The sequence below is a fragment of the Paenibacillus paludis genome (assembly GCF_042610515.1).
In the GTDB taxonomy this organism is placed as follows: Bacteria; Bacillota; Bacilli; order Paenibacillales; family Paenibacillaceae; genus Paenibacillus_AQ.
This window is the reverse complement of the sequence record NZ_JBGJZP010000036.1, coordinates 1-44,131: the sequence shown is the minus strand read 5'-3', so window position 1 is coordinate 44,131 and position 44,131 is coordinate 1. Positions and strand designations below refer to the sequence as shown.

Genomic DNA, 44,131 nt, shown 5'->3' with positions numbered 1-44,131 from the left:
AGAGGTGCCGCCGGAATCTCCGGGCGGCACCGAGGCGCTTCGGCGGCGCTGGATCGCCGCCGTGCTGGCCTTGGGCACGTCAGCCGCCGAAGGGTGGCTGACGCTGCTGGAGGCGGTGCCGGAGGCCGCCTCCTATCAGCAGCGTCTTGGCCTGGCCCAATCCGGGCCCGGAGCAGCTGTGCAGCTGCATGTGGACATGCCAGGGTTAGGCATTCCCTTGGCCGAGCAGGTTGATCAATCAGAGCCTAAGACGGATAACGCCGCCGTGCAGCCATCTGGAGCGCCGGCGCTCTCCACGGGTCTCCTGCGGTCCTGGAGCGCATCAATGCCGCTGCAGACGTTGGCAGAGCTTGCGGTGACAGGCAATGAGCTGGCCGAAGCTTTGCAGAAACGTCCCGGCCCGTGGCTGGGAGAGCTGCTGCATGCGCTGCTGCAGGCTGTAGCGGCTGGAGATATCGCCAACGATAAACAATCATTGCTTCAGGAAGCAAAAAGGATGGATAACGATGAAAAGCGATGAAACGCCGGGGCTTTCCGGGCTGAACAGAGATACTTTTGTTTCGGGCTGGAACCGCAGTGTACAGCGACTGGAAACGGTGGTGTCTACGCAGGAGGAAGCCAAGAGGCTCGCCGAAAACGGCGCTCCGGAAGGAACGGCTATTATCGCCGAGGAACAGACCGGCGGCCGCGGGCGGATGGGCAGAAAGTGGCATTCGCCGCGCGGCAAGGGCATTTGGATGAGTGTGGTGCTGCGCCCCAATCTTCCGCTGTCACTGACGCCGCAGCTGACGCTGCTGGCTGGCGTAGCCGTCTGCCGCGCCATTCGCGAGATCAGCGGCGTGCAGGCCGGCATCAAATGGCCGAATGATCTGCTGGCAGGCGGACGCAAAATTTGCGGAATCCTGCTGGAATCTTCGCTCCGGGAAGGCGGGCTTCATTATTGCATCGCCGGAATCGGCATTGCGGTGAACTTGACGGAGGACGACTATCCGGATGATCTGCAAGGAGTCGGGACTTCGCTGCTGATCGAAGGAGGAGGTATTCCCGTTGACCGCCAGCAACTCACGGAAGCGGTGCTGGCCGAGCTGGAGTTTTTGTACACCCTTTACATAGAACGGGGCTTTAAGCCTGTTCGTGAGCTTTGGGAATCCATGTCGGTCACCTTGGGGCGCCAGGTGTACTTTAATACACCCGAGGGACGCAGCGAAGGTACTGCGGTCGGTTTGGATGACGGCGGCGGGCTGCTGCTGAGGGATGCTGCCGGGAATATTACCTGCATATTGTCAGGTGAAATAGAAATGATCCAGTGACAAGGGTTCCATGCCTTGTCACATTTTTTTGGTGTAATTAACTGCGGATTTTGTTATAATATGCTCAGAGACGGTATCGCAGGGTCGAGCTGTACTCATTCAAGCAAGCTGTACAACAGCAATTTGCTTTTCGGATTCACCTTCATAACTGTATTTCCACGGTTACGTTGGATTCTGCTCTGAGCCGTAAGGACCGAGACAGAAGGGACGATCGCGAGTGACTCTTTTTTGCCCTTCGGACCTTTTTAGCGGACCATGCTAAAAGGTTTTTTTGTTTGCGCGTTTACGCGTATTTTAACTACGAAAAGGGGAATGGGAGCAAATGGCAGACAAACATGCACTGAATATTGTGAAAATGAAAAAAATGAAAATGGACGGTGTGCCGCTGAGCATGCTGACCGCTTATGATTATCCTTCGGCCCTGCTGGCCGAAGAAGCGGGGATCGATCTGATTCTGGTCGGTGATTCGCTCGGGAATGTTGTACTGGGTTATGATACAACCCTTCCGGTAACGATTGACGATATGGTCTATCACACACGCTCCGTGGCGCGCGGTGCGCAGAATACGTTCATTGTGGCGGATATGCCGTTTATGACGTATCACGGCAGCATTGACGAGACGCTGCGCGGTGTGCGCAGACTGATGCAGGAAGGCCGGGCGCAAGCCGTTAAAATGGAAGGCGGGCTGGAAATTTGTGAGGCCGTATCCGCTGTGGTTGCTGCCGGTGTGCCGGTGCTCGGCCACATCGGCCTTACCCCGCAGTCCGTAAACATGATCGGTGGATACCGGATTCAAGGCAAGGATCCTAAGGATGCGCAGCGGCTGATTGATGAAGCCAAGGGACTTGAAGCGGCCGGGGCTTTCGGCATAGTGCTGGAGCTGGTCACGGAAGAAGTAGCGGAGGCGATTTCCAAAGCGGTCAGCATTCCAACCATCGGGATCGGTGCAGGCCGGTACTGTGACGGACAAGTATTGGTCTTCCACGATCTGCTGCAATATGCTTCACCTTACCGGGAGAAGCGCTTCGTTAAGACCTACGCTGATGTAGGCAGCCTGATCCGTGAGGGAATCGGCAGCTACGTACAGGAAGTGAAGAACCGTTCCTTCCCGGCGGAGAATCATGTATTTAATGCGGATGAAACTGTATTGGAATCTTTATACGGCGCTGCCGGAAAAGGAGCGAAATAAGATGAGAGTCGTTAGAACGATTGAACAGCTGCGTGAAGCGCTTGAATATATGCGTCAGGGCGGGCATACTCCCATCGGCTTTGTGCCGACCATGGGATACCTGCATGAGGGACATGCAAGCCTGCTGCGCCGGGCAGGGGAAATGAGCAGTACGGTAGTGATGAGCATTTTTGTTAATCCGCTGCAATTTGGGCCAAATGAGGACTTTTCCTCTTATCCGCGTGACGAGCAGCGTGATTTGGAGCTTGCGGAGCGTGAAGGAGCCGACATCGTATTTATTCCCGGTGTGGAAGAGATGTACCCGCAGCCGATCCGCACCCAGGTATCGGTCTCTTCGCTGACCACACAGCTGTGCGGAGCATCCCGCCCGGGGCATTTTGATGGAGTCACCACAGTCGTAAGCAAGCTGTTCAATATGGTACAGCCCGATTACGCCTTTTTCGGACTCAAGGATGCCCAGCAAGTGGCGGTTCTGCGCCGGATGGTAGCTGACCTGAATATGAATGTTGAAATCGTGGCCTGCCCGATCATCCGTGAAGGTGACGGACTCGCGCTTAGCTCACGCAATGTATATTTAAGTGCAGAGGAACGCAGCCAGGCTCTGGTATTGTCCCGTTCGCTGCGTGAAGTTCGCCAAGCCATGGAAGAAGGTAAGGTCCGGACGGTTGAAGATGCCCGGAAACTGCTGGTGTCAGTCATTTCAGCTTCTCCGCTTGCCGTCATTGATTATGCGGAAATATTGACCTTCCCGGGCCTGGAAACGCTGAATGATGCTTCATTGCTGAGTGATGCTGAAGGCGAAATCATTATTGCACTTGCCGTGAAGTTTGGCAGAACCCGTCTGATTGACAATAATGTATTTAATCCCAAGGAGGTTGCGACCCTTGTTTAGACATATGATGAAATCCAAAATACACCGGGCAACGGTTACCGAAGCCAATTTGAATTATGTGGGCAGTATCACCATCGATGAGAACCTGATGGAAGCAGCGGATTTGCTTGAGAACGAAAAGGTGCAGATTGTCGACAACAATAACGGCTCCCGGCTGGAAACCTACGTCATTCCGGGACCGCGCGGCAGCGGCGTCATTTGTCTGAACGGAGCGGCGGCCCGGCTTGTTCAGCCGGGGGATACTGTCATCATCATCTCCTACGCGATGCTGTCCGCCGAGGAACTGGCAGGGCATAAACCAACTGTAGTTTTTGTCGATGGCGAGAACAAGCCGGTGAAGCTGGCCGATCATGAGATTCATGCTACGATTGCTTAATCACCGGACCTAAGCCATGTAATCAATGGCAGGGATGAAGAGCCCCCCACTTGCGAAAAATGAAGGCAGGCAAGCTTAGGCTGATTTCATTTTCAGTAAGGGGGGGATGTCCCGTGTTTCAACAATTATTTGCTGAGATGAATAAGATGCTTCAGGAGATCGCCACGGATTACCCCACTTCGGAGGGTGCCCGCCGGGATGATCTTTTATGCAAGTACAACATGCTTCACCGGCTTAGCGATGAGGTTATGGACGAGTGGCTCGCCTTTGCCGAGAAGCTGAGTCATTTCCGGGAACATGCGGAATTTCCGCCACAGCCGGACGAAGAGATGCCGCAGCAGGAAGCGCCTGAGCTTGCCATGGATTCTTTTGTCAGAGGGCAGGGCTACTACAAGCTGTTGATGTACCGGAAGTGTATTGATCAATTTAAGGAAGTTATTGCGCAGCACCCCGACAGTCTGGCGGCCCGCCTGTATTTGGCCATGGCCTATCTGCAGGAGGGTGACGGGGAGACCGCATGGGGGCATCTGGATCATATGCTTGCGCTGATTCGCGAGAACAAGCTGAAGGCGATGATCTACAATGCGCTGGGGTGTATCAGAGCTTCCCAGGAACGCTTCAATGAGGCAAGGGAGCTGTTCAGCCTTTCTCTGCTCCATGACCCGGCACTCCCGGAACCGAATGTCAATCTGGAGGTTTGCCGCAGGCGGGGAGGAAAGCTGCAATTCGGAAATCAGCTTGTTTCGCTTTTGTAATCATAGCCCACTCATTTAAGCGATGCATCCACTTCAACAAGCGGTGTGCATCGCCTTTTTTCGTAACTTCTGTTATGCTGATAAAGAGTCTCAAGTGAAAGGGAATAGAACTTATAATGAAATTTGCCGTGCTTGATTTTGAAACTACGGGAACCCAATCTGTGGGTGAGATCATCCAGGTTGGCCTTGCCATTATAGAAGAAGACCGGTCCATCTCCCGGGTGTATGGTTCTTACGTCAAGCCCGGAACACCGATTCCTCCTTTTATTACGGGCTTGACCGGCATCACCGATGAAGATGTGAAGGATGCGCCAGAGCTGGATGAGATGATGATGGAGCTCGTCCCGCTGCTTGACGATGTAGTGCTTGTTGGACATAATGTTGCTTTTGATTTCCATTTTTTGCAGAATGCTTTAGACCGCTGCGGCTATTTGCCGTTTCAGGGACGGATTCTGGATACGATCGATTTCCTTAAAATATGCTTTCCGTCCCTAACGACCTATCAGCTGGGTGCGGTAAGTAACCATTTTGGCATCACGCATGACCGTCCGCACCAGGCGGACAGTGACGCAGAAGCTACAGCGATTGTGTTGCTTAAATGTCTCGAAGAGCTGTATAGCTTGCCTCTGCTGACCATTCAGCGGCTTAACGAGCTGTTTGCCGATGAAGACAGTGATTTGGCCTGGTATTTTGACGGCCTGCTGCGGGAGCGCGAGATGGAGACCTTCCAGCCGGAAGGAGAGCTGAATTTTTACCGTCAGCTTGCACTGGCTGTAGGCGACTGGACTGAGCTGGCGCCTCCAAGAGAAGAAGGTGTTGGCAATCCTGTGGAGAATGTATCCTTTGAGGATTATATGGCCGAGGTAACCAAACGGCTTAAGGATACGCTTCCGCAATATGAAAGCCGGGAAGCCCAGGAGATCATGATTGGCGAAGTGAATACGGCCCTTCAGGAGGACAAGCATCTGCTGATCGAGGCAGGCACGGGTACCGGCAAATCGCTTGGTTATCTGCTGCCGGCCATTTATCAGAGCGTACGTACCGGGCAGAAGGTTATGGTCAGTACCCATACCATCAACCTTCAGGATCAGCTGCGCGAACGCGATATCCCGCTTCTGACCAGTGTTGTGCCTTTCCCGTTTAAGGCTGCGATATTCAAGGGGAGAGGGCACTATTTGTGTCTGCGCAAGTTTGAACATAAAATAAATAAAAAGGACTTCGTAAGTCCCCGGGAAGAAGCGCTTACGGCAGCGCAAATGATCGTATGGCTGACCCAGACGGAATCGGGTGACGATGAGGAGCTGAATTTGAGCGGTCGCGGCGGGGATTTCTGGGAGACGGTAGCCAGTGATACCGATTCCTGTCTGGGCCGTTCCTGTCCGTGGTTCCGCAAATGCTACTACCACCGGGCCAAACATGAAGCAGGGATTGCCGATGTGGTCATTACCAATCACTCCAAGCTGTTCGCAGACGTCAAGGCCGGGCACCAGCTGCTTCCGGCTTATGAGCATCTTGTCATTGACGAGGCCCATCATTTGGAGGATGTGGCCGGCAAGCATCTGGGCATGCAAATGAAGTATTTCACGGTAGCTCATACGCTTACAAGGCTGTATAAAGACAGCCGCAGCGGCCAGCTGCCGGCACTGCGCCAGACTCTGCAGTCCTCGGGCAGTGAGCAGGCTTCGGAGTGGAGCGGCGTAATCGATAAAATCTATCCCGACCTGCTTACCGTAAAGGAAACTTGGGATACACTGAGCGACAAGCTGTTCGGCCTATTGCCCGAACGCAGCGATGCAGCGGCAGGTGAAGCCGGCCAGCTGGTCACACGCCTGCTTCCCGGGAGCAAGCCCAAAGATTGGGAAGAACTGGCGGCGCTGGAGAATACGCTGAACTTAGCCCTGAGCGACATCATCCGCAGGGGTGACAAAATGCTCAGCGAGATGCGCGATACGGAGAGTCAGTCGTCTTCGGACAGCCTGGTGACCGATATCGGAGGCTTGTTCAAGGATTTGGCATCCATCCGGGAACAAATCCGCTTCTTTATGGGTCTCAGTGACGATAATATCGTGTACTGGATGGAAGGGAGCGGCAACTACCGGGGCAAGTCGCTTCAGCTCTACGCCGTGCCTGTCGATGTAAGCAGTCAGCTCAAGGATCTGTTCTTCGACAAGAAGAAGAGCATAGTGCTGACCTCGGCCACGTTATCGGTCGACAAGTCCTTTCAGTTCATGATTGACAACCTTGGTCTTTCTGAAGCCTCTGAGCAAGGGCGTCTCATGACAGCGCTGCTGCCTTCACCGTTCAAGTACCGTGAACAGGCTCTGCTTGTCATCCCGCGCGATTTCCCCAGTGTTAAGGGCAGCGTAGGCGATGCGCGTTTTGTAGACAAGCTGGTGCATTCGCTGGCTGAAGCGGCGGCGGCGACCAAGGGGCGGATGCTGGTGCTGTTCACCTCCTACAAAATGCTGCGCCAGGTTTACGATCCGCTGAAAGAGGCCTTGGCTTCCCAGGACATTACGGTTCTGGGCCAGGGTGTGGAAGGAGGCAGCCGCAGCAAGCTGATCCGGCGTTTTCAGGACAGCTCTGCATCGGTATTGCTTGGAACAAGCAGTTTCTGGGAAGGAGTCGACATCCCTGGCGAGGCGCTGACCTGTCTTGCGATTGTAAGGCTGCCGTTTCAGCCGCCGAATCATCCGCTTGCCGAGGCAAAGGCGGAGCTTCTGCAGGCCCAGAAGAAGAATCCTTTTATGAAAATGTCTGTTCCACAAGCAGTGATCCGGTTCAAACAGGGTTTTGGACGATTGGTTCGCACAGCGCAGGACCGGGGAATTGTTATAGTATATGATACCAGGGTCATCGAAGCTTATTACGGGAAGTACTTCCTGTATTCACTCCCTGGTCCGAAGATGGAGCACATGCTTACCGATCAGATGGTTCCGCGGATTGCGGAATGGCTTGAAGAGGGCGGCGTTTCCTAATCTGTCATCGTTTATAAATTTTTTCCATCTCTTTGTACCATAGGCTGTGTCCCGTTCGCAGAGCGGGCACTGCACGTGGTTGTCATACGATATCGCGTCAGTGCAATTCTAAATTAGGAGGAGAAAACATGAAATCGGATAAAATATCGGAGGCCGTCGTACGCAGACTCCCAGTGTACCTGCGTTTCCTGAACGATCTCCAAAAGCGTGAAATCTCAACCGTTTCTTCTCAGGAACTCGGGCAGAAGCTGGACCTTAATCCGGCACAGATTCGTAAGGATCTGGCCTATTTTGGTGATTTCGGCAGAAAAGGCATTGGATATGACGTGTCTTATCTCATCGAAAAGATCCGTCATATTCTGAAGCTGGATCAACAAATCAACGTGGCCCTGGTGGGTGCCGGTAACCTCGGTCATGCCTTGTCCAATTACAATGCTTATCTGAAGGATACCATGAAAATCACCGCTGTATTTGATTCTTATGCTCCCAAGATTGGACAAAAGATCAACTCTCTTACGGTTCAGCCGATGGAGGAGCTGGGTCAGACCATCCGTGATCAGGGAATCCGGATCGGGATCATCACTGTACCGGACAGCGAAGCACAGAATGTGGCTGATATTCTGGTAGAATCGGGCATCGAGGCGATCCTGAATTTTGCACCGGTCATTCTGAAGACACCTGCAACCATCCGTATTCATGCTGCCGACTTTACGACTGACCTGCAAAGTCTGGCGTATTATTTACATGATGGAAAGGAAGGAATTACAGATGAGCAGCAATAAGATGATAATTGCAAACGGACGTTTTCTGGTTCCCGGAAGCGAGAAGCCGGTCCTGAGCGGTTATATGACTATAGAAAATGATTTGATCACATACATAGGGGAAGAGAAGCCCGTTATTGAAGAAGGCACAGTGACGCTCGACGGCAGCCGGCTGCTGTTCATGCCGGGTCTGGTCAATACCCATGGCCATGCTGCGATGTCGCTGCTGCGCGGCTATGGGGATGATATGGTTCTTCAAGCCTGGCTGCAGGAGAAAATGTGGCCGATGGAGGAGAAGTTTACCGGAGATGATGTCTACTGGGGCACTTCCTTATCCGTTCTGGAGATGCTGAAAGGCGGCACAACCACCTTTTTGGATATGTATGATCATATGGACCGGGTGGCCGAGGTGGTCGAACACTCCGGCATCCGTGCGGTGCTGATGCGCGGTGTTATTGGTCTATGTCCTGAAGAAGTGCAGAATCAGAAGCTTGCGGAAGCTGTTGCTTTCGCCCGCAACTGGCACGGCAAGGCTGACGGCAGAATTACAACCATGATTTCACCGCATGCCCCGTATACTTGTCCTCCGGACTTTTTCATGCGGTTTGTGCAGGCGGCACATGACCTGGACCTGCCGATGCATACGCATATGTCGGAAACGCTGCGTGAAGTGGAGCAGAATGCCGCTGATTACGGCCTGCGTCCTGTAGCGCACCTGGAGAAGCTGGGGATGTTCACCCGCCCGTCCTTAATCGCCCATGGTGTCCACCTGAACGATGAGGAGATCGAAATCCTCGCCCGCCACAAGGTGGGTGTGTCCCATAACCCGGGAAGTAACCTGAAGCTTGCCAGCGGGGTTGCACGGGTGCCTGAGCTGCTGAGAGCCGGAGTCAAAGTTTCGCTCGGTACGGACGGGGCGGCAAGCAACAATAATCTCGATATGTTCGAGGAAATGCGGCTTGCAGCATTGATCCATAAGGGAGTCAGCGGTGATCCTACCGCAGTTCCGGCACCGGAAGCGCTGCTGATGGCCACGCAATACGGGGCGGAATCAATCTTCCTGAACCAGGTGGGCCGCCTTGCAGCGGGGATGAAGGCTGATTTTATTGCAATTGATATTGACCAGCCTCATCTACTGCCGCATAGCGACTTGCTCTCCCACGCCGTGTATTCGGCCAGCGCCAAGGATGTCGAGCATGTCTGGGTGAACGGCAAGCAGGTTGTGAAGCATGGTCAGTGCCTGACACTGGACGAGGAAGAAATCCGCCGCAAGGCGCAAGAAACTTTTGAAGGGCTGCTGAAGCGTTAATTCGACTGCCGCCGCAGTTGGCTTTATGACGTTTCATATATTAAGGAAAGGAAGCTGCATTTTGAGGAAAAGGAAAAAATGGCTTCTGCTGGGGATCGCTCTGTTTCTGCTCATTTTGTTCGGTCTAAGCCAATTTTATGCCTATATCATGAAGGACCAATGGAATGAACGCAGCGCGGCCAAAGAAGTTGCCAAGACCCGGGCGGGACTTACTGAGATATCCAAGGCGCAGAAATCGGTATGGGACGAAAATTCGGTGTACTGGGTGCTGACGGGGAAAAATAAAGCCGGTACGGATCTGATGGTGTGGGTACGGTTCACCGTGGACGGCAAGCCGGCCGGCGGTGATAACGGAGTCTATGCGGAAGAGCTGGCCAAAGGAACCTCGGAGAAGCAAATCCGCTCCATTATAGACTCCCAGTTGCCCGGCATCGATATTAAACGGCTGCTTCCGGGTGTATACAATGGAGAATACGCCTGGCAGCTTTTTTACAAGCAGGAAGGACGTTATTATTACAAGTTCTTTCGTTTTGCGGATGGTACAGCAATCGGTGATGGATATACTTTGCCGAGCAAGTAGAGGCAGGCTTGCAATAACAAATAAAAAGCGGACAAAGCGGACAGCGCTTGTCCGCTTTTTTTGCATAATATTGCTAATAAGTTAAACTAAAGCACAGCCTAGAGGCAAAAGCAGCGGAGGGGAATTTTGGAACTATAGGGGCGATAGGCGGTTTTTTTACTCTGACATTTTATGAAATTTATATTATCATTGGAATGAAACAGTGATTCTGAGGATTAATTACATATTCCTTGAACAGGTGGAGAGATACGTTTGAAAACGATGATGAGGCTTTACCAGGAGGGCAGAACGGACTACCATTCTACCTTTTTTGATTTGATAAACGGGGATATGGAAACCAAACAGACGAAAGGGCTTGCCTACCTTTTTTCAAGGAATCCCAAGTTGATCCGGTTGCTGCTAAAAGAGTTAAACAGCCGGAACAATGTAGACACACCGGCTTTCAAAGAAGATTATGATTTTGTTCAGGTGGACGCAGAAATGCTTGCGGCAGGAGTACATAAAATAAGGCGCGATATTACCTTGTCCTTGTTCCAGGGAAACCGCAAAAAACTGGTTATTGTGATCGAAGCAAAGAGCGCAGGGCTGTATGCAAAAGCTCAGGAAGTGAGCGGCCAGCTTGCCGCCTATTTGGATCCGAACAATTTTCCCCATGATGCGGATCTGCCTGTCTATGGCGTCACCTTAACCAAATACAAGCTGATTCATGATACAGGCTGTCAATTCTTAAGTCTGCAATGGACGGATATCGTCGAACTGATCAATGAAATGATTATAAGCGAAAAGAAATCGGGCGAGGATACCATCATAGCCAAACAATATATTGATTTTATTCATGGGGTGGCGAAGGGCATGAAGTATTATGAAGTAGAGGTATTATCCGTTGCGGCTGGTAAAACGCATGAGTTGACGAATAAACATTGTATTCACGCCTGTCCGAATAGTGCCAAAGGTTATATTTACAAAACGCCATTATTTATCACTTTTCGTTCCGGCGGGGGCGGAGAAATGCATTGCCTGTACAAAATTGATGATATCGTAGTTCTTGATCCATTCACACCATCGCTGGATGCGGTTCTTGAGGGGATTCAGCATGAGCTGGCTGCCAGAATCAAGAATTACATAACGGAGAGAATTCAGGGGGGCTATGGATTTAATCATCCAGGCGAAATGTACCGTTTCTATGATCTTAGCCGGACTGACCTTATTCTGCTGCAGCATCGACCCAAACCGGAGAAGAACGCCATGGGTGCAAGATATTACACACTGGCTGAACTCCTGAAAGGCGAGAAAATTGTAAAAAATGTAACAAGCAGTAGATAATAATTAGTTGATGATGGGGGAAGGGCATGGATTCTTTAACGTTAACGGTGTATGTGGTTTCTCTATTATTGATGATAGGGAGTACATAACGAAGTATATACAAATAGCAATATCGGTGTCAGGAGAAATTAATACATCAGTAGAATAGAAAAGGGCCTGAATGGATTAATCATTCAGGTCTTTTTTGCCGATAAAGGAGCAAGAATAGAAGGGAATACCCAGAAATTAGTATCAAAAATTTTAAATATATTCACACTTTCGTGCGAAATCGTATATACACCTGTGATATACTTCTACTTGTATTAAGACATGCTTAAGAGCATGTCAGTCTCGGATGGGCGCTAGACACGCTATTTATTGCAAATCATATATTTAGGTTTGGTCAACTTGAGAGGAGGACGTTTCTTGAAACTGCGTCTTGTGCCTGTACTGCTAACGTCTCTGTTGTCTGCTGCACTGCTCTTTGGCAGCTTTTATGCTTATCGTCAATTTGCGGTCCATGAGCCGCTTGATAAGATAGTATCGGCTTATGAAGGTGTTAATCATTCACATATTACTATTAACCGCAATGAGGTAACCTTGAAACTGGATTTGAAACCTGGCACGAAATTGCGCGAGCTGGTGCAATACGTGAACACTGAAGGCAAGTCAGCCATTAATGGCCGGGCGCTTAAGCTGGACGTTGATCAGCACTCCAGTAAATTGCTGGACGAATATTGGGATAAAGCGATGTTCTCAGTAGCAGAAGCAATGGAAAGCAAAAAGTATACACTAATACCTGCTAAACTAGATGGATTGAAAGAGCAATTCCAGGAATACAAGAATGTGACAGCAACAACTGAAATTGATGACAACAACGTCTATGTTAGCCTGAGCAACGGTGAAGAGAGCAAGTTCATCATCTTACCGCGTGCAGCGGCAACGATGGGAGTGTGGAACAATGCCTAAGTGGTGGAAAGAGATTGTAGCCGGATTTGTTCCGGTCCTGCTGATATTTATGGCTTTTGTGGGCATTAACATTATTCCTGTAATCATAGCAGCCGGTATGGTTTGTGCACTCCTGGTGATCGCCCATTTGCGCGGCGGGTTGACAGTGAATGCGGGCGGGGACAAGAAACGTAAGAAGAATGGCCCTTCCAAACTTACCTTTGAAGAAATCGGCGGCCAGGATAACGCGAAGCAGGAGTTGCGGGAAGCGCTTGATTTCCTGATCCGGCATGAAGAAATCAGCAAATTCGGGATTCGTCCGCTTAAAGGGATCTTGCTTACAGGCCCTCCGGGAACCGGTAAGACGCTGATGGCCAAGGCTGCGGCTCATTATACCAATTCCGTGTTCGTTGCCGCTTCAGGCAGTGAATTCGTGGAAATGTACGTCGGTGTCGGTGCCGGACGTGTCCGTGACTTGTTCAAGGATGCCCGTACCCGTGCAGTGAAAGAGAATAAGCAAAGCGCCATTATCTTTATTGATGAAATTGATGTTATCGGCGGCAAACGCGAAGGCGGCCAGCAGCGTGAATACGATCAGACGCTTAACCAGCTGCTGACCGAGATGGACGGGATCTATAACAATGATACACCGCGGATTCTGCTTGTTGCGGCAACAAACCGCAAGGAGATGCTGGATTCAGCGCTGCTGCGTCCCGGCCGCTTTGACCGTCATATCCAGGTGGATATGCCTGACAAGAAGGGCCGCAAATCAATCCTCGATCTGCATGCCAAGAATAAGCCGCTGCATGCTGAGGTGAATTTAGACAAGATCGCCGAGGAAGCCTACGGTTTCTCCGGTGCACAGCTGGAGAGCGTCATGAACGAAGCGGCGATTTATATGATGCGCGAGAATCTGACCGAAGTCGAGCAGCGCCATCTGGCGATGGCGATCGATAAGGTGATGATGGGCGAGAAGACTGACCGTGAAACCAATCATGAAGAGAAACAGCGGGTGGCCATCCATGAGCTTGGACATGCTATTATGGCGGAGCTGCTGCGTCCGGGCAGCGTCAGCCAAGTTACCTTGACTCCGCGTGGACAAGCACTTGGTTATGTACGTCACAACCCGCAAACCGAGCAGTATTTGTATACCAAGGATTATCTGGAGAATCAGATTATGATCGCGCTTGGCGGAGCAGCTTCCGAGGAGATGTATTATGGGGGCCGCAGCACAGGTTCACGCGGCGATTTCGATCAGGCACTGAATATTGTCGAGACCATGATGAAGTCGGGACTCACGTCACTTGGGATCGCCAACCTGGAAATGGTAACTACAGAAGAGCTGATGAAGGAAAATAGCAAGATTCTGGATGAGCTCATGGTTCGTACCCGTGACCTGCTCCAGAAGCAAAGAAATGTATTTGATTACTCTCTTGACATTTTAATGAAGGAAGAAGTCCTCTCCGGAGAGCAATTTCGTTGTCAATTTCGTGACAGTGTCCTTTTACCGGCATAATTCTTTATGCCGGTTATTTTTTTTTACTTTTCAGACATGCTAAGATATTATTATATGTCGGGCTACATATTTTTTACGACAGACAAGGTACAATACAAAAGTATAGATACCTGAAAGGATGGAGACTTTTTTATGAATTTTAAAAAAATAGGTGTCATCGGCGGTGGCACAATGGGACAAGGGATTGCTGAAATGCTGGCAGCCAAGGGTCTTGATGTAATGCTGGTGGAGAAAAACACAGAAAGACTGGAATACTCCTACGAAATGATCGAGACAAGTCTTGAAAAGCAATTGGAGAAATGGGCGATTACCCAAGCAGAAAAGAAACTGATTCTTAGCCGCATCCAAAAAGTGACACATTTCGCCGAGCTTAGCTCGTGTGATATGGTCATCGAAACAATTACGGAAGATCTGGAAGCTAAGCAAAAAGTATTTAATCAGCTCGACCAAGTGTGTCCGAGCCACATTATTCTTGCCAGCAACACGTCAACGCTCAGCTTGACGGAGCTTGCCAGCTCTACAATGTACCCGGAACGCGTAATCGGCATGCATTTCATACATCCGGTAGGTAAGGTGGATCTTGTGGAGATTGTACGTGGACTGAAGACATCTGACAGTACCTTTGAAGATACCAAAGCTTTTGTTGACGAAGTCGTTGAGAAAAAAGGCGTAATGATTTATGAATCCCCAGGATTTGTTACTTCGCGCCTCATTTGCTTGTTCATTAACGAAGCTATGCATGTTCTGCAGGAAGGTGTCGCTTCCCCAGAGGATATTGACGACGCAATGCGCATCGGTTATCAGTTCCAGTATGGACCGCTTGAAATGGCTGACCGTTTCGGTCTGGATTCGATTCTTGCCGCACTGGATAACATGTTCCGTGAGTATGGGGAACTGAAATACCGTCCATCGACTATTCTTAAGAAGATGGTGCGTGCGGGACAACTGGGCATGAAATCGGGCGAAGGCTTCTTCAAGTATGACAAGGATGGTGACCGTGTATGAACGTATTAGTAATTAACTCAGGAAGTTCTTCTTTGAAATATCAGCTGTATAATATGACAGATGAATCTGTATTGGCCAAAGGGCTGGTAGAACGCATCGGGATGGATTCTTCCATTCTGAACCATAAGCCAACAGGCAAACCGGAAGTCACTGAAGTCAGTGAAATTCTGGAACACAATACCGCCATCCGCAAGGTTCTGGCTTGCCTGACAGACAGCGAGCATGGCGTAATCAGTTCGATCGAAGAAATTAATGCCGTAGGCCACCGTGTAGTTCACGGGGGAGAATTCTTCAAGGAATCCTCATTGGTTGATGGCGATGCCAAGTCGAAGATCCGTCAATTGTTCGACCTTGCTCCACTGCACAACCCGGCTGCTGTGATGGGGATTACGGCTACAGAAAAGAATATGCCCGGCGTTCCGCAGGTTGTTGTGTTTGATACAGCCTTCCACCAAACGATGCCTGAGAAGGCTTATATGTACGCTATCCCAAGAGTGCTTTACAACAAATACAAAGTCCGCCGCTACGGGGCACACGGCACCTCGCATGATTTTGTCAGCAAAGCTGCAGCGGAATATCTTGACCGTCCGCTCGAGGATCTGAAGATTATTACTTGTCACATCGGTAATGGTGCCAGTGTTACTGCGGTTAAAGGCGGAGTCTCTATTGATACTTCCATGGGGATGACACCACTGGAAGGTCTGATGATGGGAACACGCAGCGGTGATCTTGACCCGGCAATCGTTCCTTATGTGATGAACAAGGAGGAGCTGTCCGTAGGCGAAGTGAATTCCATGCTCAACAAACATAGTGGATTGCTGGCTATTTCTGGCATAAGCAGTGACATGCGTGATATTATTGATGGTGCAGAAAAAGGCGAGCCTAACTCTACGCTTGCTTTTGAAATGTATGAATACCGTCTGCGCAAATACATCGGTTCTTACGCAGCAGCCATGAACGGTGTGGATGTTATCGTGTTCACTGCCGGCGTGGGTGAGAATGCATCCCTGTTGCGCGAAAAAGTGCTGAATCAGCTTACGTTCCTCGGAATCGAACTGGATACAGAAGCAAATAAGGTTCGTTCCGGTGATCCGCGCCGCATCTCTACAGTTGATTCCAAGGTGCAGGTGCTTATAGTACCGACGAACGAAGAGCTTGTTATTGCACGCGATACCTATCGTATTGTGCAAGGGGTTAACGGCTAAACTAGAGGAGAGATCGTAGGCATGGCAAACAAGAGTGTAATTAAACGCGTTAATGAACATGTCGGAGAGAGTGTTGTTATCGGCTGTTGGGTAAACAACAAGCGCTCCAGCGGCAAAATTCAATTCCTGCAGCTCCGGGATGGTACAGGCTATATCCAGGGTGTTGTAGTAAAATCCGAAGTGCCTGAGCAGGTCTGGGATGATGCCAAAAGCCTTACCCAGGAAAGTTCCTTGTATGTGACCGGCATTATCCGCGAAGAGCCGCGCGCTCAATCGGGATATGAGATGACCGTAACGGGCATCGAGGTTCTGCATCTTACAGAGAACTACCCGATCACACCGAAGGAGCATGGCATCGATTTCCTGATGGATCATCGTCATCTCTGGCTCCGCTCCGCGAAGCAGCGGGCCGTACTGGTGATCCGTGCAGAGATTATCCGCGCTATTCAGCAGTTCTTTAATCAGAACGGGTTCACTAAGGTGGATCCGCCGATCCTGACACCGACATCGGCTGAGGGCACCACCAACCTGTTCCACACGAAATATTTTGATGAGGATGCCTATTTGACGCAGAGTGGCCAGCTTTACATGGAAGCTGCAGCAATGGCGCTGGGCCGCGTGTATTCCTTCGGTCCTACCTTCCGTGCTGAGAAATCAAAGACCCGCCGCCACTTGATCGAGTTCTGGATGATCGAGCCGGAGATGGCTTTCACGGATCACGAAGAAAGTCTGAAAGTTCAGGAAGAATTCATCAGCTTTATCGTACAATCGGTACTGACCAACTGTCGTGCTGAGCTGGAAGCGGTAGGCCGCGATGTCTCCAAGCTGGAGAATATCAAAGCGCCGTTCCCGCGTATTACTTATGATGATGCGATTAAGTTCCTGAACGATAATGGTCATGAAATTGCCTGGGGCGACGATTTTGGTGCGCCGCATGAAACTGCAATTGCTGAAGCCAATGACAAACCTGTCTTTATTACGCATTATCCGGCTTCGTTCAAGGCTTTCTACATGAAGCCGCATCCTGAGCGTCCTGAAGTTGTACTCTGTGCGGATATGATTGCTCCGGAAGGTTACGGGGAGATTATCGGCGGATCGCAGCGGATCGACGATCCGGCATTGCTGGAGGAACGTTTCAAAGAACATAATCTTTCGATGGATAGCTATAAATGGTACATGGATCTGCGCACCTACGGTTCAGTGCCGCACTCCGGCTTCGGTCTTGGACTCGAACGCACAGTGGCGTGGATTTGTGGTCTAGATCATGTGCGAGAAACGATACCGTTCCCTCGTACGCTGTACCGTCTCTACCCGTAAGGGCATAAAGGGGGCTGGTGCATGGACGGCAAAGGATGGAGTACATGGGGCGAAGGAATGGCTGCTGGTCTTCAGAACGGAATGGCCATCATTCCTTATGCACTCTTGAAGCATTACCGGAAGCTGAATCTCAGCGGCAGTGAGGCGATGCTGCTGATTCACCTTCTGTCGTTCCGGCAGGTAGAGGGGATCGACTTTCCTTCGCTGGAGGAACTGCAGGCTGTAACAGGCCGAAGTATCGCTGTCATAGCGGGAGAACTGCAGAAGCTCATGAAGGAAGGGTTTATCAGCATCGACGAAGATAATGATGAGCTGAGAGATATCCATTATGAGCGCTACAACTTCTCTGGAATGTATACAAAGCTTGGTGCTTATCTGGCTGAAGCTGCGAAAGAGGCTTCAGAGGATAAGAACGCTGGCACGGCTCCTTCACGGGAGGCAGCCCGCTTTACTACCGGTTTTCCCGTTCTGGACGGGGGATACGGCAGAACGGCTGTCGCTGTACCCGGCAAGGCCGCTGAGGAGAGCCGCAGTCTGTTCAGTATCTTCGAGAAGGAATTCGGCCGTCCACTCTCTCCGATGGAATGTGAAACAATCTCCGGCTGGGTGGATCAGGACCGGTACCCGGAAGAGCTGATTCTGCTTGCCTTAAAGGAATCGGTATTCGCCGGGAAGGTTCATTTCCGCTATATTGACCGCATTTTGCTGGAATGGGCCCGCAACCGTGTGAAAAACGCCGAGGATGTTAAGAACTATACACAGAAGTTCCGCAGTGGTGGAAGATAGCGGCACAAACGGAAGAACCCTGTTGCTGGGAATAAAGCAGCAGGGTTCTTTTTTGTTGTTTGCAACAATCGAAGCGAGGATGAGGTTCGAAAAGCTGAATAATAAGAAGCCCGCGCCATTCCGTGAGGAAGTGGCTGCGGCTTCTGTGCGATCCTGAGTTGCACAGGCTGGAGTTTAGGACAGTTCCTTCTCCAGCGCAACACCCATCTCGCGTGAGCGTTCTGCACAGCGGTTAACTGCGGCTATGACCGATTCGAAGAAATCGGCCTTTTCGAGCACCTCAATGGCTGCTTGCGTTGAGCCGTTTGGGGAAGTGACCTTCTTGCGCAGTGCTGCCGGTTCCTCACCTGTCTGCTGCACCATGCGCGCAGCGCCGAGGACAGTCTGCACGGTCAGCTCAGTGCTTTGCTGCGGTGGAAGTCCGCCGCGGATGCCGGCAGCGATCATCGCTTCCATCATGTAATAGATATAAGCCGGACCGCTGCCGGAAATTCCGGTTAAGGTCTCCATTCGTTCTTCCTCAATCACAGCCGTAATACCAACGGATTCAAAGATGTTGAGCGCCGTACGGCGTCCTTCTTCATTAACTTCTTTGGAATACACAATTCCCGTCGCTCCAAGGCCAATGGAACTGGAAGTGTTGGGCATCGTACGCACAACAGGCTGAGGGGTGCCTAACAGGCCATGAATCGTGCGGACGGTCAAACCGGCAATTACGGAGATCACCAGCTGATCCGGTGAGAGCACAGGTCCTAATACGCGCAGCGCTTCGGCAGCGTCCTTGGGCTTCATCGCCAGGACAATAACTGGAGCCGTCCGCAAATGTTCCATTTTTTGTTCCGGATCATTGCAGCCAAGCACGCCATAACGGCTGCGCAGCTCAGCCAAACGCTCGTTGCTGCTGCGGTTCAGCATAACGATATTGTTGGAATCAATGACATTGCGGGCAATCATGCCGCGTACAATTGCTTCTGACATTGAGCCTGCGCCATAAAAAACAATTTTATAATTGATTAGTGGAATTGCGGGTTGCTGACACATAGCTAAAAAGTCCCCCTTGTTCTTTGTACTAACTCCGGATTTGGCCGGAGCCATATATTTTATATTTGCATGAAGTGAGCGCGGGCAGGCCCATCGGGCCGCGGGCGTGCAGCTTCTGGGTGCTAATTCCGATTTCGGCGCCGAATCCAAATTCAAAGCCGTCTGTGAAACGGGTCGAAGCATTATGGTATACAGCTGCTGCATCCACTTCCTGCAGGAAACGGGCTGCATGTTCAGTATCTTCGGTTACAATACACTCGGAATGTTTGGTACTGAACTCGGCAATATGCCGCAGCGCTTCATCCAGTCCGCTGACTATCCGGACGTTAAGAATATAATCATTGTATTCTGTCGCATAATCCTCCGCAGTAACCGGCAGTGCCCAAGGTACAAGGGCAACCGTTTCCGCACAACCGCGTAATTCTACAGAAGCTGTGCGGAAGGATTCTGCAAGGGAAGGTAAATATTGTACGGCATAGTCGCGATGAACGAGCAGCGTCTCCATGGAATTGCATACGGACGGGCGCTGGGCTTTGGCGTTCAGGCTGATTTGCTCTGCCATATCAGAACGGGCGCTTACGTCGAGATAAGTATGGCATATACCCGCACCTGTTTCAATTACCGGAACAGTAGCGTTGAGCACAACATTCTGGATCAAGGAACTTCCGCCGCGCGGGATAATGACATCCAGCAGCCCGTTAAGTTTGAGCATCTCATCGACGGAGGAACGGTTTGGGTCCTCAATCAGCTGCAGTGCACCAGGCGGCACCGCGGTTTGTGCCAACGCGGCATGCAGCACTTCAACAATTTTGCGGTTCGAGGACAGGGCGGAAGAGCCGCCCCGCAAAACTACGGCATTGCCTGTCTTAAGGCAGAGACCGGCCGCATCTACGGTAACATTGGGACGGGCTTCGTATATAATCCCGATCACGCCGAGAGGTACGCGGATTTTCTCAATGGAGAGACCGTTCGGACGGTTGATGGTTTCCAGCGTGTCGCCGATAGGATCGGGCAGAACGGAGATTTGCTGCAGACCTTCTGCGATGCTGTTGATCCGTCCGACATCAAGGGCCAGCCGGTCAAGCATCGACTCTGGAGTGCCGGCCAGCCGGCCGCGTTCCAGATCTTCGCCGTTAGCGGCAATTATGGCTTGAGCTTCGCGGCGCAGGGCCTCCGCCATTACAAGCAGCGCTTCATTTTTTTGACCGGTAGTCAGGCTTGCCAGTACACCGGTAGTTTCTTTGGCCAATGTGGCTTTATTCACGACTTCACTCATATCCGTTCCTCCTAAAGTTTTATTAGCCAATCGTTCAGAAACTTCTTTTATTAAGTCTGAATCAACATATTGTTGACTTACTTAGGGTCAATCATCAACCCGGACGTTACCGTAAAGTAATCCATTCATCACGGTGGATGACCTCAAGCCTGTGCACTTCGCCCAGCTTCGGCACAATCTCACGGCTGGGAAGCCCCTGGATGCTGCGGAGCTGGGCGTCATCATAATTCACAATGCCCCGTCCCAGCAGCTTGGCGTCTGGACCGAGTACTTCTACAACGTCGCCGGAGTGGAAGCTTCCTTCGATCCGCTTGACCCCTACGGGAAGCAGACTGTGGCCCCCGTGAAGCAGTGCTTCAACGGCTCCGTCGTCGACATAGAGTGAACCGAGCGGCGTGGACATGAAGCCGAGCCACTGTTTTTTGACGGGCAGAGAAGAGAGCGTGGTGGCAAAATACGTACCTTTGCCGTCGCCTGTTGCTGCCAGCTCCAGATCGCCGGGTTCGGTGGCTCTGCCGATAAATACCGGCACTCCGCCGCGGGTTGCAATCTTGGCGGCATCAATTTTCGAGCGCATGCCGCCTGTCCCTACACTTGAACCTGCACCGCCGGCGATAGCATAAATCTCCGGCGTAATTTCCTCCACTTGCCGGTAACGAACGGCATCAGGATGCTTGCGCGGGTCTCCACTGTATAATCCGTCCATATCCGTGAGGACGAGCAGACGCGTTGCCTTCAGCAGGTTGGCAACTAGAGCGGAGAGAGTGTCGTTGTCGCCGAATTTCAGCTCGTCGACAGACACGGTGTCGTTCTCATTAAATACCGGTACGGCACCCTGGCGGAGCAGCTCTTCCACCGTCATTAAGGCGTTGTTCATCGCCCGCCTGCTGCAGAAATCGGTGCGGGTCAGCAGGATCTGTGCAGTTGGTATTCCATGCTGCGCGAAGGCTTCCTGGTACGCCTGCATCAGCAGGACCTGTCCTACCGCCGCCGCTGCCTGCTTCTCATGCAGAAGCTTCGGACGGGACGGGTAGCCGATGCCGCGGAATCCGGCCGCTACAGCGCCGGAGGTTACTAGCAGGACCTCGCAGCCAGCCTGCCGGAGTGCGGCAATCTCGGCAGCGAAGAAGGCCACGGCGGAGCGGTTTAACCCGCCCTCCGGACCGGTAAGTGAGCTGCTGCCGATTTTGACTACGATTCGTGTCGTCATTGTTCTTCACTTCCTTCACAAAATAATATAGATAGCCCGGAAAACGACAAAAAGCCCCCATCCTAAGACTTAGCAAAGGACGAAAGCATTGATTACTTCCGCGGTACCACCTTCATTGATGAGGGTTCATCCGACTTCATTCTCATAACGGGAGTTTCCGTCCTGCAGGGGCAGGCCGCTCGGGGGTAGGATTCAGAAATGACAACCGCGGTAAATTCTCTCAGCCTGCCGGAATTTACTCTCTGCTCGCGGATAGAGACATTTTCTTACTGGTCCCGTCTGCACGTTTCACTATTTGACATTTAGAATACCACGGCAAAGTGCGGTTTGCAAAGGGAGAACGAACTAATATTTTTCGGGAATAGCTGGAGTTCCAAATATTATGTTTATCCTCCGCGAGAATTTTCAGAATAAGGCCATTCGGGAATTTGTAGAGGAAAAAGCCGGTGATTCCAGAACAAAGGGACCGGTCGATGAGAGTACAGCCCGTATGACGGATGATCAGAACCGTTTGATAACCCAGCATAATTTGCGCAAATAGCGGGTGGCTCGTATTGAGCTGACTTGAAGATAGGATCTTATTCATACTTAAATACAAAAAATGCCCTTTCGTTTCCTTTGCCGGAGCCGAAAGGGCATATTTTAATTACAGGCGACACAATAATCATTTTGTTCTGTACTACTCATCCGTGAGACCGGCAACGGTTGCTTTGAAAGTGCCGATGAAGGCTTCTGCGGCTTTGGACAAATAGCGGCCCCTGCGGTACGCGATCACCAGGGTGCGGCTTGGCACAGGTTCGGCCAGCGGCAGATAGACGGGCACAAATTCGCTGCGCGGGGCACGGGCGATAAAGTGTGGCACGAGTGTAACGCCCATTCCGGTAGCTACGAGGGATTGAACCGTCTCCATATTGTTGCTTTCAAACACAATGCGCGGCTCAAATCCGGCTTCGCGGCATAGCTCCACCGTCATTTTGCGGAACCCCTGGCCTTCTTTAAGCACGATGAACGGCTCATCCTTTAATTCTTCGAGAGAGGTGCGTGTACCCTTTGTGCTTCGGGAAGCCAAAGGATGCTCCGGCGGCACGGCCAGATCAATCCGTTCTTCACCAAGCACCTCGTAAGCAAGAGTGGGGATTTCCAGCGGGAGCGAAAGCAGGCTGAGATCAGTCTGGCCGCTTGCAGTCAGTTTCTCAAGATTCATTGAAGAATCCTCAAGCAGTGTAATTTCCACATCGGCATATTTCCGCTTGAACACTGGGAGTACATGGGGCAGCAAATGTGCTCCGGTGATCGGCATGCTGCCTACCACCACGCTTCCCGTACGAAGCTGGGAAATATCAGACATTTCCTGGCGCAGCAGCTCTACGGCGTCGATAATCGCTCCTGCCTGTTCCACAAACTTGTGCCCGGCATGGGTAAGCTCTACCGAGCTAGTATTGCGCTGAAACAGCATGACCCCAAGCTCTTTCTCCAGCTTGGACAACTGCTGGCTGAGCGAGGGCTGGGCGATATGCAGTTTATCCGCAGCACGGGAGAAGTTCCGTTCCGCCGCGATTTGCAGTGCATACTGTAATTGTCTTAGTTCCATTAGTAAGCTCCTTGAATGAACATGATTGCTTATAAGTATAACCTATAGTAAGTCTGCTTAATATAGGTTGGGTACCTGGCCAGAAGAAGGTGTATTCTACAATACTCTGCGAAAGTACATGATGTGCTATTTACTTGTCCGGTCAAATCATTAGCTTATAGGCCTAACCTATCAGGATCATAGAATTAACTGAGTATGTAGCTAACGTCATGCTGCGTGACGAAAGAGATATACAAACTGAGCTGGAGAAAAGCAAGAATACCGTTGAGAACCTATTTAGCGGTGGACGGATACGAACAGCGGCTTTTGAGGAATTCGCTCGGCAAGCCGTCCACGACATCAACAACTCGAAAACGGAGCTAATCTATCCACCTGAAGGTGGGATAGTAGCACAAGAAAAAACAAATCCTTTAGAGCAGGTTTGATTTACCTCTAAAGGCATAGGGATTTCAACCGATGCATGGAATACAGTCCGTGCTGCACTTACAGCGCGTGGATTGGTTGCAGAGACTGTTTATGGTCAGTTTGGTTCCTTTGTTTCGATGTTAATCGGAAGCGGCAATGACGTTACCCAAATAAACACTCATGGTATAGCTGCAGGGCATACAGAATTCGACGAAGCTCCATTTCGTGTGGATATGCAGTCTCTATCCAGGGCGACAACTTGAGATCTTGCAGAAGGTTGATCATGCAGTCGGTGAAATGTTGGCCGCGATACAACCTAAAGAAGAACCGGAACCAAAAGAAAAGTTGAAAGAATCAACTTAGTGAGAAGCAAACCTGCACAGCGCCGATTTAAGGCGTTTTTATTTTGCCCTCAGAGATCATACGATGATAGGTTTATGACTAAAATGAATTGTAATGAAGGTGAAACCCTATCAACTAATTGCAATGTCACACACAGTTAGAAGGAATGAATTTTACAAATGAAAAAAATTGAATATGAAGAGTATAACAATGTCTATTTAATTAAATAGGGTATAATGAAGGGAAGTAGGACCATACTGTGTAATTAGGGTTTAAAATTAATTAAACGAATTACATCATAAAAAAATGGATATAATCATAATAGAAAAAATATGAAGGATGATATTATGATTTATATCTATAATGATTATGGTGGGACACATACAACAGCTTTGGCAGCAGCTTATCATTTAAAACAAATTACTCAGTCTGAGAGAAAATTAACTACTGAGGAAATATTGAATGTTAAATTTTTCAATAAGTTGACGAAAAATGATTTTGGTAAGATTATTTTTCACGGAATTGATGAAAATGGAGACTCCGTTTATACAATCGGTAGGAAGTCATCAAAACTTGTAGTCCCAGCATTAAGAGACTTAAGCTTATTACTTGAAAGTAAACATCATTTTAAAGAAAAAATAATATTCTCTAATACTTCACCCACGGTGCCTATCCCGATGTCAATCGGAGGGTTCTTCTCAAGAGGATTAAAAATTGATTTTATTGGTGTTCCTTTATTAGTAATGGGTGCTAAGCAATGTTGTGATAATATTTTTCGATTGGTTGAAAATACGAAACAAATAGGGAAGTCCTCCAATGAGGAACAAGTTATTATTTTAGCAAATGAAAGCTATAAGTAATAATTTTCCAANAATATTTTTCGATTGGTTGAAAATACGAAACAAATAGGGAAGTCCTCCAATGAGGAACAAGTTATTATTTTAGCAAATGAAAGCTATAAGTAATAATTTTCCAAAATTCATAAGGACCATACTGCGCAGCAAAGGCACGTCTCAATAGGCGTGTCTTTTATTTTGCCCTCGGACGCTCTCCGGGGGTTTTACGTTGAGGAAGGGAGCAGGGGGAATGCTCAATCATATCAAAAATATCGTTACCACTGTTTATACGGCGGCCATAGGATTCCTGAATTATCCTAAAATGTGTTCGTGAATATTTATTTATTTTGGCGAAACAATAAAATGAAATTAAGATAAGAAAAAAAGGAGCAATGAACCCAATGTCTTATATTCAAAAAGCTTTAAGTACTACTGGTGAATTGCATAGTGCTGTATGCATAATTGAAAAATCGTTAATAACAAAAGAATTCGTATTTGGAGATGTAAACTGGGTATCAAATGATGGTACCCTGTTAGCTGTCTTTGAGGATACAAATGTTACAATTAAAAGGATTGTTAGTGACGATGATAATATTCCCGTAAATACTCAGGTTACTATAAGCTATAAAGTAACTACAAAGGGGTGGAGATCGGGAATCTATAGAGGGGAAGAAAGACCACCTAGAATTAATGTATTGATATACACCGGCCCATTAGATAATGGGACTAAAAAATGTACTGGGGGACAAATAGAAACGTGGATTGCGCCGGAAACAGATATAAGTTGTGATTCGGAGAGAAGTCCATTTTCTGCAAAGAATCTTTTCACATATGATTTTTATGATGATGCAGTATGTATAGAACTCGACGGGTCTTCAACGTTGTATCAATGTTAACAACTACATGGTATTGCAAGAAGTGAATTCCTTCATTGCATGGTACGAAAATAAGCAAGCCGGTTCAGGAACAGCATCTTATGCCATTGATAAGCACAACAATAACAAGGGCCCGTTTACAAGCCGCAAAGATTATGTGATCTTCGATAAGATTCTTACGTTCAGTGTAGATGAATATTCTGCTGAATAGTATTTACACATTGTTTCTAGTAACGACAAAAGAGTTGTAACGGAGGTATCGTGCCCTGCCTGTATTGGTGGGGTATTTTCTTTGCGTTAGGGATAATTTTCCTTATCGTCACATACATAATGTTCCAGATGAGTTATATTTACATTTAGTTTGTATTTAAAATATTGAGGTGTAGGCAAAGCAGAATTAATAAGTTGCTTAAGTATTATAAAGAGAACGTAAGTGTTGATGTATTAGTGGATTCTCATATAAAGAATGTGAGTGCTATCGTTAACTTTGCTTTTTGGAGTTTATTTGTAGGCATAATCATATCAGTTATTACTGGTTTATATTTTAGCGGCCACTATAGGATTGGTTCTCATTTTAAATAACATTAATCAACTGGTTCATAACTGAATAAATAGGAGGAGATTAATTATGGCTGATTTAGGTTTAAAGGATAAAGTAGCGATAATAACGGGGGGAACACGTGGACTCGGTCGTGCAATGGCACAAAGATTGGCAGAAGAGAAGGCGAAAGTCGTTATAACGGGTACAAATGAAGAGTTAGCAAAACAGACTGCAAATGAAATAGCAAAGACTTATAGTATTGAGACTTTAGGATTAAAGCATGATGTATCTAGTGAGGAATCAACAAAAGAGGTAGTTAAAGCCGTGATAAAGACATTTAATAAAATAGATATTTTAGTTAATAATGCGGGTGTAATACGTGATGCTGGATTGTTAATGATGAAAAAGGAGGATTGGGATTTAGTATTGGGAATAAACCTGACAGGAGCATTTAACTGTATCAAACATGTTTCAAAACGTATGTTAAAGAACAAGTCGGGTAGAATCGTAAATATCGCTAGTGTAGTGGGACTTATGGGGAATGCTGGACAGGCAAACTATTCTGCTTCAAAAGCTGGTATGATAGCTCTTACAAAAACTGCTGCGAAAGAATTGGCTGAGAGGGGTATAACTGTAAATGCTATTGCCCCAGGATATATTTCTACTGATATGACTCATACACTTTCTGATGAAGTATCTAAAGAAATGTTGTCGAGGATTCCAGTCAAATCATATGGAACTCCTGATGATGTGGCTGACTGTGTCTTGTTTCTGGTTTCCGATAGGTCTAGATATATTACCGGTCAGGTTATAAATGTTGATGGTGGGATGTTGATGTAAGATTATTTTTTACGGATTGTATTTAAACTGGACAGTGAAAACTTCTACAGCTCTAAGAAGCCCGGCGAACGACCTAAAGCCATGTCTGCCGCAAGGAGGGCAAAGACCAGGCTGAAGAACGAAAGAAGTGAAGGAGCGTTTCATAGCAACGGCCACTCAGGGAGAGATCCCGAATAACAGAAGTCAAACTCAGATGGTCGGAGCATAGCATAAAGCCGATGATGAAAACTACAAACTCGAACGTAGCCTGTCTGGAAAAGCAGGAACGTAAGGGAAGTAACAGTTCATTTTATGTTTTGAGCATAGGTATGGTACATCGCTCGGAAATGAGGTACACATTTGTTCGTAACCCATTCAGTGGTCCTTCCTTTTAGTGTGAGAACTTAAGGATAACAGACCATCGCCGATTGGGTTATTTTTCTATGTTACGATTTTTCGACAAGAACTTTTGAATCTCCAGTTCATAAGATAAAAGCATTTTTTATTGGAGACTTTTATGATATAGAAAATTTGATGAGTTTACTTACGAAGGCCTTATATACGCTTAATGAGTAACAACGGAAACGTTTAAAGGATTTATCAGTCTTCATGGGAGTGAACGTTATGGCGGACCAGTCCGGAAATTAAGTCGGGAAAGTGTGAAGATCGCAGATGCTTACTATATGAGAGACGAATTTGAATTTAGATTGGTCTAGCGTGAACGACACATAGAAAGTTTTAGAGAGCGATACAGACTTTCTGGCGGGGCTGTTCAACAGGTTTAGGTTATATTTCAGCCAAAAAGTTTGCAGACGAGGGATGGAATGTTATCGCGACGATGCGTAAACCGGACGAGCGTATCGCAGAGGGTAATCCTGAAAAATTCTTGGTGACGGCACTTGACGTTACCAGCCCAGTGAGCATCGAGGCGGCGATTTCGGCAGGGATCTCCAGATTTGGTCAAATAGACGCTGTTGTGAACAATGCCGGGATCACTACTCTCTCTATTTTTGAAGCGACACCCATGGAGCTAATTCGTGAGATATTTGAAACCAATGTATTTGGCGTTATGAATGTGATTCAAGCCATTACGCCGCATCTGCGCAAGCAAGGTGGCGGAAGCATTGTGAATGTCTGTTCGTCGGTCGGATATGCAGCATCCCCGTTGCTTTCGATTTATACCGCGACGAAACATACAATCGAAGGACTCTCGGAATCACTTTCTTACGAACTTGAATCGCAAAATATCTCGATTAAACTTGTAGAACCGGGAGCCATGCGGAACACGAACTTCACGTCGAGCCACACAGCAACCCTGAATACGCCCATTCCTGTTGAATACAAGTCATATTTTGATCAAATGATGAATTCGATGATAAACCACTATCCTTTTGAAGATGCAGAGGAAGACCAGGTTGCCGCTCTGGTATACAATGCCGCTTGTGACGAGACTGACCGGCTGCGATATCCTGCTGGTACGGCTGCGGAAGAGATGGCTAAGCTGAGATGGTCGTCATCGGAAGAAGAATTCATGTCCACCATGCGAGATCTGTTGGGGCAAACCTCATGGCGAAAAAATAGCAGGTCGTAAAATCATCCAAGCTTGAAAAGAAGGACTGACTCATTTATGGGACAGCCGCTTTTCCATCCCTCGAAGCAGGAATCCACTAGGAACGGAAACGGTTGATCGTGCGGAAGTCTGGACGTTGCCGTCCGGCTCAGCCACATGAAGGGATCGTTCTTCCGTACCGCTTTGGCCATTTGACGAGCCGAATAGGTTCGCTGGGTATAGGTGTAAATGATGAGTTTGGTGAGCATTTTAGGACTATGAACTATTGAATGTACTAAAGAAACCTCTCCTTGATTTAAAATGGTTGGTTGCACTTCCATTTTACCAAAGAAAGGTTTCTTTTTTATGATATTTAGAAAGATTGTAACTACGATTCCCACTTAAACAGCGGAGAGGACGGAACGATTGTGGAAAAGCGATAGCGTTCGCCTTGGTCTCCAGATTTTTACCACTATATAGATTGAATTTTTGAATTACAGACGAATGTAAAGCCGATTAATAACGTTCATTGGCTCGGAATTGACACGCTTCATAAACGCTGCGACATTGATGCGAATATGGTAAAACTTCTTGTAAAACACATTGTGGACAACGTCTATTTTGAGCCACTTCCACAATCCTTCAATAAGATTGAGTTCGGGCGAGTACTTTGGCAAATAAACAAACTCTATGCGCGGGTGCTCCTGTAAAAAAGTCTGTACCTGTGCCGAATGGTGGATTCCGCCAATCTCCGCAGATCCTTACCTTTGTATTGCAGGATATCAAAGATAGCTTAATAGGCCGGCAGTGCGGCTGTGAGCTGCTGAATCTTGTCAGCCCGGCGCGACTGGAAGCGGCTCATGACCGACTCGAAATCTGATACTCCGGTTTAGGCTCAGGAAAACTTTCCTTACCCATTGTTCTGCCCCATAAACTCTGGCTTGCGTTCGATCACCAGCACCGGAGGCTCCCCGGCGTATCCTTCATCGATGTTGTTAAACCACGAATAACGGTAAATCATTACCGCTCCTGGTACGGATACGGGATACCAGTCGCCTACCTTATTGGCTAATCCCAACCAGCCCCAAACGAGCATAAACATGAATTACGTAAACCCTTATGTAACAAGGGGTATACCAACTCACCTCATCACAGCTTATAGACGCAGCCTATCAGTTCTATAGAAATCATATCTTGGAATTATAAACGGGGCGATGTTATATTTAGATCATTCAAGAGAGACTCCACACTCTCTTCCATTGAACGATTCTACTATATGAGGTGAAGACATGAGCAAGAAGACAATGTTTGAGAAAATTTGGGACAATCACGTAATCCATCAAGAGGAAGGTAAGCCTAGCATTATTTATATTGATCTGCATCTGGTGCACGAAGTTACCTCTCCACAGGCCTTCGAAGGTCTCCGTCTCAGCGGACGCCAAGTCCGCCGTCCCGGCCTTACTTTTGCTACCATGGATCATAACGTTCCTACGAAAGACCGTTACAACATTACAGATCCGATCTCCAAACAGCAGATTGACACACTGTCGCAGAATTGCCGTGATTTCGGAGTCAGATTGTTCGACCTGAACGATATCGATCAGGGTGTCGTGCATGTTATGGGCCCGGAAATCGGCCTGACACATCCCGGCAAAACCATTGTCTGCGGCGACAGCCACACTTCCACGCACGGAGCATTCGGCGCACTGGCCTTTGGTATTGGCACAAGTGAAGTTGAGCATGTTCTGGCTACCCAGTGCTTGCAGCAATCCAAAGCCAAAACGATGGAAGTCCGCTTCATCGGCAAACGTAATCCTGGAGTGACTGCCAAGGATATGATTCTCGGTGTCATTGCCAAATACGGCACTGATTTTGCAACAGGCTATGTTATTGAATACACGGGCGAATCCATCCGTGAGCTGTCGATGGAGGAACGCATGACCGTCTGCAATATGTCGATCGAAGGCGGGGCAAGAGCGGGTCTGATCGCTCCTGATGAAACTACCTTCAACTACCTGCGTGATCGCCAATATGTCCCTCAGGGTGCCGCTTATGATGCTGCCGTTGAAACTTGGAAAGGCCTTGTAAGCGATGAAGGTGCAGAATATGACACTATTGTTGAGTTTGATGTGGAATCTTTGATTCCGCAAGTGACCTGGGGAACTAGCCCGGGCATGGGCACAGACATCAATTCCAGTGTGCCAAACCCTGCTGATTTCTCGACTGAAAATGAACGTAAAGCCGCTGAAAAAGCGCTTGAATATATGGATCTGGCACCAGGCACACCTATTTCGGAAATTCCGATTGATTATGTCTTTATCGGTTCCTGCACGAATGGCCGGATTGAGGATTTGCGTGCTGCTGCCGAGGTAGCCAAAGGACACAAGGTATCCGACAAGGTTACGGCAATTGTTGTACCGGGCTCCGGACGCGTGAAGCTGCAGGCGGAGAAGGAAGGTCTCGATGTAGTGTTTACGGAAGCAGGTTTTGAATGGCGCGAAGCGGGCTGCAGCATGTGCCTGGCGATGAACCCGGATGTACTTCAGCCTGGACAACGCTGCGCATCGACCTCGAACCGCAACTTTGAAGGACGCCAGGGACGCGGCGGACGTACGCATCTCGTATCCCCGGCAATGGCTGCGGCTGCTGCAATCAAGGGGCGTTTCACCGACGTCCGCGACTGGAACTACAAGACGGAAGCCGTCAATTCATAGAAATCGTAGAGAGAGCGGGAGGATACAACAATGGAAGCTTTTAAGAAATTAACAGGAATCGTTGCCCCGGTTGATCGGGTAAATGTAGATACGGATGCTATTATTCCGAAGCAGTTTTTGAAACGGATTGAACGGACTGGATTTGGACAATTTCTTTTTTACGAATGGCGTTTTGACGAAGCGGGTAATGACAATGCCGCTTTTGAGATGAACAAACCGCGCTATAAAGGCGCATCTGTATTGATTTCGCGGGCTAACTTCGGCTGCGGCTCCTCCCGGGAGCATGCGCCGTGGGCGATCATGGACTATGGCTTCAAAGTAGTAATTGCCCCTTCTTATGCAGATATTTTTTATAACAACTGCTTCAAGAACGGGATTCTTCCGATCAAGCTGTCGGAATCGCAGGTCGATGAGCTGTTCAGCCGTACGGCAGCCCATGAAGGCTACAACCTGACGGTTGACCTTGAGAACAACACGCTTAACGATGAATACGGACTATTGATCAGCTTTGAGCTGGATGAGCACCGCCGCCAGTTCCTGCTGCAGGGGCTCGATGATATCGGGCTGACACTTCAGCATGCGGATGAAATCGCCGCCTACGAGGAGCGCCACGCGGCAAAGCTGTTTTCGTAAGCGATGTAAAGAGCATGTTCGGTCACAGGGAAAACGGAGTTTTATTCCTGAAGAATACGTAATCTTTACAAATTTTACACAAAACTTCTATTTCCGGGTGTCGGAAATAGAAGTTTTTTTGCTATAATCGATATATTCATTGCCGCAGAAGGCAACTTTTGGAGATTTCTGTCGTCTTAATCTTATCTATGTATCTATCATTTACCAGAAGGAGAGGAAAAGAAAGGATGAGAAGAGCCGGACAACGGGTGTTATTTTTGCTGCTGCTGCCACTGTTACTGCTATCATTCGCCGGCCATGAAGCTGCCGCCGCCGGAAGCGGGACAGGCAAGATTATTATGGATAATCAGGAGCTGACAATGCCCAAAGGCGCCAAAATTGAATACGTCGATGGAAGCGTTATGATTCCTATTCGGGTAGTTGTGGAGAATCTGGGGTTCAAAGTCGACTGGGAGCCGAAGTCGCGTAAAGTAACCGTTCAACAGGATGGCAGAAGCGTACTGCTGGCCGTAGGAAGCAAAACGGCTGAAGCCGATGGAGCTACACTAGCTCTAAATGCGGCACCCAAGCAGAATAATGGAACTGTACTAGTGCCTATCCGATTTGTAAGTGAGCAATTTGGGCTTATCGTGGGCTGGGACAACAGCGACAAAACTGTCTATTTAAGCGGCGGTTCTACAAGCGGTACGGACATTTCAGCAACACCAGCGCCGTCCGCCAGTTCAACACCGGCGCCTGTTTTGAGTCCAAGTCCAACCCCTGTCCCGAATGAAACTGGATCAGAGGGAGAGATCGTGACAGGAACCGCAGGCCCAACACCAACGCCGATCCCCGGCAGCGGCGGTACGATAGTTACGTCGCCTCAGATCATGGGGGCGGTGTTCAGCGAAAATCGTTTGATCGTTTCCGCCACGGGTGGAGCCAAGCCTACTGTTACCAAGATGAGTGGCCCTGACCGGATTGTGGTTGATTTCCCGAATACCTCGTTCGCGGCGGATTTCGTTGGCAGTCTGCCTGGCACAGCCCCTAACGGCAGTCCGCAAGGTAAGCTGGATGTTACCGGTTACCCATTGATTTCGGAAGTCCGTTATGCGCTGTTCAGTTCCAATCCCTCTACCGTAAGGTTCGTTATTCAAACGATCGGAACACAGCCATATCAGGTAAGTACTGACGACAGCACCGGGCTGGTTACAATTGATTTAAATGTAGTGGATAATGGAGGCAGTACTACCGTAGGACCGGGAATCACAGGCAAGCCGGTTGTCGTTCTCGACGCAGGACACGGCGGTAAACAATCTGGAGCCGTAAGCCTGACAGGGAAGCTGGAGAAAAACTTCAATCTCTCAGTTGTGAATAAGGTTGGGGCACTGCTTCTGCAGGAAGGTCTGGTCGACGTAGTGTTTACCCGCACAGATGACAGTACACTCGGTCTGCAGGACCGGGTCGTAATTGCTGAAGCAAATCAAGCGAACCTGTTTATTTCAGTGCATGGAAACTCGCTGGACCTCAAATATCCCAACAGGGAAAAGATCAATGGCAGTGAGACCTACTATTCCCGTACTGAAAGTCTGCCGCTCGCCCAGGTCCTCCACAAGCATCTGGTCGCGGGAACAGGCTTCAAGGACAACGGGATCAGGAGCAAAAGTCTGCATGTTACAAGAGAAACTACAATGCCGGCAGTGCTGCTGGAGGTAGGTTATCTTACCAATCAGGGGAATGAGGCGGGCATGTATGATGGCCAGCTTCAAGACAGGCTGGCTAGGGAAATCGTAGCCGGAATTAAGGAATATTTGGGATTATAGATATAGAATCTTGTTAATAGGGCGCGGAATTACTAGCTTTTTAATGGGATTTATTCGCAACTTTTAGCGGATACCAGCGTCTAATCAATGTCGAGGGTTGTCAATGGCGAGATCATCATGAACGCCGTTCTCTGGCGGAATACTAGATTCTTAGAGGTGAAGAATGAAGAAATTTGCTTTTACGCTGTTGCTGCTGCTCTTTGTACTGGTATTGCCGGAGCATGGACATGCTGCTGCCGGGAATAAGATCTATCTGGATGGCCAGGAGCTGACAGCAGGGCAGGATGCGCCGGTCGAAAATGTAAAGAACTCAGTTATGGTGCCGCTAAGAATGATCGCCGAAAACCTTGGCTATAAGGTGGATTGGGATCAGAAGAGCAAGACGGTTACAATTGAACAGCAGGGCAAAACGATCAAACTGATCGTGGATCAAACGGCGGCTTCCGTTGATGACAAAACCGTGATTCTCACGGCGGCGCCAGTAGCGCGCGCAGGTACTACACTCGTACCGATCCGGTTTGTCAGCGAGCAGTTTGGCCTTACTGTCACCTGGGATAACGCCCAGAAGACTGTAAACATTATTACCCCGGAAACTGGTGGTAATAACACCGGTTCAGAGGGAAGTTCTGGTGACGGTGGATCAACCGTCGTTGTTCCTCCGGCAGAGTCGACAAGCGGCCTGACAATGGTGAATGGCATCAGCTTCAGCCAGAACCGTCTGACCATTGCAATGGATGGCAGCTCCGCGCCGAATATAACGAAGATGACAGGGCCGGACCGGATTGTTGTCGATCTGCCAAATGCCACGTTCTCGGATGTGTTCGGAAGTGGACAAGAACTTGACCCCAACCTGAATGGCAAACTTGCTGTAACGGATTACCCGGATGTATCAGGTGTACGTTATTCTTTGTACAGTACAAGCCCTTATACCGTCCGCTTTGTAATTGATTTGAACACTTCCAAGAACTATAGTCTTGAAGTATCAGGTGATTCCTCCAAGCTGGTTGTGGTTGATCTGAATGCGCAAAGCACAGAAGATACGACGACACAGCCCGGCAATAACGGCCGGAAGCTGGTGGTACTGGATGCCGGCCATGGCGCCAAGGATTCCGGAGCTGTAGGGGTTACCGGTAAATATGAGAAGAATTTTAATTTGGCCGTTGTTCTTAAAGCAGCAGAACTGCTGAAACAGGAGAATAAAATCGATGTAGTTCTTACTCGCAGCGATGATACGTTCCTGGAATTAAAAGACCGTGCGGGTATGGCCAATAAGCTTAAGGCCGATCTGTTTATTTCCGTCCATGCGAACAGCAGTGGTTCATCGGCTGCAAGTGGAACAGAAACATATTATCAGCGGGAAGCGAGCAAGGCACTGGCAAAAGTGATGCATAAGTATCTTGTCAAGGCGACCGGGCTTAGCGACCGTGGTGTGAGGTATGGCAATTTCCACGTCATTCGTGAGACGACAATGCCTGCCGTACTACTTGAAGTAGGTTACTTAAGCAATAAAGGCGATGAATCGCTGTTGTTCTCGGAAACATTGCAGAACAATGTGGCAGCATCAATGGTAAGTGGTATCAAGGAATATCTGGGAATGTAACAGCAGACTTAGCGGCAGATGAGAGCTGCAAAGCCAGCTTTCGGCCTGATTTGAAGGCGAAAGAGGCTTTGCAGTTCTGTCTGCCCGTATTCATCTAGAGGGGGTAAATGTTGATGAACAAAAAACTGACATATGCAGGGGTTGCAGCACTTCTTCTACTAGTGATATCAGGCTGCGGAGACAAGCCGGCTGCAGCACCGGCTGATGAAGCGGGACAAAATTCTTCTGCAGTCGTTAGCGGAGCCGAAGGAAATAACGGAAATGGAGACAGCAACAGCAATAGTAACAACAGCAATGCAGGAGGGCTCAATACACCCGCCACTGCCGAGCCGGTTAGCACCGATGCTCCTGTTGCAACAGATAAGCCCGTTGAAGTTGACAAACAAAGCCAGAGCATTTCCACGTACTATACGGATTCGCAGCAGATGGAACTTGTGAAGGCTGCAGCAAAGATTAGCTTCGCAAACGATACGGAGAAATATACTGAAGCCTTCAAAACGCTTCAAAACAGCGATAAGGCGGATATGATCCCGTTATGGAGCGGTATTGAGCTTAAATCACTTAAACTTACAGATGGACAGATTGTGATGGACATTCATAAACCGGCTGAGGCTCAACTGGGTGCAGGCGGTGAATCCATGGCCATCAGTGCGCTGGCTCAACTCTTCTTCCAGTTCGAAGAAGTGAAAAGCGTTGAGCTTCTGGTAGACGGTGAGCAAGTGGAAAGTTTAATGGGGCATGTGGATTTAGAACATCCAATTACCCGGGAGAACAGCGCATTATAAACGTAGTACAGGAATTTTGGGAATGTTTGCCGAATTACTAATATACCATTTACATGAAGCATAGAGAGGGGAATAACCTATTGTCCGGTCATAAAAGATCCAATCACTCTATTAAAGCTTATTCCACCAAAGCGGCATCTGCTGTTCTGGCCGGCGCTATGGTGCTTGGCAGTGCGGGGGCTGCATTCGCTGAGAGCGCAGCTACTGCTGCCCCTAAAGCTACTGCTGCGCCTGCAGCAACAGCTACACCAAAAGCTACGGCAACGCCTGCAGCTACTGCTGCCCCTAAAGTTACGGCAACGCCTGCAGCAACAGCTACACCAAAAGCTACGGCAACGCCTGCAGCAACAGCTACACCAAAAGCTACGGCAACGCCTGCAGCAACAGCTACACCAAAAGCTACGGCAACGCCTGCAGCAACAGCTACACCAAAAGCTACGGCAACGCCTGCAGCAACAGCTACACCAAAAGCTACGGCAACGCCTGCAGCAACAGCTACACCAAAAGCTACGGCAACGCCTGCAGCAACAGCTACACCAAAAGCTACGGCAACGCCTGCAGCAACAGCTACACCAAAAGCTACGGCAACGCCTGCAGCAACAGCTACACCAAAAGCTACGGCAACGCCTGCAGCAACAGCTACACCAAAAGCTACGGCAACGCCTGCAGCAACAGCTACACCAAAAGCTACGGCAACGCCTGCAGCAACAGCTACACCAAAAGCTACGGCAACGCCTGCAGCAACAGCTACACCAAAAGCTACGGCAACGCCTGCAGCAACAGCTACACCAAAAGCTACGGCAACGCCTGCAGCAACAGCTACACCAAAAGCTACGGCAACGCCTGCAGCAACAGCTACACCAAAAGCTACGGCAACGCCTGCAGCAACAGCTACACCAAAAGCTACGGCAACGCCTGCAGCAACAGCTACACCAAAAGCTACGGCAACGCCTGCAGCAACAGCTACACCAAAAGCTACGGCAACGCCTGCAGCAACAGCTACACCAAAAGCTACGGCAACGCCTGCAGCAACAGCTACACCAAAAGCTACGGCAACGCCTGCAGCAACAGCTACACCAAAAGCTACGGCAACGCCTACAGCAACAGCTACGCCTGCAGCTACAACTGCACCTACAGCTACGCCAAAAGCTACGGCAACGCCTACAGCAACAGCTACGCCTGCACCTACAGCTACGCCGCCTGCAGCTGCACCAGGATTGTTCAGCGATGTAAAAACAGGCTTCTGGGCAGAAAAACATATCTATAAACTGGCAGCGCAAGGTCTTGTTGTCGGAAATAACGGATTATTCCGTGCGGGGGACTCTGTTACCCAGCAGGAAGCTGTGCTGATCGCACTTCGCTTCATGAAGCTTGAGGACAAAGTAAATACCGGCACTGACGTGGTGCTTCCGACTAATTTCCAGGTGTCCAATTATTTTAAGCCGTTTGTTGTGCTGGCTTTCCAGCAGGGCCTTCTGGACAAGACGGTTGAAATGTCGGCGGATAATCTAAAGACATCCTGGGGTGACCGCAAGGCTTCACGTGAATGGATTGCTGAATTGCTGGTCCGTGCTCTTGGCAAAAACTCCGAAGCGGCCGCAGTATCAGGCAAGCCGACTAGCTTCGCTGATGATGCCAAGGTTTCGGCGAATAAGCGGGGTTACGTGAACACTGCCGTGGAATTGGGACTGGCCAATGGTCTTGACGGCAACCGCTTTGATCCACAAGGAGCGGTAACCCGTGCACAAGTGGCAACTTTCTTCAGCCGCGCAGAAGCATTTAACACTATAGGGTATGACAACACAGTCAAAGGGAGCATCAGTGCCTTGAAGGACGGGAAAATGACCGTTTACAGCAACGGTTCACCGTCTGTCTTCAATTTGACTCCCGTAACTGCATACTACACTAGTACGGTAGACACAAGAATCAGTCTGAATGATGTTCAGCCGTATACCAAAGTAACCGTTATTGGTGCAACTTATAATGCAGCTTATGTTGAGGTGACAGATCCTGCCCAGCAGGTGGTAAGTGTCGAAGGGAACTTTGCCAAGATCACTCCAAGTACGATTTGGCTTGATTCTGCTACGGGATATGACCAGTACAGCTATGATACAGATACTTCTTTTGTAGATGTAAATGGAAGCACGATTAGTTCCGGAGCAATTACCGCAAACAGTAAAGTTACCTTGCTGCGTGAAACTTTCACAGGAACTAATAAGCTGGTAAAGGTTCAGGTGACCTCGGGTGTTGTGAACAAAACGACTACAGGGACAATTCAAAGTGTGGATCAGGCAGCAAAAAGCATCACGTTCAAAAATGCTTCCGGAATTGCGGAAACGTTCAAGTGGGAAGACGGGGTTACACTGTTCAGTTCGCAAAACGCAGTTCTGCTGCCAGCCGACTTGAAGACCGGAGCCGCTGTGAAATATACGATAAATAGCAATGTCATCCGTTCGGTGGAAGTGACTTCGGGCACGGAGCGAACGGTAGAGGGTTCGATTTATGAGCTTACAAGCTCAAGCATTATTTATAAAAAGTCTGACGGTGCGCGCGAAGTGAAGCTGCTGGCTACATCACCGGCGCCGACAATTGTGATACCTAACATTACTAACCCGGTAATCGGTGATCTGCTTGCCGATGCGACCAGTGGAGACAATGTTCAGATTACCCTCAACAGCTCTGATCAGGTAACGAAGATTGAAGTGCTGAACCGCCAGCTGGATGAATTTATCGGTGCGACAGTAATTGCTTTTAATAGCAAGACAAAGCTGCTGACAGTTATGGACGGCAAAAGCAAAGCACATCTGGTACAGATTGATGACAAGACAAAACTTGCTTTTGACGAGGGCATTACCACATCATTGACTACTATGGGGATATATCTCTACGAAGGGCGCAGGGTGGATGTAAAAGCTGTCGGCCAGCGGGCCCTTTCGGTAGAAACCAGCACCAAATATACAGGAACCCTGTCCGAGATTAATACAACAACCAGAACGATTGTTCTGAAGCTCGCAGGAGGGCAAACTCTTACTCTGGGTTATCCACAGGTAATAGATATTCTCGGACGTACATCTTCTGCCATCACAGAAATACCTCTTAACTCTTCGGTAACCGCAGTGCTTACGAGCAATCAGGATGTCATCTCAGTGCTTAAAGTGAACTCATCAGTACAGGTTGAAATCACTACCCTTAATGCACCAATGAATAAGCTGGGTGTGAAATGGTCCGGAGGAACGCTTGAACTGAATACTTTGACTTTAGCGATGACCAATGAAGCAGGGCAAACCCTGAAAATTGGCGACTTGAAGGTCGGTGATTATGTGAATCTGACCGTAAGCGGCAGCACTCCAGTATCACTTCAGTACATCAAGCAGAATACTGGTGTTGTGTCGTCAGTAGATGCAGCTGCAGGTTCGTTCGTGCTTAAGGATTATGCAGGCACCTCCCAGACGATTGCAGTCAGCGGTGGCGTAAAAATTATCCGTGACGGTGTCACTACGACAGGTCTTGGCAGTCTGACTACAGCTGACCGGGTAGATGTCCGTAAAGATGCTGACGGATCAGTGATCGTCACTGTACTGAAGCAGCTTACCCGCTCGGTTTCGCGTTACGACAGCCTAAATAACCAGATCGTAACCAAACGCTCTTCTCTGAGCGATACGAATTATCAGTTCGCGATCACTTCGAGTGTATATATTCACCAGGGTGACACGACTTTATCCGTGCAATCTCTCAAAGAAAATGATAATATTATATTGTATTTCAAAAACGATGTCTTAGTTGAAGTCGTGAAACAATAGTGGCAATGGTGATTTTCCGTGAGAAACACCGTCTTGATCCAGGAGATTGTCTGGATCAAGACGTTTTTTTTGAAATATAAGCGGTTATACTTGTTTATATTTCATTACATCAGAGAAGATACGCTCGTCTGGTTTGTTGAGTGTAAATACTCCGTGGAGGGGACGCCGGTGAAAGTTGCAGAGGTCCGCCACATTCTGGATACGATTCGAGACATGTTTCCTGATGCGCATTGCGAGCTGAATCACAGCAACGCTTTTGAGCTAACCATTGCGGTGCTGCTGTCAGCCCAATGTACGGACGCAACAGTGAACAAAGTGACCGAGGACCTGTTCCAAAAGTACAAAACCCCTCTTGACTATATTTCCGTGCCGCTGGAGGAATTGGAGAGGGATATCCGGCGTATCGGCTTGTATCGCAATAAGGCTAAGCATATTCAAAGCCTTTGTTCTATTCTTATAGAGCAATATGGCGGAGAAGTGCCACAGGCTCATGACTTGCTGGTAACATTGCCGGGGGTCGGCCGCAAGACTGCGAATGTCGTTGTGTCCAACGCTTTTGGCGTACCTGCGATTGCTGTGGATACCCATGTGGAACGGGTATCCAAGCGGCTCGCACTTGCGGGCTGGAAGGATTCCGTACTGGAAGTGGAGAAGAAGCTGATGAAGGCGGTGCCGCGTGAGGAATGGACACTTACACATCATCGGCTGATCTTTTTTGGCCGCTATCACTGCAAAGCCCAGAATCCAAGTTGTCAGGTATGCCCGCTCTTGGATGTATGCCGTGAGGGCAAGAAACGTATGAAAACAGCTGTAATCAGGAAAGATAATGATGTTTTAAAGGCAAGTAAAAAGTTAGAGATGAAGAAGAGGATGGGATAGAGATGAAATGCATTTCTGTATATACCAATAATTTTGAAGCTTTTTCCGATATTTTTGACCGTGTAGTGGAAAGTCCGTTGGAAGAAAATGAAGAGCAGGAAGTAGAAGGCATCACGATCAGCCATTCCGGCGATGTGCCTGAGCATTACCTGGAGCGGATGTCCCAGAAGCCTGAAGTGGTTGTTATGAGAGACAAATCCCGTGGTCTGACCATTCTTCAGCACGGTAAAGTATTCGAAATTCTGCTTCCGGTACTGGAAACAGCGTAATAGGATTTACACACAAAGAGCCGGCCTTGGGGCCGGCTCTTTGTTCGTCATACGTTTTTGAAAACGTGGGGACATCTTTATGGAATGAGCTTAAGATGAGAACTTCCTTAAACGCAAGGAGTATGCAATATAGACCATGGTGGAAGGTACGAATGCCATGACGCACAACACTAAGACTACGAGAGATGAGTACTCCAGAAGTGAACTGTTCCATACCTTTGTAGACAGGGACCTTAAAGCAATACTTCCTAAGGTCAGCAACAGTGTTATGAAAGCTGATGTTTTGCTGATCCGGGCAACCTTGGTATATTTGTCATATATAGTCGCTCGGTCAGTATGGATGGGAACAGTTCCCGGTTCTGCCGAGAAGATATGGAAGTCTCCGGCGGAGCATACATAAGTCCAGCCGCTGTCTGCAAAAATATTATGGTACTCTGCTTCCTCTTCCTTCGGCAATTCACGTATATCCAGACAATAAATCTGCTTATGCGGCTCACCCCTGCGGATTACGTAACCAAATAAAGAGAAATGATCCAGAAACCAGCCTTTTTCTGACAGTGCGCTTAATTTGTTCATATCCTCTTCCTCGACAAATGCCAGACCTTTCGTTATCACATAACGTGTTTGTTTATCCTTCTTCATGAGATGATTCCTCCTTCGCAGTTTGTATTGCGGTGTTCCCGTGTGCAACCATTCTAAGTCTCCGTTCGACCTCAGCTGTAATAATAAGCTCCCCACTTTGAGTAATCTGATAAGTCTTCCGCCGGTCATCGTCGTCCTCATTCAATAGGATATAGCCTGATTTCTGCATTTTCTTGATTAGGGTGTAAAGTGTTGCAGGCCCGATTTTGACTTCCCCGTTCGTCAGTTCTTCAATATATTTCATGATTGCATAGCCGTGTTTCGGAGTGAGTAAGGCAAGCAGGATGTAGTAAGCCGAATCAGTCAACTGTTCGGTCTGCAGTGAATTAGCTCTGGACATTGGCGCACCTCCATTTTCTAAAATAACAGGTATATCTGTTATGGATATATCCATTAGTGATATATCTGATATGGATATAATAATTCCATAATATTGCATTGTCAAGTCAGGGATGCAAAATTTTTAGTCAACTGAATTTTGTAAAGGTTTATAGGGGATTTTGTAATTCGTGAATATTTGATTTGTGGCAAACTGGTGATAAAATGTAATTATTCTAGTTATGCCATTTATTTTTACGTTAAGATATATTTATTTTAGATATCGCTTTATGAAGGGTACGTACATAGACTTCAAACAAAGTCGATTTTTTCTAGGATGCAGCGGAGGTGGATATAGTGGCAGCAGAACAAATCAAGATTAAAACAGAGAATGTGACGGATTCGCCGCTTACTCTGCTGGGAGCACTGATGGAACGGTGGGGGGAGACGGAAACGCAGCGGGTACTCTCCGATTTGGAGAGTAAAGAGTGTGCACGTGAGCTGACACTCACCTTTTGCGGACATTTTTCGGCAGGGAAGTCGAGTATGATTAACAGGTTATGCGGCAGCAATGTACTGCCTTCCGGGCCCGTTCCGACCAGTGCCAATGTCGTGTCTATCCGCAGCGGAGCACCACGCGTACGGCTCTATCCCAAGGTGGAAGGACAGAATGAGACAAATTCCGCATGGGAGACCACACCGGAGAAATTGCAGGAATATTGCCGCAAGGGCGGTGATTATTCTGCGATTGAAGTCTGGGAGGATGTGCCTTTGCTTGGAGCACATGGTGTTCTGATGGACACTCCGGGGGTTGATTCCACGGATGACGGGCATCAAGCCGCGACGCGCTCCGCACTGCACTTGGCCGATGTGGTGTTTTATGTGATGGATTACAATCATGTACAGTCGGAAAATAACCTGGCTTTTGCCAAAAACCTCAGTGATTGGGGCAAACCGCTGTATCTAATTATCAATCAGATTGACAAGCACCGTGAACAGGAAATTGCCATTGAAGCCTATCGGCAGCAATTGGAAAGCGCTTTCCATGAATGGGGAATTCAATCCGCTGGTATTTTGTTCACTTCACTTAAGGACATGGAGCATCCGCTAAATCAATGGGACGGTCTGCTTATGCTGATTCGCCAGCTGCTGGATCATCGGGAGGAGCTGCTTGGCTACAGCTTGTCCCGCTCGGTACATCATGTGGCCGATGCGGTAGTGACAGAATACCGCGAGCAGCAGCAGGAGGAGCGCGAAGCACTGCTGGAAACATCGGGCGGTGTGGATAAGTACACCGTGGAAAGAGCGCTCCAGGTTTGTGACGAAGAGCGTAAGGAGCTTGCAGAGCTGCCTGATCAGTCAATTCTAACGCTGCGCAACGCACTCGATGCACTGCTGGGCAACAGCAACCTGATGCCTGCCGATGTAAGGGAAGCTGCAGGTGCTTATGCTGAAAGCATGGCTCCCGGCTTCCGGCAGGGCCTGCTGTTCACGGCTGCGAAACGGGAGAAGGTGCAAGCAGAACGGCTAAAAGCCTGGCACGGACTGCAAACGCGGGAAATCACCGCCCAACTGGAATGGCATATTCTTCAGTTGATCCGGGAATGGGCCGAAGGCCTTGGAGTATGGGAGGAGGGGGCCGAGAATCTGCTCAAGCAAAGTTTTCCGGCGGTGAGCCAGGAGTGGCTGGCGGCTGCTGTGAAGCCGGGAACCGGGGCCTCGGGCGAGGCGTTGCTTAATTTCACCCGCACGCTTGCGGCTGAAATTAAAGCCCAGTTCCGCCGGGCTGCCCTGTCTCTTGGCGATGAGCTGCTGGCGAAGCTGCCGCTGCTGCTGGAAGAGCGGTGCGCCGATCTGTCGCGCCGCGAAGAAGCCCTGCAGCGGCAGGCGCGCGCGCTAGCCGCGCTGGCTGCCCTTGACCGCGCGGCGGATGCCCGCGCGGCAGAGCTCGCGGCGCTGCTGCCGCCGCGCCGTA

40 protein-coding genes and 1 pseudogene are annotated in these 44,131 nt (G+C 49.0%); 32 read left to right on the top strand and 9 right to left on the bottom strand.

Going from position 1 to position 44,131, the window contains the following annotated elements; genetic code table 11:
- The 17 genes from ACAN56_RS34650 to ACAN56_RS34570 form a co-directional block, all read left to right on the top strand.
- Window positions 1-520: HD domain-containing protein (locus tag ACAN56_RS34650; RefSeq protein ID WP_489685715.1), on the top strand; the 520-nt coding region annotated here is incomplete at its 5' end.
- Window positions 507-1,310: a biotin--[acetyl-CoA-carboxylase] ligase gene (locus ACAN56_RS34645; protein WP_379148547.1), complete on the top strand. Its 804-nt coding sequence runs from the start codon at window positions 507-509 to the stop codon at window positions 1,308-1,310. The genes ACAN56_RS34650 and ACAN56_RS34645, both read left to right, overlap by 14 nt.
- Window positions 1,311-1,632: 322 nt before the next feature.
- Complete coding sequence (gene panB, locus ACAN56_RS34640; protein WP_379148544.1) at window positions 1,633-2,499, top strand: 3-methyl-2-oxobutanoate hydroxymethyltransferase; 867 nt, start codon at window positions 1,633-1,635, stop codon at window positions 2,497-2,499.
- A gap of 1 nt (window position 2,500) precedes the next feature.
- On the top strand, window positions 2,501-3,391 hold the full coding sequence (gene panC / locus ACAN56_RS34635) for a pantoate--beta-alanine ligase (RefSeq protein ID WP_379148541.1): 891 nt from the start codon (window positions 2,501-2,503) through the stop codon (window positions 3,389-3,391).
- Window positions 3,384-3,767: an aspartate 1-decarboxylase gene (panD, locus tag ACAN56_RS34630; protein ID WP_038594422.1), complete on the top strand. Its 384-nt coding sequence runs from the start codon at window positions 3,384-3,386 to the stop codon at window positions 3,765-3,767. Before panC ends, panD begins: the two co-directional genes overlap by 8 nt.
- A gap of 113 nt (window positions 3,768-3,880) precedes the next feature.
- Window positions 3,881-4,522 (top strand): hypothetical protein, encoded by a 642-nt coding sequence (locus ACAN56_RS34625; protein WP_342436207.1) that lies wholly within the window; start codon window positions 3,881-3,883, stop codon window positions 4,520-4,522.
- Window positions 4,523-4,638: 116 nt separating this feature from the next.
- The gene (gene dinG / locus ACAN56_RS34620; protein WP_379148537.1) at window positions 4,639-7,500 is read left to right on the top strand and encodes an ATP-dependent DNA helicase DinG; all 2,862 of its coding nucleotides are present in this window, start codon (window positions 4,639-4,641) and stop codon (window positions 7,498-7,500) included.
- An 89-nt stretch (window positions 7,501-7,589) separates the two neighbouring features.
- Entirely contained in the window at window positions 7,590-8,282 is a 693-nt protein-coding gene (locus ACAN56_RS34615; RefSeq protein ID WP_379148552.1) for a redox-sensing transcriptional repressor Rex, read from the top strand.
- Window positions 8,269-9,570 carry an amidohydrolase gene (locus tag ACAN56_RS34610; RefSeq protein ID WP_379148534.1) on the top strand — a complete coding sequence of 434 codons (1,302 nt, stop codon included), beginning with the start codon at window positions 8,269-8,271 and terminating at the stop codon, window positions 9,568-9,570. Before ACAN56_RS34615 ends, ACAN56_RS34610 begins: the two co-directional genes overlap by 14 nt.
- 61 nt (window positions 9,571-9,631) lie before the next feature.
- A complete protein-coding gene (locus ACAN56_RS34605) occupies window positions 9,632-10,150 on the top strand; it encodes a cell wall elongation regulator TseB-like domain-containing protein (RefSeq protein WP_379148532.1) in 519 nt (172 codons plus the stop codon).
- Window positions 10,151-10,402: 252 nt separating this feature from the next.
- Window positions 10,403-11,473, top strand: coding sequence for a hypothetical protein (locus tag ACAN56_RS34600; RefSeq protein WP_379148529.1), 1,071 nt, complete (start codon window positions 10,403-10,405; stop codon window positions 11,471-11,473).
- A 405-nt stretch (window positions 11,474-11,878) separates the two neighbouring features.
- On the top strand, window positions 11,879-12,421 hold the full coding sequence (locus ACAN56_RS34595; protein WP_038594401.1) for a hypothetical protein: 543 nt from the start codon (window positions 11,879-11,881) through the stop codon (window positions 12,419-12,421).
- Window positions 12,414-13,916, top strand: a complete 1,503-nt coding sequence (locus tag ACAN56_RS34590) for an AAA family ATPase (RefSeq protein ID WP_038594398.1) — start codon at window positions 12,414-12,416, stop codon at window positions 13,914-13,916. The genes ACAN56_RS34595 and ACAN56_RS34590 overlap by 8 nt, the downstream gene beginning before the upstream one ends.
- A gap of 132 nt (window positions 13,917-14,048) precedes the next feature.
- Window positions 14,049-14,921: a 3-hydroxyacyl-CoA dehydrogenase family protein gene (locus tag ACAN56_RS34585; protein ID WP_379148524.1), complete on the top strand. Its 873-nt coding sequence runs from the start codon at window positions 14,049-14,051 to the stop codon at window positions 14,919-14,921.
- Complete coding sequence (locus tag ACAN56_RS34580; protein WP_038594392.1) at window positions 14,918-16,126, top strand: acetate/propionate family kinase; 1,209 nt, start codon at window positions 14,918-14,920, stop codon at window positions 16,124-16,126. The genes ACAN56_RS34585 and ACAN56_RS34580 overlap by 4 nt, the downstream gene beginning before the upstream one ends.
- A gap of 21 nt (window positions 16,127-16,147) precedes the next feature.
- Window positions 16,148-17,443, top strand: coding sequence for an asparagine--tRNA ligase (asnS, locus tag ACAN56_RS34575; RefSeq protein ID WP_038594390.1), 1,296 nt, complete (start codon window positions 16,148-16,150; stop codon window positions 17,441-17,443).
- Window positions 17,444-17,464: 21 nt separating this feature from the next.
- On the top strand, window positions 17,465-18,229 hold the full coding sequence (locus tag ACAN56_RS34570) for a DnaD domain-containing protein (protein ID WP_038594388.1): 765 nt from the start codon (window positions 17,465-17,467) through the stop codon (window positions 18,227-18,229).
- A 174-nt stretch (window positions 18,230-18,403) separates the two neighbouring features.
- On the opposite strand, the gene proC is transcribed toward ACAN56_RS34570, so the two are convergent.
- The 3 genes from proC to proB form a co-directional block, all read right to left on the bottom strand.
- Window positions 18,404-19,270: a pyrroline-5-carboxylate reductase gene (proC, locus tag ACAN56_RS34565; RefSeq protein ID WP_379148519.1), complete on the bottom strand. Its 867-nt coding sequence runs from the start codon at window positions 19,268-19,270 to the stop codon at window positions 18,404-18,406.
- A gap of 28 nt (window positions 19,271-19,298) precedes the next feature.
- Complete coding sequence (locus tag ACAN56_RS34560) at window positions 19,299-20,546, bottom strand: glutamate-5-semialdehyde dehydrogenase (RefSeq protein ID WP_379148516.1); 1,248 nt, start codon at window positions 20,544-20,546, stop codon at window positions 19,299-19,301.
- A gap of 106 nt (window positions 20,547-20,652) precedes the next feature.
- Window positions 20,653-21,756 carry a glutamate 5-kinase gene (proB, locus tag ACAN56_RS34555; RefSeq protein ID WP_379148513.1) on the bottom strand — a complete coding sequence of 368 codons (1,104 nt, stop codon included), beginning with the start codon at window positions 21,754-21,756 and terminating at the stop codon, window positions 20,653-20,655.
- Window positions 21,757-22,138: 382 nt separating this feature from the next.
- Between proB and ACAN56_RS34550 the strand changes: the two genes are divergently transcribed.
- Entirely contained in the window at window positions 22,139-22,297 is a 159-nt protein-coding gene (locus ACAN56_RS34550) for a hypothetical protein (protein WP_379148510.1), read from the top strand.
- A gap of 138 nt (window positions 22,298-22,435) precedes the next feature.
- Here the strand turns inward: ACAN56_RS34550 and ACAN56_RS34545 are convergent, their stop codons facing one another.
- Window positions 22,436-23,347, bottom strand: a complete 912-nt coding sequence (locus ACAN56_RS34545; protein ID WP_038594377.1) for a LysR family transcriptional regulator — start codon at window positions 23,345-23,347, stop codon at window positions 22,436-22,438.
- Between the two features lie 1,094 nt (window positions 23,348-24,441).
- Between ACAN56_RS34545 and ACAN56_RS34540 the strand changes: the two genes are divergently transcribed.
- The 4 genes from ACAN56_RS34540 (at window position 24,442) to ACAN56_RS34525 (ending at window position 28,756) form a co-directional block, all read left to right on the top strand.
- Window positions 24,442-24,954 (top strand): DUF3189 family protein, encoded by a 513-nt coding sequence (locus ACAN56_RS34540; protein WP_038594372.1) that lies wholly within the window; start codon window positions 24,442-24,444, stop codon window positions 24,952-24,954.
- A 377-nt stretch (window positions 24,955-25,331) separates the two neighbouring features.
- On the top strand, window positions 25,332-25,826 hold the full coding sequence (locus tag ACAN56_RS34535) for a hypothetical protein (RefSeq protein ID WP_038594369.1): 495 nt from the start codon (window positions 25,332-25,334) through the stop codon (window positions 25,824-25,826).
- A gap of 607 nt (window positions 25,827-26,433) precedes the next feature.
- A complete protein-coding gene (gene fabG, locus ACAN56_RS34530; protein ID WP_038594364.1) occupies window positions 26,434-27,186 on the top strand; it encodes a 3-oxoacyl-[acyl-carrier-protein] reductase in 753 nt (250 codons plus the stop codon).
- Window positions 27,187-27,913: 727 nt separating this feature from the next.
- Window positions 27,914-28,756, top strand: coding sequence for an SDR family oxidoreductase (locus ACAN56_RS34525; RefSeq protein WP_038594362.1), 843 nt, complete (start codon window positions 27,914-27,916; stop codon window positions 28,754-28,756).
- Window positions 28,757-28,835: 79 nt separating this feature from the next.
- Here ACAN56_RS34525 and ACAN56_RS34520 read toward each other — a convergent pair.
- A pseudogene (locus ACAN56_RS34520) lies at window positions 28,836-28,995 on the bottom strand (transposase); the annotation flags it as partial.
- Between the two features lie 213 nt (window positions 28,996-29,208).
- Window positions 29,209-29,406: a transposase gene (locus tag ACAN56_RS34515; RefSeq protein WP_231578501.1), complete on the bottom strand. Its 198-nt coding sequence runs from the start codon at window positions 29,404-29,406 to the stop codon at window positions 29,209-29,211.
- Here ACAN56_RS34515 and ACAN56_RS34510 point away from each other — a divergent pair.
- Window positions 29,385-29,594 (top strand): hypothetical protein, encoded by a 210-nt coding sequence (locus ACAN56_RS34510; RefSeq protein ID WP_156130925.1) that lies wholly within the window; start codon window positions 29,385-29,387, stop codon window positions 29,592-29,594. The two genes, ACAN56_RS34515 and ACAN56_RS34510, sit on opposite strands and share 22 nt — an antisense overlap.
- 30 nt (window positions 29,595-29,624) lie before the next feature.
- On the opposite strand, the gene ACAN56_RS34505 is transcribed toward ACAN56_RS34510, so the two are convergent.
- On the bottom strand, window positions 29,625-29,816 hold the full coding sequence (locus ACAN56_RS34505; protein ID WP_038594359.1) for a hypothetical protein: 192 nt from the start codon (window positions 29,814-29,816) through the stop codon (window positions 29,625-29,627).
- Between the two features lie 187 nt (window positions 29,817-30,003).
- Between ACAN56_RS34505 and leuC the strand changes: the two genes are divergently transcribed.
- The 8 genes from leuC (at window position 30,004) to ACAN56_RS34465 (ending at window position 41,196) form a co-directional block, all read left to right on the top strand.
- Window positions 30,004-31,428 carry a 3-isopropylmalate dehydratase large subunit gene (leuC, locus tag ACAN56_RS34500; protein ID WP_038594356.1) on the top strand — a complete coding sequence of 475 codons (1,425 nt, stop codon included), beginning with the start codon at window positions 30,004-30,006 and terminating at the stop codon, window positions 31,426-31,428.
- A 30-nt stretch (window positions 31,429-31,458) separates the two neighbouring features.
- On the top strand, window positions 31,459-32,061 hold the full coding sequence (leuD, locus tag ACAN56_RS34495) for a 3-isopropylmalate dehydratase small subunit (protein WP_038594353.1): 603 nt from the start codon (window positions 31,459-31,461) through the stop codon (window positions 32,059-32,061).
- A gap of 227 nt (window positions 32,062-32,288) precedes the next feature.
- Window positions 32,289-33,863, top strand: a complete 1,575-nt coding sequence (locus ACAN56_RS34490) for an N-acetylmuramoyl-L-alanine amidase family protein (protein WP_379148503.1) — start codon at window positions 32,289-32,291, stop codon at window positions 33,861-33,863.
- A gap of 163 nt (window positions 33,864-34,026) precedes the next feature.
- A complete protein-coding gene (locus tag ACAN56_RS34485) occupies window positions 34,027-35,463 on the top strand; it encodes an N-acetylmuramoyl-L-alanine amidase family protein (RefSeq protein ID WP_379148501.1) in 1,437 nt (478 codons plus the stop codon).
- Window positions 35,464-35,576: 113 nt separating this feature from the next.
- Window positions 35,577-36,248, top strand: a complete 672-nt coding sequence (locus ACAN56_RS34480; protein ID WP_038594343.1) for a GerMN domain-containing protein — start codon at window positions 35,577-35,579, stop codon at window positions 36,246-36,248.
- A gap of 80 nt (window positions 36,249-36,328) precedes the next feature.
- Entirely contained in the window at window positions 36,329-40,048 is a 3,720-nt protein-coding gene (locus tag ACAN56_RS34475; protein ID WP_379148497.1) for an S-layer homology domain-containing protein, read from the top strand.
- 168 nt (window positions 40,049-40,216) lie between these two features.
- Window positions 40,217-40,927 (top strand): endonuclease III, encoded by a 711-nt coding sequence (gene nth, locus ACAN56_RS34470; protein ID WP_038600229.1) that lies wholly within the window; start codon window positions 40,217-40,219, stop codon window positions 40,925-40,927.
- 2 nt (window positions 40,928-40,929) lie between these two features.
- On the top strand, window positions 40,930-41,196 hold the full coding sequence (locus tag ACAN56_RS34465; protein WP_038594340.1) for a hypothetical protein: 267 nt from the start codon (window positions 40,930-40,932) through the stop codon (window positions 41,194-41,196).
- 90 nt (window positions 41,197-41,286) lie between these two features.
- On the opposite strand, the gene ACAN56_RS34460 is transcribed toward ACAN56_RS34465, so the two are convergent.
- Both ACAN56_RS34460 and ACAN56_RS34455 read right to left on the bottom strand, forming a co-directional pair.
- Entirely contained in the window at window positions 41,287-41,838 is a 552-nt protein-coding gene (locus ACAN56_RS34460) for a DUF2812 domain-containing protein (RefSeq protein ID WP_052092196.1), read from the bottom strand.
- On the bottom strand, window positions 41,825-42,178 hold the full coding sequence (locus ACAN56_RS34455) for a PadR family transcriptional regulator (protein WP_379148493.1): 354 nt from the start codon (window positions 42,176-42,178) through the stop codon (window positions 41,825-41,827). The genes ACAN56_RS34460 and ACAN56_RS34455 overlap by 14 nt, the downstream gene beginning before the upstream one ends.
- Window positions 42,179-42,513: 335 nt before the next feature.
- Here ACAN56_RS34455 and ACAN56_RS34450 point away from each other — a divergent pair.
- Window positions 42,514-44,131: dynamin family protein (locus ACAN56_RS34450; RefSeq protein WP_379148490.1), on the top strand; the 1,618-nt coding region annotated here is incomplete at its 3' end.

Excerpts from the sequence above, each read along its gene's own strand:
- ACAN56_RS34465 (WP_038594340.1), top strand. The coding sequence starts at position 40,930 with ATGAAATGCATTTCTGTATATACCAATAATTTTGAAGCTTTTTCCGAT.
- ACAN56_RS34490 (WP_379148503.1), top strand. The coding sequence starts at position 32,289 with ATGAGAAGAGCCGGACAACGGGTGTTATTTTTGCTGCTGCTGCCACTG.
- ACAN56_RS34485 (WP_379148501.1), top strand. The coding sequence starts at position 34,027 with ATGAAGAAATTTGCTTTTACGCTGTTGCTGCTGCTCTTTGTACTGGTA.
- leuC (WP_038594356.1), top strand. The coding sequence starts at position 30,004 with ATGAGCAAGAAGACAATGTTTGAGAAAATTTGGGACAATCACGTAATC.
- ACAN56_RS34585 (WP_379148524.1), top strand. The coding sequence starts at position 14,049 with ATGAATTTTAAAAAAATAGGTGTCATCGGCGGTGGCACAATGGGACAA.
- leuD (WP_038594353.1), top strand. The coding sequence starts at position 31,459 with ATGGAAGCTTTTAAGAAATTAACAGGAATCGTTGCCCCGGTTGATCGG.
- ACAN56_RS34505 (WP_038594359.1), bottom strand. The coding sequence starts at position 29,816 with ATGTTTATGCTCGTTTGGGGCTGGTTGGGATTAGCCAATAAGGTAGGC.
- ACAN56_RS34540 (WP_038594372.1), top strand. The coding sequence starts at position 24,442 with ATGATTTATATCTATAATGATTATGGTGGGACACATACAACAGCTTTG.
- ACAN56_RS34480 (WP_038594343.1), top strand. The coding sequence starts at position 35,577 with ATGAACAAAAAACTGACATATGCAGGGGTTGCAGCACTTCTTCTACTA.
- proC (WP_379148519.1), bottom strand. The coding sequence starts at position 19,270 with ATGTGTCAGCAACCCGCAATTCCACTAATCAATTATAAAATTGTTTTT.
- ACAN56_RS34645 (WP_379148547.1), top strand. The coding sequence starts at position 507 with ATGAAAAGCGATGAAACGCCGGGGCTTTCCGGGCTGAACAGAGATACT.
- ACAN56_RS34460 (WP_052092196.1), bottom strand. The coding sequence starts at position 41,838 with ATGAAGAAGGATAAACAAACACGTTATGTGATAACGAAAGGTCTGGCA.
- ACAN56_RS34580 (WP_038594392.1), top strand. The coding sequence starts at position 14,918 with ATGAACGTATTAGTAATTAACTCAGGAAGTTCTTCTTTGAAATATCAG.
- panC (WP_379148541.1), top strand. The coding sequence starts at position 2,501 with ATGAGAGTCGTTAGAACGATTGAACAGCTGCGTGAAGCGCTTGAATAT.
- fabG (WP_038594364.1), top strand. The coding sequence starts at position 26,434 with ATGGCTGATTTAGGTTTAAAGGATAAAGTAGCGATAATAACGGGGGGA.
- ACAN56_RS34455 (WP_379148493.1), bottom strand. The coding sequence starts at position 42,178 with ATGTCCAGAGCTAATTCACTGCAGACCGAACAGTTGACTGATTCGGCT.
- asnS (WP_038594390.1), top strand. The coding sequence starts at position 16,148 with ATGGCAAACAAGAGTGTAATTAAACGCGTTAATGAACATGTCGGAGAG.
- proB (WP_379148513.1), bottom strand. The coding sequence starts at position 21,756 with ATGACGACACGAATCGTAGTCAAAATCGGCAGCAGCTCACTTACCGGT.
- panB (WP_379148544.1), top strand. The coding sequence starts at position 1,633 with ATGGCAGACAAACATGCACTGAATATTGTGAAAATGAAAAAAATGAAA.
- ACAN56_RS34560 (WP_379148516.1), bottom strand. The coding sequence starts at position 20,546 with ATGAGTGAAGTCGTGAATAAAGCCACATTGGCCAAAGAAACTACCGGT.
- ACAN56_RS34590 (WP_038594398.1), top strand. The coding sequence starts at position 12,414 with ATGCCTAAGTGGTGGAAAGAGATTGTAGCCGGATTTGTTCCGGTCCTG.
- ACAN56_RS34610 (WP_379148534.1), top strand. The coding sequence starts at position 8,269 with ATGAGCAGCAATAAGATGATAATTGCAAACGGACGTTTTCTGGTTCCC.
- ACAN56_RS34550 (WP_379148510.1), top strand. The coding sequence starts at position 22,139 with ATGTTTATCCTCCGCGAGAATTTTCAGAATAAGGCCATTCGGGAATTT.
- dinG (WP_379148537.1), top strand. The coding sequence starts at position 4,639 with ATGAAATTTGCCGTGCTTGATTTTGAAACTACGGGAACCCAATCTGTG.
- ACAN56_RS34535 (WP_038594369.1), top strand. The coding sequence starts at position 25,332 with ATGTCTTATATTCAAAAAGCTTTAAGTACTACTGGTGAATTGCATAGT.
- ACAN56_RS34545 (WP_038594377.1), bottom strand. The coding sequence starts at position 23,347 with ATGGAACTAAGACAATTACAGTATGCACTGCAAATCGCGGCGGAACGG.
- ACAN56_RS34570 (WP_038594388.1), top strand. The coding sequence starts at position 17,465 with ATGGACGGCAAAGGATGGAGTACATGGGGCGAAGGAATGGCTGCTGGT.